This window comes from Mycobacterium sp. ACS4331 (genome assembly GCF_001667265.1).
In the GTDB taxonomy this organism is placed as follows: domain Bacteria; phylum Actinomycetota; class Actinomycetes; order Mycobacteriales; family Mycobacteriaceae; genus Mycobacterium.
In genome coordinates this window covers 1-56,087 of sequence record NZ_LZHW01000103.1, presented here as the reverse complement: position 1 = coordinate 56,087, position 56,087 = coordinate 1, and the positions used below count along the sequence as shown (strand labels likewise).

Annotated in this window: 56 protein-coding genes and 1 pseudogene (1 of these 57 running past the window's edge); 31 read left to right on the top strand and 26 right to left on the bottom strand. The window is 66.4% G+C overall.

Features of this window, described 5'->3' with window-relative positions:
* The 6 genes in view from A5727_RS24780 to A5727_RS24755 are tightly spaced (at most 37 nt apart) and all read left to right on the top strand, a layout consistent with a single transcriptional unit that may run on beyond the window.
* Positions 1–897 carry the 3' portion of an alkyl sulfatase dimerization domain-containing protein gene (locus A5727_RS24780; RefSeq protein WP_068256805.1) on the top strand. It extends 345 nt beyond the left edge of the window, so the window shows 897 of its 1,242 coding nt (coding positions 346–1,242); its start codon lies off the left edge, out of view; it ends in the stop codon at positions 895–897.
* Positions 898–1,659, top strand: a complete 762-nt coding sequence (locus A5727_RS24775) for an SDR family NAD(P)-dependent oxidoreductase (RefSeq protein WP_068256804.1) — start codon at positions 898–900, stop codon at positions 1,657–1,659. It abuts the gene before it with no gap.
* A gap of 13 nt (positions 1,660–1,672) precedes the next feature.
* Complete coding sequence (locus A5727_RS24770; RefSeq protein ID WP_068256803.1) at positions 1,673–2,857, top strand: sulfotransferase family protein; 1,185 nt, start codon at positions 1,673–1,675, stop codon at positions 2,855–2,857.
* Complete coding sequence (locus tag A5727_RS24765; protein ID WP_068256799.1) at positions 2,854–3,306, top strand: VOC family protein; 453 nt, start codon at positions 2,854–2,856, stop codon at positions 3,304–3,306. Before A5727_RS24770 ends, A5727_RS24765 begins: the two co-directional genes overlap by 4 nt.
* 2 nt (positions 3,307–3,308) lie before the next feature.
* Positions 3,309–4,061, top strand: coding sequence for an SDR family NAD(P)-dependent oxidoreductase (locus tag A5727_RS24760; RefSeq protein WP_068256796.1), 753 nt, complete (start codon positions 3,309–3,311; stop codon positions 4,059–4,061).
* 37 nt (positions 4,062–4,098) lie between these two features.
* Positions 4,099–5,109: a zinc-dependent alcohol dehydrogenase gene (locus A5727_RS24755; protein WP_068256793.1), complete on the top strand. Its 1,011-nt coding sequence runs from the start codon at positions 4,099–4,101 to the stop codon at positions 5,107–5,109.
* A gap of 51 nt (positions 5,110–5,160) precedes the next feature.
* Here A5727_RS24755 and A5727_RS24750 read toward each other — a convergent pair whose 3' ends face one another.
* Complete coding sequence (locus A5727_RS24750; RefSeq protein ID WP_068256791.1) at positions 5,161–5,742, bottom strand: TetR/AcrR family transcriptional regulator; 582 nt, start codon at positions 5,740–5,742, stop codon at positions 5,161–5,163.
* An 88-nt stretch (positions 5,743–5,830) separates the two neighbouring features.
* Between A5727_RS24750 and A5727_RS24745 the strand changes: the two genes are divergently transcribed.
* Positions 5,831–7,831, top strand: a complete 2,001-nt coding sequence (locus A5727_RS24745; RefSeq protein WP_068256788.1) for an FAD-dependent monooxygenase — start codon at positions 5,831–5,833, stop codon at positions 7,829–7,831.
* Between the two features lie 78 nt (positions 7,832–7,909).
* On the opposite strand, the gene A5727_RS24740 is transcribed toward A5727_RS24745, so the two are convergent.
* Complete coding sequence (locus A5727_RS24740; RefSeq protein WP_068256785.1) at positions 7,910–8,902, bottom strand: alpha/beta hydrolase; 993 nt, start codon at positions 8,900–8,902, stop codon at positions 7,910–7,912.
* Between the two features lie 231 nt (positions 8,903–9,133).
* Between A5727_RS24740 and A5727_RS24735 the strand changes: the two genes are divergently transcribed.
* Together A5727_RS24735 and A5727_RS24730 are read left to right on the top strand one after the other, a co-directional pair.
* A complete protein-coding gene (locus A5727_RS24735) occupies positions 9,134–9,538 on the top strand; it encodes a nuclear transport factor 2 family protein (protein WP_068256782.1) in 405 nt (134 codons plus the stop codon).
* Positions 9,539–9,557: 19 nt separating this feature from the next.
* A complete protein-coding gene (locus A5727_RS24730; protein ID WP_068256780.1) occupies positions 9,558–10,250 on the top strand; it encodes a helix-turn-helix transcriptional regulator in 693 nt (230 codons plus the stop codon).
* A gap of 41 nt (positions 10,251–10,291) precedes the next feature.
* On the opposite strand, the gene A5727_RS24725 is transcribed toward A5727_RS24730, so the two are convergent.
* Together A5727_RS24725 and A5727_RS24720 are read right to left on the bottom strand one after the other, a co-directional pair.
* Complete coding sequence (locus tag A5727_RS24725; protein ID WP_068256777.1) at positions 10,292–10,501, bottom strand: hypothetical protein; 210 nt, start codon at positions 10,499–10,501, stop codon at positions 10,292–10,294.
* 123 nt (positions 10,502–10,624) lie between these two features.
* A complete protein-coding gene (locus tag A5727_RS24720) occupies positions 10,625–11,176 on the bottom strand; it encodes a YaeQ family protein (protein ID WP_068256774.1) in 552 nt (183 codons plus the stop codon).
* Positions 11,177–12,067: 891 nt separating this feature from the next.
* Between A5727_RS24720 and A5727_RS24715 the strand changes: the two genes are divergently transcribed.
* A complete protein-coding gene (locus tag A5727_RS24715) occupies positions 12,068–12,796 on the top strand; it encodes a hypothetical protein (protein WP_231992216.1) in 729 nt (242 codons plus the stop codon).
* 46 nt (positions 12,797–12,842) lie between these two features.
* Here the strand turns inward: A5727_RS24715 and A5727_RS24710 are convergent, their stop codons facing one another.
* Positions 12,843–13,742, bottom strand: a complete 900-nt coding sequence (locus tag A5727_RS24710) for an SDR family NAD(P)-dependent oxidoreductase (protein ID WP_068256768.1) — start codon at positions 13,740–13,742, stop codon at positions 12,843–12,845.
* Between the two features lie 50 nt (positions 13,743–13,792).
* Here A5727_RS24710 and A5727_RS24705 point away from each other — a divergent pair, with 50 nt between their 5' ends.
* A complete protein-coding gene (locus A5727_RS24705; protein WP_068256766.1) occupies positions 13,793–14,380 on the top strand; it encodes a TetR/AcrR family transcriptional regulator in 588 nt (195 codons plus the stop codon).
* 46 nt (positions 14,381–14,426) lie between these two features.
* Here the strand turns inward: A5727_RS24705 and A5727_RS24700 are convergent, their stop codons facing one another.
* Genes A5727_RS24700 through A5727_RS24690 form a run of 3 tightly spaced genes read right to left on the bottom strand, consistent with a single transcriptional unit; the run spans position 14,427 to position 17,037 of the window.
* On the bottom strand, positions 14,427–15,608 hold the full coding sequence (locus A5727_RS24700; protein WP_068256763.1) for an acetyl-CoA C-acyltransferase: 1,182 nt from the start codon (positions 15,606–15,608) through the stop codon (positions 14,427–14,429).
* The gene (locus A5727_RS24695; RefSeq protein WP_068256760.1) at positions 15,605–16,255 is read right to left on the bottom strand and encodes a 3-oxoacid CoA-transferase subunit B; all 651 of its coding nucleotides are present in this window, start codon (positions 16,253–16,255) and stop codon (positions 15,605–15,607) included. The genes A5727_RS24700 and A5727_RS24695 overlap by 4 nt, the downstream gene beginning before the upstream one ends.
* Positions 16,252–17,037, bottom strand: coding sequence for a CoA transferase subunit A (locus A5727_RS24690; protein WP_082950016.1), 786 nt, complete (start codon positions 17,035–17,037; stop codon positions 16,252–16,254). Before A5727_RS24690 ends, A5727_RS24695 begins: the two co-directional genes overlap by 4 nt.
* Positions 17,038–17,193: 156 nt before the next feature.
* Between A5727_RS24690 and A5727_RS24685 the strand changes: the two genes are divergently transcribed.
* Positions 17,194–17,952 (top strand): IclR family transcriptional regulator, encoded by a 759-nt coding sequence (locus A5727_RS24685; RefSeq protein ID WP_068256757.1) that lies wholly within the window; start codon positions 17,194–17,196, stop codon positions 17,950–17,952.
* Positions 17,953–17,987: 35 nt separating this feature from the next.
* Here A5727_RS24685 and A5727_RS24680 read toward each other — a convergent pair whose 3' ends face one another.
* The 5 genes from A5727_RS24680 to A5727_RS24660 all read right to left on the bottom strand — a co-directional run bounded on the left by A5727_RS24680 (position 17,988) and on the right by A5727_RS24660 (position 25,701).
* Positions 17,988–18,779 (bottom strand): hypothetical protein, encoded by a 792-nt coding sequence (locus A5727_RS24680; RefSeq protein WP_068256752.1) that lies wholly within the window; start codon positions 18,777–18,779, stop codon positions 17,988–17,990.
* 61 nt (positions 18,780–18,840) lie between these two features.
* A complete protein-coding gene (locus A5727_RS24675) occupies positions 18,841–21,153 on the bottom strand; it encodes a hydantoinase B/oxoprolinase family protein (protein WP_068256750.1) in 2,313 nt (770 codons plus the stop codon).
* A gap of 12 nt (positions 21,154–21,165) precedes the next feature.
* On the bottom strand, positions 21,166–23,307 hold the full coding sequence (locus A5727_RS24670) for a hydantoinase/oxoprolinase family protein (protein ID WP_068256746.1): 2,142 nt from the start codon (positions 23,305–23,307) through the stop codon (positions 21,166–21,168).
* Positions 23,308–23,332: 25 nt separating this feature from the next.
* Positions 23,333–23,761 (bottom strand): acetone carboxylase subunit gamma, encoded by a 429-nt coding sequence (locus A5727_RS24665; protein WP_068256743.1) that lies wholly within the window; start codon positions 23,759–23,761, stop codon positions 23,333–23,335.
* A gap of 32 nt (positions 23,762–23,793) precedes the next feature.
* Positions 23,794–25,701: a hydantoinase/oxoprolinase family protein gene (locus tag A5727_RS24660; protein WP_068256740.1), complete on the bottom strand. Its 1,908-nt coding sequence runs from the start codon at positions 25,699–25,701 to the stop codon at positions 23,794–23,796.
* A 185-nt stretch (positions 25,702–25,886) separates the two neighbouring features.
* On the opposite strand from A5727_RS24660, the gene A5727_RS24655 reads away from it, so the two are divergent.
* Positions 25,887–27,734, top strand: coding sequence for a sigma-54-dependent Fis family transcriptional regulator (locus A5727_RS24655; RefSeq protein ID WP_068256734.1), 1,848 nt, complete (start codon positions 25,887–25,889; stop codon positions 27,732–27,734).
* A gap of 58 nt (positions 27,735–27,792) precedes the next feature.
* Here the strand turns inward: A5727_RS24655 and A5727_RS24650 are convergent, their stop codons facing one another.
* Positions 27,793–28,497, bottom strand: a complete 705-nt coding sequence (locus A5727_RS24650) for an SDR family NAD(P)-dependent oxidoreductase (protein WP_068256731.1) — start codon at positions 28,495–28,497, stop codon at positions 27,793–27,795.
* Positions 28,491–28,784, bottom strand: coding sequence for a hypothetical protein (locus tag A5727_RS24645; RefSeq protein WP_068256728.1), 294 nt, complete (start codon positions 28,782–28,784; stop codon positions 28,491–28,493). The genes A5727_RS24650 and A5727_RS24645 overlap by 7 nt, the downstream gene beginning before the upstream one ends.
* 248 nt (positions 28,785–29,032) lie before the next feature.
* Here A5727_RS24645 and A5727_RS24640 point away from each other — a divergent pair, with 248 nt between their 5' ends.
* Together A5727_RS24640 and A5727_RS24635 are read left to right on the top strand one after the other, a co-directional pair.
* Positions 29,033–29,269 carry a type II toxin-antitoxin system Phd/YefM family antitoxin gene (locus tag A5727_RS24640; protein WP_197507750.1) on the top strand — a complete coding sequence of 79 codons (237 nt, stop codon included), beginning with the start codon at positions 29,033–29,035 and terminating at the stop codon, positions 29,267–29,269.
* Between the two features lie 20 nt (positions 29,270–29,289).
* On the top strand, positions 29,290–29,688 hold the full coding sequence (locus A5727_RS24635) for a type II toxin-antitoxin system VapC family toxin (protein WP_068257110.1): 399 nt from the start codon (positions 29,290–29,292) through the stop codon (positions 29,686–29,688).
* A gap of 619 nt (positions 29,689–30,307) precedes the next feature.
* Here the strand turns inward: A5727_RS24635 and A5727_RS24630 are convergent.
* Positions 30,308–31,241, bottom strand: a pseudogene (locus tag A5727_RS24630) (aldo/keto reductase).
* Positions 31,242–31,383: 142 nt separating this feature from the next.
* On the bottom strand, positions 31,384–32,238 hold the full coding sequence (locus A5727_RS24625) for an NmrA/HSCARG family protein (RefSeq protein WP_068256721.1): 855 nt from the start codon (positions 32,236–32,238) through the stop codon (positions 31,384–31,386).
* Positions 32,239–32,448: 210 nt separating this feature from the next.
* Here A5727_RS24625 and A5727_RS24620 point away from each other — a divergent pair, with 210 nt between their 5' ends.
* Both A5727_RS24620 and A5727_RS24615 read left to right on the top strand, forming a co-directional pair.
* Positions 32,449–33,801, top strand: a complete 1,353-nt coding sequence (locus A5727_RS24620) for an FAD-binding oxidoreductase (protein ID WP_197507749.1) — start codon at positions 32,449–32,451, stop codon at positions 33,799–33,801.
* Between the two features lie 11 nt (positions 33,802–33,812).
* Positions 33,813–34,484 carry a TetR/AcrR family transcriptional regulator gene (locus A5727_RS24615; protein ID WP_082950015.1) on the top strand — a complete coding sequence of 224 codons (672 nt, stop codon included), beginning with the start codon at positions 33,813–33,815 and terminating at the stop codon, positions 34,482–34,484.
* 13 nt (positions 34,485–34,497) lie between these two features.
* On the opposite strand, the gene A5727_RS28550 is transcribed toward A5727_RS24615, so the two are convergent.
* Positions 34,498–35,124 carry a cytochrome P450 gene (locus A5727_RS28550; protein ID WP_502687711.1) on the bottom strand — a complete coding sequence of 209 codons (627 nt, stop codon included), beginning with the start codon at positions 35,122–35,124 and terminating at the stop codon, positions 34,498–34,500.
* A 651-nt stretch (positions 35,125–35,775) separates the two neighbouring features.
* On the opposite strand from A5727_RS28550, the gene A5727_RS27940 reads away from it, so the two are divergent.
* Positions 35,776–36,363 carry a TetR/AcrR family transcriptional regulator gene (locus A5727_RS27940; RefSeq protein ID WP_068257103.1) on the top strand — a complete coding sequence of 196 codons (588 nt, stop codon included), beginning with the start codon at positions 35,776–35,778 and terminating at the stop codon, positions 36,361–36,363.
* A 76-nt stretch (positions 36,364–36,439) separates the two neighbouring features.
* Here the strand turns inward: A5727_RS27940 and A5727_RS24600 are convergent, their stop codons facing one another.
* Positions 36,440–37,744, bottom strand: coding sequence for a TrpB-like pyridoxal phosphate-dependent enzyme (locus A5727_RS24600; protein ID WP_068256705.1), 1,305 nt, complete (start codon positions 37,742–37,744; stop codon positions 36,440–36,442).
* Positions 37,745–38,031: 287 nt separating this feature from the next.
* Between A5727_RS24600 and A5727_RS24595 the strand changes: the two genes are divergently transcribed.
* Positions 38,032–38,760 (top strand): cutinase family protein, encoded by a 729-nt coding sequence (locus A5727_RS24595; protein WP_068256702.1) that lies wholly within the window; start codon positions 38,032–38,034, stop codon positions 38,758–38,760.
* Between the two features lie 17 nt (positions 38,761–38,777).
* On the opposite strand, the gene A5727_RS24590 is transcribed toward A5727_RS24595, so the two are convergent.
* The 3 genes from A5727_RS24590 to A5727_RS24580 form a co-directional block, all read right to left on the bottom strand.
* Positions 38,778–39,770: a hypothetical protein gene (locus A5727_RS24590; protein ID WP_068256699.1), complete on the bottom strand. Its 993-nt coding sequence runs from the start codon at positions 39,768–39,770 to the stop codon at positions 38,778–38,780.
* A complete protein-coding gene (locus A5727_RS24585; RefSeq protein WP_068256696.1) occupies positions 39,767–40,774 on the bottom strand; it encodes an NAD-dependent epimerase/dehydratase family protein in 1,008 nt (335 codons plus the stop codon). The genes A5727_RS24590 and A5727_RS24585 overlap by 4 nt, the downstream gene beginning before the upstream one ends.
* Before the next feature lie 151 nt (positions 40,775–40,925).
* The gene (locus tag A5727_RS24580) at positions 40,926–41,546 is read right to left on the bottom strand and encodes a peroxidase-related enzyme (RefSeq protein ID WP_068256693.1); all 621 of its coding nucleotides are present in this window, start codon (positions 41,544–41,546) and stop codon (positions 40,926–40,928) included.
* 115 nt (positions 41,547–41,661) lie between these two features.
* Here A5727_RS24580 and A5727_RS24575 point away from each other — a divergent pair, with 115 nt between their 5' ends.
* The 3 genes from A5727_RS24575 (at position 41,662) to A5727_RS24565 (ending at position 43,674) form a co-directional block, all read left to right on the top strand.
* Positions 41,662–42,228: a dihydrofolate reductase family protein gene (locus A5727_RS24575; RefSeq protein WP_068256688.1), complete on the top strand. Its 567-nt coding sequence runs from the start codon at positions 41,662–41,664 to the stop codon at positions 42,226–42,228.
* 97 nt (positions 42,229–42,325) lie between these two features.
* On the top strand, positions 42,326–42,934 hold the full coding sequence (locus A5727_RS24570; RefSeq protein ID WP_068256684.1) for a TetR/AcrR family transcriptional regulator: 609 nt from the start codon (positions 42,326–42,328) through the stop codon (positions 42,932–42,934).
* Between the two features lie 239 nt (positions 42,935–43,173).
* Positions 43,174–43,674 carry a hypothetical protein gene (locus tag A5727_RS24565; protein WP_068256681.1) on the top strand — a complete coding sequence of 167 codons (501 nt, stop codon included), beginning with the start codon at positions 43,174–43,176 and terminating at the stop codon, positions 43,672–43,674.
* Positions 43,675–43,679: 5 nt separating this feature from the next.
* Here A5727_RS24565 and A5727_RS24560 read toward each other — a convergent pair whose 3' ends face one another.
* Positions 43,680–44,399 carry an MBL fold metallo-hydrolase gene (locus A5727_RS24560; protein WP_068256678.1) on the bottom strand — a complete coding sequence of 240 codons (720 nt, stop codon included), beginning with the start codon at positions 44,397–44,399 and terminating at the stop codon, positions 43,680–43,682.
* 91 nt (positions 44,400–44,490) lie between these two features.
* On the opposite strand from A5727_RS24560, the gene A5727_RS24555 reads away from it, so the two are divergent.
* Positions 44,491–46,095 (top strand): SLC13 family permease, encoded by a 1,605-nt coding sequence (locus tag A5727_RS24555; protein ID WP_068256675.1) that lies wholly within the window; start codon positions 44,491–44,493, stop codon positions 46,093–46,095.
* Between the two features lie 13 nt (positions 46,096–46,108).
* Here A5727_RS24555 and A5727_RS24550 read toward each other — a convergent pair whose 3' ends face one another.
* Entirely contained in the window at positions 46,109–46,696 is a 588-nt protein-coding gene (locus tag A5727_RS24550; RefSeq protein WP_068256672.1) for a sigma-70 family RNA polymerase sigma factor, read from the bottom strand.
* A 293-nt stretch (positions 46,697–46,989) separates the two neighbouring features.
* Between A5727_RS24550 and A5727_RS24545 the strand changes: the two genes are divergently transcribed.
* The 7 genes from A5727_RS24545 to A5727_RS24515 all read left to right on the top strand — a co-directional run bounded on the left by A5727_RS24545 (position 46,990) and on the right by A5727_RS24515 (position 54,211).
* The gene (locus tag A5727_RS24545; RefSeq protein ID WP_068256671.1) at positions 46,990–48,246 is read left to right on the top strand and encodes a GTP cyclohydrolase II; all 1,257 of its coding nucleotides are present in this window, start codon (positions 46,990–46,992) and stop codon (positions 48,244–48,246) included.
* Positions 48,243–49,466, top strand: a complete 1,224-nt coding sequence (locus tag A5727_RS24540) for a URC4/urg3 family protein (RefSeq protein ID WP_068256668.1) — start codon at positions 48,243–48,245, stop codon at positions 49,464–49,466. Before A5727_RS24545 ends, A5727_RS24540 begins: the two co-directional genes overlap by 4 nt.
* Before the next feature lies 1 nt (position 49,467).
* The gene (upp, locus tag A5727_RS24535; RefSeq protein WP_068256665.1) at positions 49,468–50,097 is read left to right on the top strand and encodes a uracil phosphoribosyltransferase; all 630 of its coding nucleotides are present in this window, start codon (positions 49,468–49,470) and stop codon (positions 50,095–50,097) included.
* A 51-nt stretch (positions 50,098–50,148) separates the two neighbouring features.
* The gene (locus A5727_RS24530) at positions 50,149–50,910 is read left to right on the top strand and encodes a siderophore-interacting protein (RefSeq protein WP_231992214.1); all 762 of its coding nucleotides are present in this window, start codon (positions 50,149–50,151) and stop codon (positions 50,908–50,910) included.
* A gap of 66 nt (positions 50,911–50,976) precedes the next feature.
* A complete protein-coding gene (locus A5727_RS24525; protein WP_068256655.1) occupies positions 50,977–52,176 on the top strand; it encodes a PP2C family protein-serine/threonine phosphatase in 1,200 nt (399 codons plus the stop codon).
* Positions 52,176–53,774 (top strand): sensor histidine kinase, encoded by a 1,599-nt coding sequence (locus A5727_RS24520; protein WP_068256652.1) that lies wholly within the window; start codon positions 52,176–52,178, stop codon positions 53,772–53,774. The genes A5727_RS24525 and A5727_RS24520 overlap by 1 nt, the downstream gene beginning before the upstream one ends.
* Positions 53,771–54,211 (top strand): response regulator, encoded by a 441-nt coding sequence (locus tag A5727_RS24515; RefSeq protein WP_068256646.1) that lies wholly within the window; start codon positions 53,771–53,773, stop codon positions 54,209–54,211. The genes A5727_RS24520 and A5727_RS24515 overlap by 4 nt, the downstream gene beginning before the upstream one ends.
* Positions 54,212–54,238: 27 nt before the next feature.
* Here the strand turns inward: A5727_RS24515 and A5727_RS24510 are convergent, their stop codons facing one another.
* Both A5727_RS24510 and A5727_RS24505 read right to left on the bottom strand, forming a co-directional pair.
* Positions 54,239–55,159 carry an LLM class F420-dependent oxidoreductase gene (locus A5727_RS24510; protein WP_068257098.1) on the bottom strand — a complete coding sequence of 307 codons (921 nt, stop codon included), beginning with the start codon at positions 55,157–55,159 and terminating at the stop codon, positions 54,239–54,241.
* A 60-nt stretch (positions 55,160–55,219) separates the two neighbouring features.
* Positions 55,220–55,804: a TetR/AcrR family transcriptional regulator gene (locus A5727_RS24505; RefSeq protein ID WP_068256644.1), complete on the bottom strand. Its 585-nt coding sequence runs from the start codon at positions 55,802–55,804 to the stop codon at positions 55,220–55,222.
* A gap of 90 nt (positions 55,805–55,894) precedes the next feature.
* Here A5727_RS24505 and A5727_RS24500 point away from each other — a divergent pair.
* Positions 55,895–56,087: acyl-CoA dehydrogenase family protein (locus A5727_RS24500; RefSeq protein ID WP_197507748.1), on the top strand; the 193-nt coding region annotated here is incomplete at its 3' end.

The following is a 56,087-nucleotide window of genomic DNA, read 5'->3' as shown; positions in this document are numbered from 1 at the left end:
GGCTACCGGGTGCCCAAGACATCGTTTGCCTTCCAGAAGTTCTCCGACGCCGTCGCCGAGCATCTGAAGACCGTCGATGCGGCATCCATCGACTTCTCCTTCCCCGAACCCACCACCACCTTCGACCTTGAGCGCCGGTTCGACGTGGGCGGTCGACGCTTCGAACTGACCTGGACACCCGGCGGTGAGACCACGGACTCGCTGGTGATGTGGCTACCCGATGATCGAATCCTTTTCACCGGCAACCTGTTCGGTCCGCTGTTCGGACACGTGCCGAACCTGATGACCATCCGCGGCGACCGTTACCGCGATCCGATCCTCTACATCGAGTCCCTGAACACGGTGCTCGACTACCGGCCCGAAATGCTGATCACCGGCCACTTCGACCCGATCATCGGCGCCGATCTCATCACCGAAGAGGTGACGGCGATGCGTGATGCCATGCAGGCCGTACACGATCGCACCGTCGAATTGATGAACTCCGGAGCCGACCTGCACACCGCCATGAGAGAGGTGAAGGTTCCCCAGCACCTCGATATCGGCGAGGGCTACGGCAAGACCTCCTGGAATGTGCGGGCGATCTGGGAGATGTACACCGGATGGTTTCGGCACCGGTCGACCACCGAGTTATACGGAGTGCCAGCAGATTCCGTCGCACCCGATGTCGTCGCGGCCGCCGGAGCGGGCTCGCTGGTGGCGGCGGCGCGCACCCACCTCGATGCCGGCCGCCCGGTGCAGGCGATCCACCTGACCGATCTGGTGCTCGCCGTCGAGCCGACACACACCGGGGCGCGCGCAGCGGCTGCCGAAGCGCACGAGGCGTTACGCGCGGGCACCGAGAACTTCTGGGAAAAGGCTTGGCTCACAAAATCGATCAACGACTTGAGGAAACACTGAATGACTGCGATCACGAACGACGTCTCCTACGACTTCACCGGCTGTCACGTGCTGGTGACCGGTGGGACCAGCGGCATCGGCCACGCCGTTGCCCGCGACTTCGCCGGTGCCGGGGCCAGCGTCACGGTCACCGGGACCAGGGCGTCGGCCGGCGACTATCCCGAGGTCGACCTGACCGGGTTGCAGTTCCGGCAGTGCCAGATGTCGGATAAGGCCGCCATCGACGACCTCGCGGCGTCCCTGGGGAATCTCGACGTGCTGGTCAACAACGCCGGTGGCCCGTACGCCGGCCACGCCGACGAGTGGGACGCGGACGGCTACGCCGGATCGGTGGAGGTCAACCTGTTCGCCCATGTGCGGCTCACCCTCGCCTGCCACGAGCTGTTGAAGGCCAGCACGGTGCCGGGTGGTGCCAGTGTGGTCACCACGGTGTCGATGTCGGCGTTCGTCTCGGCGGTCAACGTTCCCGCCTACAGTTCGTCCAAGGCGGGAATGGTGGCCTTCACCAAGAACCTGGCGCGCCGGTGGGTCGAGGACGAGATCCGGGTCAACGCCGTGGCTCCCGGACTGATCGACACCAGGTTGACGCACCCGGTACTCGACATCCCGGAGATGCTCGAGCCAGAACTGCGGCATATCCCGATGAACCGAATGGGCATGGCCGACGAGGTCTCGCCGGCGGTGCTGTTCCTGTCCAGCAACGCCGCCCGCTATATCACCGGAACCACGATCGCCGTCGACGGCGGCTACCTGACTGTCTGAAAGAGGCTGGTGTATGAGTGAATTCGACGAAGTGCGCACACCCGACGACGTTCTCAAGCTGGCCGCGCGACGCTCCGGCCTGGTCGACATCGACTCCGATTCCTGGCGTGAAGGCCTCGCCATCGTGCTCGACGAGCTGAACTCCTCACCGGCCTTCACCGGTCCCGGTCGAGAACGCATCATCGACGACGCGGCCAAGGCGCTGGAGCGGCGGCTGCAGATCCACGACTACATCCAGCACCATCCCGAGGTTCTCGACACTCCCGTGCAGCGCCCGATCTTCACCATCGGTATGCCCCGCACCGGGACCACGGTGATCAGCTACCTGCTCGACCAGGATCCGCACCGCCGGTCCCTGTTGCACTGGGAGTGCATGACCCCGGTGCCGCCACCCACCGCAGATGCGTTGCGCAGTGACCCACGCTGTCTGGAACTGCTCGCACAACAACAGCAGATCCTGGAGATGGTGAAGGCGGCGAATATGTCGCTGCCACACTGGGAGGACGCCGACGGCCCCACCGAATGCATGTTCATCCACAACCAGGACTTCAAGGGGCTGTCGTGGGATGCTTTCCTGGCGACGCCGCGCTACGCCCGGTGGCTGCTCAACGAGGCGGACATGACCAGCACCTATGAGTATCAGAAGCGCTATCTTCAAGTGCTGCAATCGAAAGCGCCCGGCACCTGGAGCCTGAAGATGCCGTCGCATTCGGTGCACATCGAGGCCCTCCTGCAGGTGTTCCCCGATGCCCGGTTCATCTGGGCCCACCGTGATCCGTACAGGGCCACCGGGTCGTTGGGCAATCTGCTGAAACTGCCCAAGAGCATGGTCCTGCACCCCGAAGCTCAAGCCGAGGTCGAGTGGGCGACCAACCTCAAAGAACAGATGAGCCAACACGTCGCGCGCCCCCTGCGGACCCGCGCGCGGATCGGCGACGATCGGTTCTTCGACATGTACTACCACGAGATGATGGCCGACCCGATGGGCGTCATGCGCCGCATTTATGAGTGGTCCGGCGATCCGCTGGAGGCGGACACCGAAGCGAGCATGCAGAACTGGCTGGCCGATCACCCCCAGGACCGATACGGCAAGAACGCGTACACGCTCGACGAGTACGGCCTCACCGTCGAGGAGTTGACCCCGATCTTCGCCGACTATCTCGAGGCATTCGACATCGAACTGGAGAGTGCACAGTGAACCCGGATGATCTCTATCACGTCGGACTGATCGTCGATGACGTGGAGGCAGCCGCGGCACGGCTGACCGCGGCCGCCGGATACGAATGGACCCAGCCGGTGCAGGCCACCCTGTCGGTGACCGCCGACGGGAATGAGATGGATGTGCCGTTCTCCTTCGTCTATTCGCTGCAGGCCCCGCATCTGGAACTGGTCCAAGCGGTGCCCGGGTCGGTGTGGACCGCCGCACCGGGACAGGCCGCCCATCACCTCGGCTACTGGGTCGATGATCTCGCGTCGGCCGCCGCTCAACTGGAGTCCTCGGGCTTTCGGTTGGAGGCCCGGCCCACCGGTGACGAACTCTCTCAGTTCGCCTACTACATCGATCCCGTCGGGGTGCGGATCGAGATCGTCGATCGGGGACTGTTTCCGGACTGGCCGGGATTCCTGAACGCGATGCGCCGCGGCTGATCATGGGGGACTCATTGGATGGTCGCCGCGTCGTGGTGACCGGTGCGGCCACCGGTATCGGCGCTGCCGCGGTCAGTGCCCTGACCGCGGCGGGCGCGCAGGTCTTGGCCACCTTCCACCAACAGCCGCCGGCCGATGACGGTGGGGACTGGGTGGCGTGCGACGTCACCGACCCGGAGAGCGTCGAGCAGCTCTTCGCGACGGTTCAGAATCGTTGGGGCGGAATCGATGTCCTCATTCACGCCGCCGGCGCGTGGAAGCCGGGCATTCCCGGCCAGATCGACCTGGCCGATCTGGATACGGTGCTGGCCACCAACTTCACCTCGACGGTGTTGACCAACCAGGCGGCGTACCGGCTCATGAAGAGCTCCGGGGGCGGGCAGATCATCAACTTCGGCTCGGCGGAAGCCGTGATGGGCAGCCCACTGGCCGCCGGTTACGCCGCCGCCAAAGCGGCTGTGGCGGCCTGGACGCGCTCGGCGGCCAGGGCGTGGGCCTCCGATCACGTCACCGCCAATGCGCTGGCACCCGCCGTGGACACCCCCGGCGCCCAGCGACTGCGTGACTTCCTCGGTCCGGAGGCAGCGCCGTTCCTGGAGCAACAACTGGCACAGTCCATTCCGCTCGGAGGTGCCCTGGGCGACCCGCTGCGCGATATCGGCCCGGTCCTGGTGTTTCTCAGCAGTCCCGGCGCCCAGTTCATCACGGGTCAGCTGATCGCCGTCGACGGCGGTCTGGTGATGCTCGGCAGCTGATGGTGACAGCACGCAACCCCTCCGGAAGGATCAGAACGTGAAGGTTTCGACGGTCACCGGTCCCGGCACGACCGAACTGCTCGACGTCGACCGGCCGCAGCCGGGACCGGCAGACGTCCTGGTGCGGATGCGCGCATGCGGAATCTGCGGCTCAGACGCCTTCTACATCACCATCGGCGGAATTCCGCCGCGTCAGGGATGTACACCGCTGGGCCATGAACCCGCCGGGGAAGTGGTGCAGGTCGGTGCGGCCGTCACCGGTGTCAGCGTGGGTGACCACGTGGTCATCAACCCGATGGCCGCACCGAGCGGAATCATCGGCAATGGGGGAGCCGCCGGTGCATTGGCCGACTTCCTGTTGATCGAGAACGCGGTCCGCGGTGTCTCGCTGGAGGTCATTCCCGATCACATCCCCTGGGAAGTCGCCGCACTGAACGAACCCATGGCGGTCGCCAGGCACGGTGCCAACCAATGCAGTCCCAAGCCTGGGGACAAAGTCGTGGTGTTCGGAGCCGGCCCGGTGGGGTTGGGAGCGGCCTTGGCGTTCAAGTCCCTCGGCGCCGGCCATGTGGCTGTGGTCGACATCCTCCCGGGACGGCTGGACAAGGCGCTGCAGATCGGCGCCGATGCCGTCATCAACTCCGCGGAAGAAGACGTCGTCCAACGCCTCATCGATCTGCACGGTGAGGGCGAAGCGATGTGGCCCGGCAAGGCGGGCACTGACATCTACCTGGACGCAGCCGGTGTACCCGCCGTTGTGACCGCCGCGCTGTCGGCGGCGAAAAGGCGTGCGACCCTCGGCATCGTCGCCGTCCACAAGGAGCAGGTGCCCGTTGATCTCGTCAACATCATGAGCAACGAGATCACCATCGTCGGATCCATGGGCTATCCCGACGAGATCTTCGAGGTCACCAAGGATCTCGTCGAGAACTGGGAGAAGTACGCGGTGATCGTCAGCCACACCGTCCCGTTCGACGAGGTCGAGCGTGCGCTGCAGCTGGCCGGCACTCCGGGAGCGGCCGACAAGGTGGTGGTCACCTTCCCGTAGCGCGTCCGGTCGTCGTGGGGGCGCGGTGGCCGGAACGTCACGGGCGGTGGTTCAGTCGGGAACCGGAAGGCCGTTCTCAAGCAGATCGAAGATCGCGTTGAGGGCCGCAAGTGGGTCGGGCAGGTCGCTGGCGAATTCCGGGATCTCCAGGATGTAGCGTGCGGCGGCCCGCGCTGTGACGTCGTGGGCCGGACGGCCCAGTTCGGCCGCGATCGCCTCGGCGAGCGGCTCCTCACACCGGATCCAGAGTTTTCGCGAGTACTCCCGCAGTGCTGGTGTGCCCATGATCAGCTCGGTACGGCGGCGGAATTCGGGAGACGGGCGTGACTTGAACGGGCCGCGCCCGGCCATGAACGCGCGCAGCGCCGCCATGGCCGACACGCCGTCCGGCCGGTCGTTGAGCGCGGCGAGCAGGCGTTCGCGCCGCTCGACGCCGTCGTCGAACAACACGGCCGGCTTGCCGTCGGGGACGTGGTTGAACAACGTCGGCACTGAGACATCCGCCGCGTCGGCGATGTCTTTGACCGTCACCGCGTCGTAACCGTTGGCCAGGAAGAGACGTTCGGCGGCCTCTGCGAGCGCACGCCGCGTCGCCGCATTCTTGCGTTCTCGTCTGCCGAGCGTCTCTGTCATCACCGTCACCCTAGCGAAAGCCCACCCTCGCCTATATCGTAACTCACTATAAATATTAAGCGACTAAAGATATGGAAAGGGGTGCCTCATGGTCTCTTCGTCGACGACGGATACCTCCGTCGACACGACCGCGGTTCTGGTGGTCGGTGGCAGTCTTGTCGGCCTCAGCGCGGGGGTCTTCCTGGCGGCACTCGGTGTTCCGACGATCGTCGTGGAAAAGCATTCCGGGAGTGCGATTCACCCGCGAGCCATCGGATACACCACGCGCACGATGGAGCTGTTCCGAAGCGTCGACCTGGACCTTCCGCCCGTCGCGCCGGGTGCCAAGCCGCGCCGAGCGCGGGTGCACAGCCTGGCCGGACCGTGGTTCCAGGAGTACCCGTGGTCGCCCCCGGGGGCGGCGTCCTCGAATCCCGACGACTTCTCTCCCGAGCATGCTGTCGGCATTGCGCAGGATCGATTGGAGCCGGTGCTGCGTGACCGTGCCGTCGCACTCGGCGCCGACATTCGTCTGGGGACAGAACTGGTTGAGTTCGACCACGACGAACAGGGCGTGACGGCCACGCTGAAGAGGCGCTCCGACGGCAGCGAGTACCGCGTCAAAGCGGACTACCTGGTCGCCGCTGACGGCGCGGACAGCGGCATCCGGCGCCACCTGGGCCTCACCCGCAGTGGACGGGGTCTGCTGTCGGTGCAACGCAGCATCCTGTTCCACGCACCCGCGTTGGAGCAGTTCCTGCGCCGCGGTGTGGTGCAGTTCGAGGTCGAGCAGTCCGGATTCAACGCTTTCCTGACCACCTACCAGGACGGCCGCTGGGTGTTGATGCTCGCCGACGACCGCGACTACACCCCTGATGAACAACGGGCAGTCATCCGGCGCGCCACCGGCATCAACGATCTCGCCATCGATCTGATCACGACGGGGCGATGGGAACTGTCCGCGCTCATCGCTGAACGCTTCAGCTGCGGACGGGTCTTCCTGGTCGGCGACGCCGCCCATCAGCTGCCGCCCAACCGTGGCGGTTACGGCGCCAACACCGGCATCGAGGATGCGCACAACCTGGCCTGGAAGCTCGCCGCCGCCCACAGCGGGATCAGCCGGCCCACGCTGCTGGACACCTACGACAGCGAGCGACGCCCCATCGCCTGGCTCCGTCACCGCCAGATCTTCGCCCGTGCCGACTACAAGGCCCACCTCGACACGGCCCGGCCCGAGACCGACATCATCGGCGACGTTGCGATGGAACTCGGAGCGCTCTACCGCTCCGCGGCGCTGCCCGACGCCGATCCGGACCTGCCGGACGCCCAGACACCAGAACAGTGGGCCGGGCAGCCCGGTACTCGAGCGCCACACCTGTGGATCACCGAAAACCATTCCACCCTTGATGATTTCGGTCGCGGCTGGACACTCGTCACCGATTCCGACGCATGGCGCGACGCCGCCGGCAGCGTCGAACGCGAGCTCGGCGTGGGCGTTGACGTCGTCTGCGTCGGCCCCGACGACGAGATTCATCCCGCCTTCACCGCGGCCTACGGCATACGCGGCGGGGGAGCGTCTCTGATTCGCCCCGACGGGTATGTCGCCTGGCGGGCCACCACTCCACCGACCAGTCGCACCGAAGCGCTCACTGCCGCGCTCACCACCTGCGCCATGCCCTGTGCACCGCGATCAGATGATGGTGACCGCCTCGCGCTCATCGATCTCACTATGCGCTACGCCGACGCCGTCAATCGCGGCTACAACGGCAAGAGCATCAATCCGGGCGCGTTTGCGCAGATCTTCGCCGCCGACGCGGTGTTCGACGGCCTGGGCGCAGCACCCACCGTCGGCGCCGCCGCCATAGCCGCGGAGCTTCCCGATGCGACGGCCCATCTGCCCTTCGCGATGCACGCGTTCCTCAACCCCGTACTGACCATCGATCGAGACACCGCCGCCGGCACCTGGCTCATGTGGGTGGCCGCCGATGGCGACGGCGACCCCCGCACCGCCTACCTCGGCGCCGACCTCACCTACACCCGCACTCCCGCGGGGTGGCGTGTTCAGTCCATCACCGTCACACCGGGGATGCGGATACCGAGTGGGACATGAACATCCAGCCCGCCGCGTGGTCGCCACTAGCAGGCGATGGCCGGTGTCGGAGTGCCCAGAGCTGACGTCGACCGCGGCTCAGCCGCTGCTCAAGGCGTCACGCAGGAAGTCGATCGTCAGCTTGCGGGCGACGTTGGCCGCCTTGGTGTTTCGCAGACTGTCGAGCATGAGGAAATCGTGCACCATGCCCGCAACCCGGACCGAGGTGACGTCGTTCCCGGCTTCCCTGAGCTTGTTCGCGAACAGCTCGCCCTCGTCGCGCAGCACATCGGCCTCGTCGGTGATGACGAGCGTCGGCGGAAGACCCGCGAGCTCATCGATGCTCGCCTGCAGCGGCGCCGCGTACCTCTGCGTGCGCTGCGCCGGGTCGGAGGTGTAGGCGTCCCAGAACCACTGCATGCCCTCGCGGGTCAGGTAGTAGCCGTCGGCGAACTGAAGGTAGGAGGGAGTGTCGAAGTCGGCGTTGGTCACCGGATACAGCAGCGCCTGGGCCTTGAGGTCGATGCCGCCACGGTCTTTGTTCATCAGGGTGAAGACTGCGGACATGCACCCACCGACCGAATCGCCGCTGACGGCGATGCGACTGGCGTCCATGCCGTGCTCCGAACCGTTCTGCACGATCCACTGGCCCACGGCGTAGTTCTGTTCGATCTGGGTGGGGTACCGGTACTCGGGTGCGCGGTCGTACAACGGGAACACGCCGATCGCACCCGCTCCCACGGTCAGTTCGCGGAAGAGCCGGTCGTGGGTCACGTCGTCACCGAAAACCCATCCCGCGCCGTGGATATAGATCAGCACGGGCAGTGGACCGCTGGTTCCGCGCGGCCGGATGATGCGAGTACGGACCGTGCCCCATTCGCCGGCATCGATGTCGACCCATTCCTCGTCGACCTCGGGCCGCGGGACGCTCGGGTCGGTCTGCAACTCGACGAGGAGCGAGCGCCCCTGTTCCGGCGGGACCTCGTAGATTCGCGGGTGCGGAGACGTCGCATCCGCCAGCGCCTGCGCTTCGGGTTCGAGATAGGGAGCGATCGGTGGTGGCAGCGCCGAGGAGGACGGTGTGTGCGGCATGGCTTTCCCATCTGCGCGTGGGGGTCCGAGCGTCCGGCGGTTGCAGTATAGAAGTGGTCTTCGGCATGTGCAGCACGAACCGAGATTCGTCGGTGACATCGAGCGCCAGCGGCCGTGATCGGGTTGGGGTTCGGTGCCGGATGCGGCGAACTGCGCGTTCTGTCGTGCCCCTCAAACTCTGCACTCAAACACCGACATACCGTTGTCGCAGCCGTGTCTGAGGCTGGTGTCATGACCGATAACGCGAACATGGTGCACACGAACGGGGCTGCCGCGGATGCGGCGCTCGCGGTGTGGCTGGAGATGTGGAACACCGACAGTGCGATCGCGCGTCGAATCTGCAGTGAGGACTTCCGGATTCACTTCCTGATCTCCGAGCCGGATGGGTCGAACCCGGGCGACGACGTGCTCGGCGCGGACAGTTTCGCTCGGTTCCTGGCTCGGTACCGCGAGCGGCATCCCGATGTGGTCTTCATCGAGGTCACGAGGTCCGTGGACGGCGCGCACGGGCGGATGCTGTGGAACCTGCACGCCGGGGAGGTCGTTGCGGGCGGGATCGATGTCTTCGACTTCACCGAGGACGGGCTGATCCGCGAGGTCTGGTCAGTGAACGGAACGCGCCCGCACCGAACCTGAGGCCTGGAGACTTCCTTTCATGAGGAGAGCCGAGCGGATGTACGCGCTGGTGGATCTGCTGCGGGGAGCACGCCGGCCGCTGTCGGCAGCTCGGCTCTCCGAGGAGTTCGGGGTGTCCAAGCGCACGATCGAGCGGGACATCCAGTCGCTCCAGCTGGCGGGCGTCCCGATCTATGCCGAGCACGGAGTGTCCGGAGGGTATTCGATACTGCGGGAACATTCCCTGCCGCCGCTGAATCTCACAGTGCCGGAGTCACTGGCGGTGCTCGCGGGACTGGGTCTGCTGGAGACCTCGCCCTATGGTGCGGCCGCGCGGAGGGCGCGGGCGAAGATTCTCGCGATCAGCCGCGAGGATCAGCTGGCGCCGGTCGATGAGGCGTTGGCGTCGATGTTCGTCATCGACGCCGACTCGCCGTCGGAAGCGGCGGTCTCGCTGATTCCGGAGGCGATCGCCGCGCGCCGTGTCCTGCGGTTGGACTACACCTCCGAGGACGGCGAAACCCACACCAGCCGTGAGGTGGAGGCGATGGGCCTGCTGCGTGGCGGGGATTCGTGGATGTTCGTGGGGTGGTGTCGGCTGCGTGAGGGCATCCGCGGATTTCACCTCGAGCGCATCCGGCAGTTGGAGATCACCGGAGAGGTGTTTCCCGAACGTGATCCCGCGGTGCTGGACGCGGATCTGTCACGATGGCGTACCCGACGGCTCGGGTGATGCATCTGAATCAGGTGGACCGAGACAGGGGAGAGGCGGGTTCACACGACGCTGCTGACGATCGCGATGACCAGCCCGCACAGGGTCAGCACCCCGACCATCACCGCGGCTGCGATCGCCCGGCGTCGTTGGTGCCGTCGAGCACCGTGGATCGCCACCGCGATGCCGGCGAGAATCAACGCCGCATAGGCCGCAAGTCCCACAGTGAGCGTCGCCGTTGCCGCGGCGCTGGCCAGAGTCACGTTGTGCATGCGGTGAGCCTACGATGCGAACGGATCCATCTTGCCGTCGGACAGGACGCGGCTGCCGGTCTGCGGCTGCGCACGGAAAAGTCTTGGGCGGCTGGCGGAATCAACCGCCTCGGGCTCTGACGTCTATTCCAATGGCTCGGGGGTGAAGGTGGCGTCGACACCGCCCACCGTCATCGTCACCTGACCTTCCATCACCATGACCTGTGCCGAGACCCGCCGATCGACAGTCTGGGCCAGTTGCTGCACCGGCGCATGCGGGATCTGCACGACGGACAGATTCGGCAGCCTCGCCACTTTGGGTCCCACGGTGCGCCACCAGGTGGGCACGCCGGCGGCGAAGGGGAACAGCAGTACCTGGTCGGCCTGGCTGACCGCCTTGCCCAAGGCCCGTTCATCGGGCTGGCCAACGATGATCCACTCCAGGATCCGGCCCGTGTAGTCCGCGAGCGCCACGTCCGGTACGCCGGGGGTGGACAGGCCCGCCCCGAACGTCAGCTCGCCGTCGACGTCGCTGAGCCGGTGTGCACGCAGCCCAAACGCCAACAACCGCACCACCATCCGCTCATCGGTCTCGCTGGGATGACGGGCCACTGTCAGTGCGTGGTCAGCGTAGTACCCGTGATCGACATCGGAGACGCCGAGTTCGACTTTGAACACCGTTGCAGAAAGGGCCACGCCATAGTGTCCACCCTGGTGAGGCGTGCGGGGTAGTCGGGCCGCGACTGTCGAACCGCCAGTTCAGGTGACAACCCGTGTTCGAGTTGGCGGGCGACGACGAACGGTACTCGCCGCGGACAGGCCTGCACACAGACAGGGGCACTACATAACCTCAGCGCGCGATCTGTGCTTCTCCACGGCGCACCCGAACGCGCTACGAGTGCCGCAAGGTCATGATGCCGCTGGCCGCTGCCGGCCACGGCCTACTGCAGTGGCGCGTGACTCAGAAGTGTTTGTGGCAGTGCGCCTTTCATGCCAACCCGGACATCGCTGGTACCTCACGCACGGAGGTGAACGTTGGTATATCAACCTCTGGTGGACGAACCCGTCCGCCTCACACACAGCGCTTGCGCTGAGCAGTGTGTCGGCGATGGGGAAGCGGCGGTACGCCGTCCGACCGGCCAACAACCCGAGGTGGCGGGCGACGTGGGCGACCACCGCGGCCGGAACGTCCAGAATTCTGCCCCGCCTCCGACCACCGTTTGTCAGCTAATTCTTTGACGGCGCAGATCGAGGTCGCGACGAAGTGCCGCCCGCCGTGTAGACCACTGGATTTTGCCCATCGCGGAGAATCGCATACAGTGCTAACAACCCCCATGACTCGGGTTATGGCCAGTTCAATGGCCGAAATCACAGTGTGGCAACAGATGAGTCGGTCGCCACACGCACAATATGTCAGCGTCGGATCGACGTGAGGTCGTCTGCACCCTGACACATACAGCAAACCTCCCGGCCTGGCTACGCCGTGCTCGCGGCTGCCCAAATGTCGGCAGTTGCCCGCTGCCTTCGTTCGCCACCGAGGGGAGGGGCCGTGTCCGACCCGGCCCCGCATATTCAACATGCAGAGAAGTGAGCAGGACCATGCCGAAAACCGGCCGCCCCATGAAGATGTTCCGTCGCCACAGGCACGCGACAACATTCGTCGCGACCCTTCTCGTGGTCTCCGGTGTCGGCGGCACGTCGGTGCTCTTGTCGCCGACGCACCGGCATGCGGAGGTCGCCGTGGAGCACCGTTCGGCCGACGCCGCGGACATGACACCCGACGCCGTCGCGGATGAGAAGCCGGCGGTCGTCGCCGCCGCACCGGTGGTCGCGGTCCGCCCACCGGTCGTTGTGACCAAGGACTCCAGCGCCCACGACATCGTGAAGGCCATCGTCAGCCACGGCCGGCACGCGGGGTTGAACGACGACCAGATCATCACTGTCATCGCCACCGCCAAGATCGAGTCCAGCTTCCGTCCGGCGGTGTCGGGCGGGGTGCAGGCCTACGGAGGTCGCGGGACTGCCGCCGACGAGGTCATCGGACTGTTCCAGGAGAAGGCCAGCTTCGGCACCGTCGCCGAACGTCAGGATCCGAACTCTGCGATCACCCGTTTCATCGCCCGGTTCCTCGAGGCGTACCGCAAGCACGGCATCACCGGCGACCATGTGCAGGCGGCGACCCTGGCGCAGAATCCGCAACTGCTCAAGCGCAATCGGGGGATCGGGACGCAGTACTACCGGACCATCCAGGCCGCCATGGGCGACGCCGCAGGCCTCCACCGGCAGGCACTCGACTCGCTGCACCCCATCGCCTGACGGCTGAACGGTTCGACAGGGGAGCGGACGCGATGGTGCAGTCTTCTCAGCGGTGGGCATTCGCGGAGTCGGGCCGCTTGTGTCCGTCTTTCGGTAGATGCGGTCGCAGAGCGGCAGCGAAGATGCGGTCGAGGAGTCGGTCGGGCAGCAGTCGTGTCGCCGAGAGCAGCGCGGCTTCGCGGCCGACGGTGTACCGCGTGCGTGGCTTACGGGCGGTGATCGCTTTGGCGATCACCGCCGCCGCGGCCTCGGCGGGTAGGCCAGACTTGGTTGACGCTTCGGCTTGAGCATTCACCGCCTGAACCAGCGCGCCGTATCGGCGACGCTGCTCGGACGTCATTGCCGCGAGCGGATCGTGGGCGCTGGCGATGGCTCTGCCGAGCATCTCGGTGCGCACGGCGCCAGGTTCGATCACGACCACCTGGACCCCATGGGGGGCGACCTCGCGGCGCAGAGCATCGCTCACGGCTTCCAGCGCGAACTTTGTGGCGGCGTACGGACCGTAGGCGGCCATCGCGATCCTTCCTCCCACCGAGCTGATGTTGACCACGCGCCCACCGCTGTCGATCAGCGACGGCAGCAGGGCTTGGATCATCGCGACGTGGCCGAAGAGGTTGACGTCGAACATGTCTCGCCACTGGTCGACAGCGAAGGCTTCGACCGGAACGTTGGCCTGGACGGCGGCGTTGTTCACCACCGCCCGAAGGGACCGACCCCGCGGGTCATCGCGCACCCTCTCGGCGAGCGCGCGAATGTGCTCAGGGTGGGTGATGTCGAGAATCAGAGGTTCGACATTCGTCCTTCGGATGACGTCGGCGTCGCGTTCCCGCCGGACCCCGGCGAGCACATGAAACCCTCGCTCGGCCATCTCTCGCGCAGTGGCGGCGCCGATGCCGGTTGAGGCGCCGGTGATCACGACCAACTCATTTTCAGTTGACGATGTCATCTTTCGACCTTACGGCATCAGTTGACGTTGTCAACTAAACTGGCCGGGCTATGAACCGCAAGGAATCGGCTGCCGCCACTCGCCGCGCCCTGATCGACCAGGCCGCTCAGCTGCTGGACAGCGGGGGCCTCGATGCCGTTACGTTGCGCGAGGTCGGTGCCCGCGCGGGGGTGAGTCGGGGCGCCCCGTATCGGCACTTCGCCGACAAGGAAGGTCTGCTCACCGCGGTGGCCGCCGACGGCTGGTGCCGTCTCGAAGATGAGATGCGTGAGTTGAACGCCGATCCCGGGCTTTCGCCCCTCGAGAAGGTGCGCAAGGCGCTGACTGCGGTCGTCACCGTCGGTCGACAACAGCCTCACCTGTACCGCCTGATGTTCCGGCCGCCCGAGGGGGATCCGTCCACAGTGCCTCTGGCCGCGCAACGCATGTGTGATGAGTTCCGCGGCATCGTCGTCGGCATTGCCGACCATGAGGACGCTGAGCGCTACGCCGCCATGCTCCTGACTGGTGTACATGGTGCCGTGGGCCTGGAAATGAGTGGACTTCTGCACACCGACAAGTGGCAGACCACGGCCGAGGAACTCACCGAGAGCCTGCTCGCCCTCATCGATGACGCCGCCCGCCGAGGCCACGATTAGGCCAGCACGCCACCATCGCCCGCCAGATCATCGAGTGGGCCGGCGATCACGCGCGGCAGTGCAGCACCAGCGCGGTACCTTGACCACCTCCACCGCACAATGCGGCGGCACCGATGCCACCGCCGCGGCGGCGCAGTTCGAGCGCCAGATGCAGGGCTATGCGTGTCCCAGACATCCCCAGCGGGTGCCCGAGCGCGATCGCACCGCCGTTGACGTTGACCCGGTCCTCGTCGAGCTTGAGAGCTGCGGCGGACGCGATGCCGACCGCAGCGAAGGCCTCATTGATCTCGACCAGATCCAGTGCCGCGGGCTCGAGCCCGCTGAGGGCGCACGCCGCGGCGATGGCATTGGCGGGCTGCAACTGCAGAGTGGAATCGGGTCCGGCGACCATGCCGTGGGCACCGATCTCGGCGATCCATTCCACACCGAGTTCCTCGGCCCTGCGGCGGCTCATCACGACGACGGCGGCGGCGCCGTCGTTGATCGGAGATGCGTTGCCGGCCGTGATGGTGCCGTCGGGCCGAAAGGCGGGGCGTAGGCGAGCCAGCGACTCGATTGTGGTGTCGGCCCGGATGCTCTCGTCGTGGGTGAACACAGCGGGTTCACCGCGGCCCCGGGGGACATGCACCGGCACCACCTCGTCGGCGAAAAGCCCGGCACTCCAGGCGTGTGCACCACGGGTGTGGGAGCGCGCCGCAAACGCATCCTGCGCAGCGCGGTCGAGATCGTTGGCGTCCTCGGTCAGCGCTCCCATCGCTTCGTCGGTGAAGACGTCACGCAGGCCGTCGAAGGCGAGATGGTCGGTGACCGCGACATCACCGTATTTGTAGCCGGCACGGGAATTCGGCAGCAGATGCGGTGCCTGACTCATCGATTCCTGGCCGCCGGCGACCACGACCTCCGCACTTCCGGAACGAATCATCTGATCCGCCAATATGATCGAGTCGATTCCGGAGAGGCAGACTTTGTTGACGGTCAGGGCGGGCACGGTCATGGGGATACCACCGGCTGCCGCGGCCTGGCGGGCCGGAAGCTGGCCCGCACCCGCGGTCAGCACCTGTCCCATGATCACGTATTGAACCTGCGCGCCGGTGATTCCGGCCCTCGCGAGGGCCCCGGCTATGGCTGCTCCGCCCAGCTCGGCTGCGCTCATCGAGGCCAACGAGCCCATGAATCGTCCGATCGGCGTGCGGGCTCCTGCGACGAGCACCGAGGTGCTGTCCGTCATGACAGGTCCAGCGGAGCGTCGGTGGCGGCGACCACATCGGCGAACTCGATCCCGGGTGCCAGCTCGCGCACCGCCAGGGTGCCATGAGTGGTGATGTCCAGGACGGCCAGGTTGGTGATGATGCGGTCGACCACCCGGGCACCCGTCAGGGGCAGGGTGCACGAGTTCACGATCTTGGGTTGTCCCGATCTGTCGGTGTGCTCCATCAGCACGATCACCCGGTCGGCACCGTGTACCAGGTCCATGGCACCGCCCATGCCCTTGACCATCTTGCCGGGAATCATCCAGTTGGCCAGATCCCCCCACCTGGAGACCTGCATGGCACCCAGTACCGCGGTGTCGATATGGCCGCCTCGGATCATCCCGAACGACGCCGCCGAATCGAAGAAGGCCGCGCCCGAGGTGACGGTGACGGTCTCCTTACCCGCATTGATCAGGTCCGCGTCGACTCCATCCTCGGTGGGGTAGGGGCCGGTGCCCAGGATCCCGTTCTCCGAATGCAGGGTGACGTGGACGCCGGGGTCGAGGTGGTCGGGGATGAGGGTGGGTAGACCGATCCCCAGGTTGACGTATTGGCCGTCGATCATCTCGCGGGCTGCGCGAGCTGCCATCTGGTCACGCGACCAGCCGGCCAGAGTGGCGGTCATCGGTGGGCCTCCTCGGTGCGCACAGTGCGCTTTTCGATGCGTTTGTCCTGGGGGCCGGTGTGCACGATCCGTTGCACGAACACGCCGGGCAGGTGGACGTTGTTGGGATCGATGTCGCCTGCCTCGACCAAGGATTCGACTTGGGCGATGGTCACCTTGCCGGCCATCGCCGCCAATGGGTTGAAGTTCATGGCGGTCTTGTCGAACACCAGGTTTCCCGCGGTGTCCCCGACCTTGGCGTGGACGAGTGCGAAGTCGGCGCGAATAGATTCCTCCAGCACGTAGCGTTTCCCGTCGAAGACCCTGGTCTCCTTCGGCGGCGAGGCGATGAGCACCGATCCGTCGGGGGCATACCGCCACGGAATTCCACCGTCAGACACCGGGGTTGCCACACCCGCCGGGGTGTAGAACGCCGGAATTCCCGACCCTCCGGCGCGAAGCCGTTCGGCCAGGGTGCCTTGCGGGGTCAGTTCCACTTCGAGCTCACCGGCCAGGTACTGCCTGGCGAATTCCTTGTTCTCGCCGACATAGGACGCGGTGACGCGCCGAATGCGCCCGAGCGCCAACAGGATACCGAGGCCGTGATCGTCGACACCACAGTTGTTGGAGTACACCTCCAGATCGGTTGTCGTGCTGTCGGCGATGGCCCGGATGAGCGCGTCCGGTATGCCGCACAGCCCGAACCCGCCGACCGCTATGCGGGCGCCGTCGCTGATGTCGCCGACGGCCTCCGCCGGGGTGGAGTACACCTTCGAAGACACGTGATCATCACCTTCGTTCATTATTCAAACGATCAAACTGACGTCGCCAAGTGTGGATGACGGGAATTCATAGCGGAAGTCGTGGCGAGCCGGTGGGGTATATCTGCTCGGATGGTGATCAACTCTGGGCTCGACGTTCATTCAGTGAACGCCTAGGCTCGGTGCGTGACAGATTCGATGAGCGGGCCCGGAGTGATCGCCCGGGCCGGCGTGCTCCTGCGGGCGGTCAGCGCCGCAGAGCCGACGGGTGCCTCCACCACTGAGCTGGCATCGGCCGTCGGACTCGCCCGCCCCACGGCGCATCGCCTGTTGACGGCGCTGAGCGAGCAGGGACTGGTCGATCGTGATCGCAAGACCGGCAGGTGGACTCTCGGGCCCGAGCTGTACCTGCTCGGCGCCGCGGCGGCCAACCGGTACGACATCGTCGACCAGGCCCGCGACATGGTCGCGGCGTTGGCCCAGGAGTCCGGAGAAAGTGCGTTCCTGTCGGCACGCCGCGGTGATGAGACGGTCTGCGTCTATGCCCAGGAGGGCAGTTTCCCGCTGCGCTCGCACGTCCTGCATGTCGGTGTGAGGTTCCCGCTCGGTGTCGCATCCGCTGGGCTGGCCATCCTCAGCCACCTGCCGGAACGAGAGGTCGACGAGTTCTTCGCGCGTCAGTCGCCGCAAACCCGTTGGGGGGATGAGCATTCCGAATCGAAGATCCGGGAGAGGATGGCCGTGACCCGATCCACCGGATACGCGGTCAACCCGGCGCTGTTGGTGGAGGGCAGCTGGGGGATCGGTGCCGCGGTCTTCGACCGTTACGGTCAACCGGCGTGGGCGTTGAGCGTGACGGGTGTCGAGACGCGCTTTCGTGCCGACCGGCGGCCCGTCCTGGGGCAGCTGCTGTTGGAGCAGGCGCACCGGTTGTCGTTGCGCCTGCGCCATCACTGATCGTGGTTCGGATCTCGATCGTTCGAATTTGGTGTTCAGCGGAGTCTGGCCAGTTGCTCCAAGACGCGTTCCGGGGATGCGGTGGCCGGGATCGATGTGACCAGCATGTCGGTCCCGGGAATGGGCGTCGCAGCATCGTGGTCGGTCCAGAACGCGCTTTCGATCAGTCCGATGATGGGATCGCCAGGGGCACTGCTGATCTCACTGTCACCCCACATCGCGGTCGGCCAGCCGAAATGCGCCGTCACATTGGTCACCGCCGTGTAATCGGTCAGCGACTCCTTCAGCGTGGAGCCTCTGCTGTCGAGCAGCACCAGCGACACGGGCAGCGATCCCAGCTGGCCGAGCCATTCGGCGACATACATCGAGGCGTTGTCGGCGCGGTCGGGGTCTATCTCGTCGAGCGGGTTTCCGGCGATCGCGTGCGCGCCGGCGAGCCAGCGGGCGGGCGAAGGCAGGTGCAGGAGAAGTTGGCGTCGGGTGGTGGTCGCGGCGGTTGCCAACACCTCACGCGCAGAATCGAGCACAGCGGCATCGGTCAGCAGGGTGCGCAGTGGATAGCCGATGCGGGTCCTGGCACCCATCGCCGCGACCAGATCAGGGCGTGAATCGGTATGGGCGGTCAGCACTCTGTCGATGTCGATCCACAGCGCATCGGGATTCAGCAGTGCCGTCACCTGGCCGAAGTGTCCCGCCGTGAGTGTGGTGTCGGTCCAGGGAATGGGCGCACCCTGACGGATCACCGAGGTGGAGTATGCGGCGTCGTCGATCAGCAGCACGCTGTTGCGTCCGCTGGGGCCGGCCGGTGTCGGAGTTGTCGCGCTCATGGATGTGCCTTTCGAGAGGGGTGGTGGCGGCCCCGGGGGACGACCGGGGCCGCCACCGATTTCAGGTGAGCCGGGTGACCTTCTCGCCGTACTTGGCCTCGAGCTCGGCGATGCGGGCCTCGAGCTTGCCGATCTTGACCTCGCGGCGGTCCGGGACCATGACGATCGGAAGCTCCTCCAAGGGCGCACATACGCGTTCGGGGCCGTCGATCGTGTACACGGTCGCGGTGATATCCCGTTGTTCGGGCGTCCAGGTGCCCCATGACCCGTAGTAGGGGAGGTCCTTCGGCGGTTCGGGAGTGACGAACTGTTCGCAGAACTCGGCGAAGGGCTTGCCCCGTTGCAGGCGGTCGGCGCGGGCCGCGGTGCGGGCCGCCGCGGTCGCCTCGTTGTCGAGGCGGAACGTGGCGGGGTCGTATCGCACCGCGAAGATGTCCTCGGCGACCCGTTGGCTGATCCGGCCGAGTTCGGCGTCACGCACCACCGATTCCGGATCGCGCTCCAGCGGGTCTCCGTATCCGCCGCCGGCGCCCTGGCTGATCATGTAGAGCTCGCCGTCCTTGGCGAGATCGAACTGCAGGCCCATGTGCGAGGTGGAGTAGCGGCCGTCCGGGAACGGGCGCTCGTTCATGACCTTTTCGATCGACAGGTCGAACTTCTTGTTGTCGTTCCGGAAGTGCTCGTAGACGTTGGTTCCCTTGACCATCGCGAGGGGGTACGTGCCACATCCGTATCCGCCGTACATGCCATAGATCGATGAGAACTTCGCACCCGAGGTCACGGTCATGAAGCCCCATTGCGGTGTGCCCTCCGCGGCCACGATCATCTCGTAACCCATTCCGCCGGTGAACTTCCCGAAGCCCATGTTGTCACGGACCAGCCGCTTGGCCACGAGCTGCATGAACGGAACTTCCTCCTCCATCACCTCCTGCTCGGCGGTATCGGCCATGGCGCAGAACAACGGTGAGATGGCGTCCTCGCCGTCGCGGAACGGTTTTGCGCCACCGGGCATTCCGTTCAGGTCTGCACACAGGTTGCCGACCATGTCGCCGTGCTGGGTGACTCCACCCCACAGGAAGGTGTTGATCTGGTTGAACCAGTTGGCCACCACATTGCTGTACTTGTTCGGAGTGGAGAACGACATCCGGCTGTAGAGCGCCTGCATGCACGAGAATCCGCGGAAGGAGGCCTGAAGCGACTGCCCCATGGGCGCATCGTAGGAGGCGTCGGCCCAGGTGCCCTCGTCGGAGATGATCTCGATACAGCTCATCGCCGCGGTGCAGCGCGGCAGATCGGGCCACCAGAAGGCCAGGATCGCCTGCATCATCATCGATTTCACGCTGCACAGAGGCGAGTTGATGGCTCGGTTGAGGATCTCCGGTCCGGTCCCGCGCAGGTCGACGGTCATCGTGTCGCCCTTGACGGTGATCTTGCAGGCGAACTTGATCAGGATGTTCTCTTTGAGAGTGCTGTCCATGAACTGGTCGAAACGATAGGTGCCGTCCGGCAATTCACTGATCCGGCGGCGGACCTCGGCATCGACGTCCTCCACGGTGGTTCGCAGTGCGGCCACGAACGTGTCGATCCCGACTTCATCGATGACCTTGTCGATGCGCTCCATGATCTTGCGGACCGCGGTGATCTTGACCTTCAGATCGGCGAGCTGCAGCTTCGGATCGCGCACCGAGTGCTGCAGGAAGGTCAGCAGGTCACGACGCAGTTCGCCGCGTTCGACGATCTTGAACGGACTCATCCGCAGCCCGTCGTCGAAGGCGGTCTCCGATCCCGAGGGCATGCCACCGGGCTCACAGGCACCGTTCTCACCCTCGTGGATGGTGGCGGCCACCCACGCGATGATCTCGTCGTTGCGGATGATCGGCATGATCATCGACTGGTCGGTGTTGTGCACGTTGCCGTAGCGGGCGTCGTTGTGGATGAATCCGTCCCCGGCGTGCACGCCGACGGTCGGCTCGTCCTTCCAGTACTTCATGATGTACCTGATCGGATGGTGCAGGATCGCGCTGAACGCGATGACACCATGGCAGGACAGGTAGGAGACATCGCCGGCGGCGGTGTAGATGGCGGTGGTGAGGTCGCCCCACTTCGCCCCGGGTGCGGCGCCCTGGGCCTCGCACATCTCATAGCCCTCGTCGAGCGCCCCGGCGATGCGCTTGCGGATGCGTTCGACCTGAAGCCGGTCCACCCCGACGGCGATCGCCGCGTCTTCGTGCGGCGAGCGTTCCGAAATCTGGTGGCTGCGCATGATCTCTGGATCGGGTCCCAGGAACAGCGTGGTCTCGTCCATGAACCGGTCCACCCACTGCTGTTCCTGCTCGGTGAGCTGCCCGGCCGGGCGGTCGTTGACTGTTGTCATCTTTGTTCGTCCTTAGTGTGAGTGTTCGTCCTGCAGGAACCAGACAGCGCCTTGAGCCGTGGGCTCCAGTCGCCAACCGGGTTCAACGAGGAAAGTGGTGTTCTCTGTGGTGACGATCGCCGGGCCGGCGATCACCTTGTCTGGAGCCAGTGCGCTCTCGTCGAACACCGGGGTGTCGACCGGCTTGTCGATGCCGATGAAGTGTGCGCTGCGACGGCCGACGGGTTCCGGTGCGCTGCGCTGCCCACCGGGCTCCAACGACTCGAAGTTCACCACGTCACCGTCGACATAGGAGGCCACTCGCACGGTGCTGCAACGGATTCCGGCCTCCGGAGCCGCTGATGAAGCCCCGAATCGATGGCTGTACACGTCACCGAAGGTCTTGATGATTTCGAGCACGTCGCCGACCCCGGAGATCCGGTGCAGCTCGGCAAGTGCCACCGCCTGGGTCAGCAGCTGGTTGCCGTAGCGCATGTCCAGCTCGAGGCGGTACCGCACATCGTCCGCGGCGAACCCCTGGCGCACCAGGTCCTCCCGACCGCGTGCCTCGAGCTCTTCGACGATCGCGTTGAACTCGTCGTAATCGGCGTAGAGCGCCCGGGTGGTGGCGTTGTACAGCGTGATGTGCACGCCGCGTTCGTGGAAATGCAGCTGCTTCATGTTTCCTGCACCGCAGGCCGAGAAGACCGACGAGAAGGGCGGTGCCAGAACTCGTTTGATCCCGGCATGCCGGGCGACACCGCACGCGTGCAGGGGCCCGTTTCCGCCGTATGCCAACATCGTGAAGTCCTCCGGAAGGTAGCCACGCACCCGCAGCTCCTTGCCGATGCCGATGGCCATCTGCTCGTCGACGCCGTCCTTGATCACGCGCGCCACGTCGATGGGGTCCATGTCCAGGTGGTCGCTGAGCTCTTCTTCGATGGTGAACAGCGACCGCTTGGGGTTGAGCTTGATGTAGCCGTTGGCGTAGTTGTCGGGGTCGAGGTAGCCCAGCACCAGATCGGCATCGGTCACCGTCGGCTTGAGTCCGCCGCGGTCGTAACAGGCCGGGCCGGGATTCGAGCCCGCGGACTTCGGTCCGATCTTGACCGAGTTGTGGATGCGGTCGTAGCTGGCGATCGAGCCTCCGCCTGCGCCGAGGGTGTCCAAGTGCACCATCGGTACCGACACCAGCCACCGGTCAATCGTGGGCAGGAAGTCGTAATGCTTGACCCCGCCCTCGGGAACCAGCCCGATATCGAACGACGTACCTCCCATGTCGGTGGCGATGACGTGTCCGAGGCCGGTCTCGTCGGACAGGTGCTCGGCGGCACCCACCCCGGCGATCGGGCCGGAGTGGATGGTCTGCAGCGCGTCGGTGGAGTTCATCTGGGCCATGCCGCCGGAGTTGTGGATCACCAACATCGGCTTGTCGTAGCCGAAGTCGCGCAGGTTGTTCGACAACTGGGCCAGCGCGTGGAACATGATCTCGTGCAGATAGCCGTCGATGATCGTCGAGGTGGCGCGCACGTATTCGCCCTTACGGCCCGACACCTGATGGCCCAGGAGCACCGGGATGGCGCCCAGCTCGTGGGGCGGGAACTCGTCGAGGATGATCTCCTGGATCGCGAGTTCGTGTTCGGGGTTCTCGGTGGCGTTGACCAGCGACACCACGATTGCCTCGGCACCGGCGTCGACGAGTTCGCGAACCATCGCCCGGACATCGTCGGGATCCAGTCGGGCCACGACTTTGCCCGCCGAGTTGATCCGTTCCTTGACAGATCGGATCATCGCGCGCGGCACCAACGGTTCCGGCCGCTCGGCGGCGGGCAGGTTCTGCTGCATGGCGTAGTCCAGGCCCTCGCCGTAACCGCGGCCGCGGGACAGCGGGATGGTGTCCTCGAAACCGTGCGTCACGATCGCGGCGACCTTGGGGCCATTGCGCTCGATGAGTGCGTTGGTGCCCAAGGTGGTGGCGTAGCGCACCGAATCGACCTCCGAGAGCACCGTGGAGCGGTCCAGACCTGCGCGTTTGCACGCCAGGTCGAGGGCGTCGTTGAATCCGATGGCCAGATTGTGGTGGGTCGTCAGTGCCTTGGCGTCGACATAGATGTCGTCCCAGACGAAGAAGCAGTCGGTGAAGGTGCCACCGATATCGACCGATATCCGTTTCATGCCAGTGGTTCTCCTGATTCTCGGGTCAGTGGGTGTGGCCGGCGGCTTTGAGTGCCGCGGTGTATTTCTGTGCGTCCTCGCCGGGGCCGTAGTTGTGCACGGTCTCGGCGTCGATGCCGCGCTGTGCCCATTGCGCGCGCAGAGCGGGGATGTCGATCAGGATGTCCACGGCCGGTGGGTGCCCCGGCGGCAGGTACTCGCACTCGATCTGCGTTCCGCACCCGGGGCAGTAGTACTCCAGGATGCGGCAGTAGGTGGGGTCGGGACTGAAGGTGTACTCGTAGCGATCCGGATCGATGATCGGTTGGTGGATCTCACGCGGATCGCGGTCGTACACCAGCGTTCCCGGCTTGTAGTTCTCGTGTGCCGAGCCGATGTCGTGGGCGCACACTCGGCAGACCCATCGTTCGGTGTCCAGGTCGATCACGAGGTATTCGGTCATGGGGACTCGCATGCGAATCCTCCCTTCTCTGAGTTGGTTTCGAATCAGTTGTCGGCGGTGAGCATGAGGTCACCCGCGGAGGTGACCCGGAACGACCAGCCGGGCAGCACCCGGGCGGTGAAGAATGGTCCTTCGACGATCGCCGGGCCGTGACCGGTGTCGCCGGGTGTCAATCGGTCGAGCACATGTACCGGCACCTCGTCGACCCGATCCGTGGTGGATCGCACCGACCGCGTGCCGTGCACCTCGGCCGGCCGGGGCGTCATCTCGGTGTCGGCGTCCAGTTCCGGATGCGGCAGGGCGGCAGCGGCACTCAGCTGCAGGGTCACCGCCGCGCCGGGGTAGTCGACCTCGTCGCCGGGGGAGTAGGGCAACTGGGAGACGCTGGTGTCGTCGAGGTTCTCCACCAGCAGCTGCCACGAGGTCTGGCAGTCTCCGAGGTCGTAGCCCTCCTGGAACATGTCTCGTTCCGCCCTGGCCAGCAGGGAGTCATGGATGGCCAGGGCGGCATCGGTGCTCGGTTCCTCGATCAGGACCTCGTAGGTCTTGCCGATGTCGGAGAAGGAGATGCCGAAGGCCGAGAACACCGCCGCGGTGCGCGGCACGAGCACCTGCCCGACGCCGGCCAGGGAAGCCGCGCCGGTGGCGCTCATGGGCCCGGCACCGCCGAAGGCCAGCAATGTGGTCTGCTCGGTGACCAGTCGGGCAAATGATGCCGACAAGGCCTGGAAGTAGGCGTGTTCCATCCGCACCAGCGCCTCCTCCAGGGAGATTCCCAGGGGTTCGGCGATCGTCTCGGTGATCACCGCGCGCGACCGTGACGCGTCGAGTGTGAAGGTGCCGTCCAGGTAGGTGTCGGCGTCCAGGACACCCAGGAGCAGGTTGACATCGGTGATGGTGGCCTGCTTGCCGCCGAATCCGAAGCAGGCGGGACCCGGTGCGGCGCCGACCGATTGCGGTCCGACCGCGATCTCGCCGCCGACAAGCTGGATGACCGAGGAGCCGCCGACTCCGGCGGAGGTCACATCACTCATCGGGTAGGAGATCTGTACGCCCTCGATCGATCCCCGATCGGCCACTGCGACCGACCCGTTCTCCACCACACCCACATCGGTCGTCGTGCCGCCGATGTCCATCATCAACGCGTGCGACAGGCCGTACACCTTTGCCAGTGCCGCCGTTCCTTCCAAGCCGCCTCGCGGCCCGGATGAATACGTTTTGAGTGCAACCGATTTCGCGACTCGTGAGGACGCGCCGTCGTTGCGGTACACCAGGAGCGGATTGACCACCCGGTAGTCCTGCAGGCGCCCCTCCGCCGCGTAGAGGAAGCGTTCCATCGTCGGATGCAGGAAGGCGTTGACCACACATGACCACACGCGGCGTGTGTCGTCGCGGTCGCCGGCCAGCTCCCAGCTGTAGAGCATCGGAACCGACCCGAGCAGGTGCCGCGGGAACTTGCGCAAGAGGACATGCCGCAACCGGCGTTCTTCCTCGGCCGACGGTGCGGCGATGACCACACGGGAAGCCCCCAGTGTGGTCAGTCGATTCACCTTCTGCACCGCGTCGAACTCGAGATCGTCGGATTGCGGGTCGATGGTGAGACAGCGATCGGCCACCAGGCCGTCGAACAACTTCTCCTGCGCGGCATCGCTGCGCAGCCGGGACTCCAGGTTCTCGATGCTGGTGAGGATCCCGATCATTGGGCCGCGCCGCTGGACCAGGGCGTTGGTGCCCTGGGTGGTGGAGTAGCGGATGTGCTCGGTCGCGTGCAGCAGGCGGGTGGTGTCCGCGTCGCCGTACAGCGCGGCTGACGCCTTCTCGATCCCGCTGAACAGGCACTCCGACAGATCGTGTGGTGTCGTCAGCGTCTTGGTGAAGGTGAAGGCATCGCCGTCCCAGACGCAGATGTCGGTGAGCGTTCCACCGTTGTCGATGTTGATCAGGGTCCCCATGGCACTCCGTTCGTGGACTTCGCATATGAATGCGTTGATGGAGCGGCTTTGTGCTGTGCGCCACACCGCTGGGACCAGCGTGGCCTGTGTCTCACCACTCGATGTGTCCCAAGTTCGGACACCGGCGGTATTGGCTGTGGTGTGGGTCTCATCCACAATTGGTTCAGCGAATCGGGAGGTGGCATATGCCCAACAGCTCCGCACGCCTGCTGCGGACGGCTGCTGCACGCGCGGATTTCCTGGAGTACGGCGGTAACGGCACCGCCGGGGTCTCCGAGGTCGTCGCCGCGTCATGGGAACGCAGCCAGGCAGCGGGGGTGGATTCCTCGCACCCGAATGCGCAGTTCACCGATGAGATCGACACCGCGTCGCTGTTGGTGCGTTGCGCGCGTCCGGTACTGCAACAGTTGGAGATCGAGACCGCGGACATGCCGTTGGTGATCGCGTTGACCGACAAGAAGGCGCGCGTGGTCGAACGCATAGACAGCTCGGCAGCGGTGGCGCGGCTGCTGGACCGGGTGCATTTGGCACCGGGCTTCAGTTATGCGGAGTCGACGATGGGCACCAATGGCATCGGCACGGTGTTCGAGGCGGGCCAACCGATCAGCGTGGTCGGCCCGGAACACTTCAGCGAGAACCTGCACCTCTTCGCGTGCACTGGGGCGCCGGTGATCGATCCGATGACCGGACGGCTGGAGGGCGTGCTCGACATCTCGACGTTGTCGTCGTCCTGGAGCCCGCTGATGCATACGCTGGTCAAGAGCGCCGCCAAGGACATCGCCCAGAACCTGCTGTTGGATCGCGGTCAAGCACAGCGCGCGATTTTCGACACCTACCTGAAGGTGACCACCAGGTCCCCACGGCAGGCGGTGTTCGGCTTCGGCGATTCGGTGTTCATGGCCAACCCGGCGGCAGAACAGATGTTCGACGCCGATGAACAACGTGTCCTGCGTGAGCACGCGATGTTCCTGATGGCCGGCAAAGGCCGGGTCAGTGACACCGTGACGCTGCCGGGGGAGCGACTGGTCAGGATTCGCGGCACTCGGATCGTGACCGGCGCACAGATCGCGGGAATGGTCGTGGTCGCCGATGTCGTCACGGCGCACAGCCCGGGGTCACCCGCCGATTTCAATGAGCAGCTGTTGCCGGAGGTGGCCGTCGCCACGCCGCAGACCTCGCAGATCGTCGGTGGTCTGTCACGGTCGAGGGATTCGATGGCCGGGGGCACGTCACCGGCCTGGGTGCGGGCGTGCACAGACCTGCACCGTGCGCTGGAACAGCGTCGGCCCGCGTTGGTCGTCGGGGAGCCCGGGGCGGGCAAGTTCACCCTGGTGGCCGAGCTGTTCCATGCGGTGCATCCCGGGGGCCGGGCCATTTCAGTCGATGCCTCCCAGCTTGCATTGGACACCCCGGCCCGTGATCTCGACTCACTGCTGACCAGCCTGGACGAACCGACGCTGCACATCGTCCGCGATATCGATCAGGCGAGCACCGCCGCCGTGGAACGCCTCGAGTCGTACCTGAGCGCGATCACCGATCTGGAGGGTCCGTCCTGGGTGGTGGCCACAGGGTGCGATTCCGCGCTCACGACGGATCTGCCGTTCGGGCAGCTTTTACACCATTTCGAGGTGTCGATCCAGGTTCCGCCACTGCGGTGTCGCACCGATGATCTCGTGGTGCTGACTACGGCGCTGTTGCGCGGGATCGCGCCGGCGCGCAAAGTCCGACTCAGCCCCGAGGCGCAACGGCTGATCGCGCGGTACTCCTGGCCGCGTAACATCACCCAACTGCGTGAGGCGCTGGTGTACGCGGTACGGCGTCGGCCGGTCGGTGAGATTCAGGAATCCGATCTGCCCGGGTACTGCCAGACCGCGTCGCGGCACGCCCTGACCCCGTTGGAAGCTGCCGAACGCGACGCCATCGTCGCGGCACTACGAGACGCCGGTGGGAACCGGGTGGCGGCGGCGGCGCATCTGGGGATGGCGCGGTCCAGCCTGTACCGCAAGATCAAGGCATACGGCATCACGGCGTGACGGGGCGTCGGCTCGCGTCGTGCCAGCTCGGTGAGTCGACGGCCATAGGGGAGCCCGGTCATGTCCGATCCTTCGGGACGGTGGGTGGACGGGCGTGGGGACCTCGGGTGACTGCGTGGAGGCGGATCTCCGGCATGTCCACTGCGGCAGGCACCGTGTCGAGGAACACCACCGCCTGCGCCACGTCGTCGGCGGTCACTGTGTACATCTCGAAGGGGACGTCGGTGAGCATGTCGGTATCGACGGGACCCGGGGTGACGATGTTGACGTTGATTCCGTCGCGGTCGACTTCCAGGGCCAGGGCTCTGGCGAAGGCATTCATGCCCGCTTTGGAGGCCGAATAGGCCGTCCGTCCGGGCATGGGTTCGTGTGCCGAGGACGACGAGATGAAAATGAAGCGTGACCCGGCCTGCATCAGGGGAAGCGCGGCCTGGGTCACGACGAAACAGGAATCGAGATTGGCCGACATCGTCGTCCGCCATTGGTCGAAGGTCTGTTTGCGGGCGTAGGTGCCGTCGAGGACGCCCGCGGCGTGCACCAGCAGGTCGATTCGGGACAGACTGGAGACCGCGTCGCCAAACGCAGACGGTGAACTGACATCCGCGACGATGTGGCGCGCGCCGATCTCGTCGGCGGCCGCACGCAGCGGAGCCTCCCGGCGGGCAATGAGCACGACGTCGTAACCGCTCGCGGCGAGGTGGCGCCCGCAGGCCTTGCCGATTCCGCCACTGCCGCCGGTGACCACCGCGGTGCGTGTCAGCATCGGTGGATCCGTTCGGCGTTGGTGGCGAACATCTCTCGCGCATCCGGAGCCGGAAGCGCTGACTGCTGGGCGCCCGTCGGGCGGACACCGCGGAACAGGGAAGTGGCCATCCAGTCGCCTGTCTCGGCGCGACAGTCGGCGACGACGAACCGGCGCATGGCACTGACGTCGTCCATGCCGAGTTGCGCCTGATCGTTGGACGGATCGGGGTACCAGTCGGATCGTGCCGGATGCCTTAGATGGACATGGGTGTCGACGATGCGTGCGGGCCGGGGTGTGTCGGTCATTGCGGCACCAATTCTGGCAGAACTGCACCGAATCGGAGTGGTAAATCCGGGTTGGCGATGCTCGGCGGCCAGAGCGACGAACAGCCTGTGGGCGGAAAGTGTTGCCATGCAGCCGAAGAAGACGGGAACGGGCGCGAGGTGGGCGATGCAGCACCGAACGCTTACTGGTAACCCTGCATAGTCTTTCGCGCGAAACAGCGCGTTTTGAGTGCACTACATGGATGTCTCACCGGTGATACACTGCGTACGTGGATACAGTCACGGTGCGCGAACTGCGCAACAGTGGAGGAGACGTTTTGCGCCGTGTCGAGCATGGCGAGCGCATCGTCATTACTCGGGACGGGACGCCTGTTGCCGAGCTGCGGCCGTTGCCTCGTTCGAGCGCAGGTCCCGCGGAACTGATTCGTCGCCGCAAGAATCTTCCGCGGGTGGACCCGGACGCCCTCCGGCGCGACATCGACAACCTCATCGACCCGTCGCTGTGACGCAAACCCAGAGCCGGGGGATGCTGGACACCTCGACGGTGATCCTTTTGGGTCAGATTTCTGACCCGGCCGAGCTTCCCGATGAATCGGTGATCAGCGCGATCACGCTGGCTGAGCTGTCCGTGGGTCCACACGTCGCCAACGACGATGCTGAGCGCGGCGCTCGGCAGCAGCACCTGCAGCAGGCCGAAGCGGACTTCGACGTCCTACCGTTCGATGGAGATTGCGCCCGGGCGTTTGGAGCCGTAGCGGCGGCGCTGCGCGCGGCGGGGCGCAAGCCGACTGCACGCGCCTACGACGCGCTTATTGCGGCCAGCGCAATCGCACATGGAGTGCCGCTGTACACGTGCAACCCCGACGACTTCACGGGAATCCCGCGACTGGAACTACGGTCAGTCACACACCCGCATCACCGATAGGGCAACGTTGAAAGGTGCTGGGAGGCAACAAGATGTGAAGTGCTTTACTTGACATAATGTGGCTTATCGGTACTTTGGTGACCTGCGGCGGTTCGGCCGGATGGGGTTCGTGGGTGCGCCGCTGCGTTCGTCTGCTGCGCTCCCACTGGTCTCGTCACGGCATCTGAGGTGCAGCGGCAAGGTTAGAGCATCTGATGACGTGACGTGCTGCCACTGAGTCGGCCTGCGTGTGGGATGTGCGGGTGTGACCGCCGGGTGGTCGTCAGTCGGCGTCACATAACGCCGCTCGTTCGACGGTTCGGCGACCCCAACCCCGTCCGTCGGTCCACGGGACTGCGCGCCTCCATTCCGTCACTGTGACGTAAAACGCTGCGGTGCAGCACGTTCCAGATGCTGCGGTCATGGCCGACAATGTCGGCCTGATGATTCCTCGGCGTGCGATGCGACAAGACTGCGTGAGAGACGGTCGCTGGGTGCACCTCCTGCGGATGCTCCTGGGTACTTGTCGGCGACGCCTCCCCTCCCGTTTGGCGCCCGATTCAACATTATGTCACAGTGACGAAATCGCGGGGTCAGGTTGGATGCCATTTCCTCTGTGGCGCAGTGATTTTCATCGGCATCAGCCGCCGAAACGAGACTTCAACTCCTCGGGAACGCGCCCGCCCTCGATGTGAATGTGGGCCGCTGTCTCCTCGATGCGCTGCAGGTCGCCGGGAGTCAGCTCGACCTCGAGTGTGCCCAGGTTCTCTTCTAGGCGGTGCAGCTTGGTGGTGCCGGGGATCGGCACGATCCACGGCTTCTGCGCCAGCACCCAGGCGAGCGCGATCTGAGCCGGCGTAGCTCCCTTGTCGCCAGCGATCTGCTGCAGCAGCTCCACCAATGCCTGATTCGCCTGTCGTGCTTCGGGCGTGAAGCGCGGCAGTATGCGGCGCAGATCGTCGTCGGCCAGCGACGTGCCGGAGTTGATTGTGCCGGTCAAATAGCCCTTCCCGAGAGGACTGTAGGCCACCAGGCCAATGCCCAGCTTCTCCAAAGTTGGAATGACCTCGGCCTCATGTTCTCGCATCCAGAGCGAGTACTCACTCTGCAGCGCCGCCACAGGTTGTACAGCATGGGCGCGGCTGATCGTCGTCACACCGGCCTCCGACAATCCGAAGTGCCTGACCTTGCCTTCGGAAATCAGCTCTTTCACCGTGCCGGCCACATCTTCAATGGGTTACGTCTGGGTCGACGCGGTGCTGGTAGAGCAGGTCGATGTAGTCGGTTTGAAGACGCGTGAGCGAGGCCTCAGTCACTCGGCGAATCTGCTCGGGTCGGCTGTCGACACCCGACATCGGGGTCGGCCCGTGTTCTCCGTGCTTGATACCGAACTTGGTGGCTATCACCACCTGGTCGCGCACGGGCGCCAGCGCGTGGCCGACGAGTTCTTCATTGGTATAGGGGCCATAGACTTCGGCGGTGTCGAAGAGTGTCACGCCGCGGTCGACTGCCGCCCGCAGCAGCTTTGTCATCTCGGCGGGGTTCGGGGGCGCGCCGTAGAAGCTCATGCCCATGCAGCCGAGGCCCAGGGCTGAGACTTCGAGTTGTTGTCCGAGTGTGCGCTTCTGCACTGGAGATGCTCCTTCGGGATGGATTGTCTGGCTTACACCGCCGTCTACCTCTGGTGCTGTCAACGGGCACCCACAGCGGGCGCCGTCAGGGTCTCCACTGCTGTGCCAGCCACTGTTCGAAGCTCTCCACCTGCGGGTCCAGTTCTCGGGTCAGCGCACGATCGGCCTGGTAGGAAGGCGGTTGGGCGAACCAGGAGAACATGGCCTGCATGTCGTCGTCGCCCGCGGCGTCGATCGGCAGCGGTTCGAAACGGGCGGGCAGGCCGGCTCGGCGCCCGAAGGCCGCCGCGATCTGAGAACCCGTGAGCTCGTCCCCCGCAATCTCCACCGCGCCGCCCGGCACGCGGGTCGGATCCAACAGTACTGCCGCGGCGACAGCGCCGATGTCCTTCACGGCCACCATCTGCAATGGAATGCCTTCTGCCAGAGGCAGGCGCACGACGACGGTGCCGTCCTCTGGAGTCGGCGGTTGCCGCAGCAGATTGTCGTAGAAGAATGTGGGCCGCACGAAAGTCGCCTCGAGATCCAGTGTTTCGATGTGCTCCTCGACGCGCCGCTTGCTTTCGAAATGCGGGATGCCGGTGTGGCGTTCGGCGCCACCGACCGAGCTGTACACGAGGTGCTGCACCGAGGCCGCCTGTGCGGCGTCGGTGACGGCTATGCCGTCGGCCGTCTCCCCTGCTGTGCCACGGCCTGAACCCATGGTGGTCATGAGAAACACGCGCGATGCTCCCTCGAGTGCCGTTCGAATGGTGTCCGGATTCTCGAGGTCGGCGACCGCCAGTTGGGCCCCAGCCGATGCGAGTGCCTGGGCCGAGGGCTTGTCGGGGTCGCGTACGAGCGCGCGCACCCGCACTTCGGCTTTCAGCAGCGACCGCGCCACCGCTCCACCCTGCTGCCCGGTGGCGCCCACGACAGCAACGATTCCATCGAAAGTCATTGTTGAGAAGTCCCTTTCGGCTCGCCTCCACTTCGACAGGGGCGGTCGGCATGCCGGTCCATGACCGTCGAAGTGTCAGCGTTGCAATCGCCGCCGCACGACCACGCCCCCTGTTCCGGACGAATTATTCCGGATAATGCTATGCTAGTTGCGTGGGGCGGACACGGCAAGGGCACCCCCACCGAAGTTTCGAGCGGGGGGAAGCAGGACATGGCAGGCATGAATCGTGACTTCCTGGTGCCACCGGGCAGCGAGGTGTACCGCGCTGCGACCACGCCGCACAATTCGTCGGTGACGCAGCAGCCGATCGCCGTCGCGCAACCGCAACGTGCTGAGGATGTCGCCGACGTGGTGCGGTGGGCTGCCGAGCATGGTGTGGGCGTCGCCGTCCAGGCGAGCGGGCACGGGGCCGGCGCGACCATCAACGAGGACCGGGTGCTGATCGACACATCGTCGATGACGCAGCTGTCCATCGACGTCGACGCCGGCATCGCGCATGTCGGCGCCGGCATGACGTGGTCAGCCCTCAATGCGGAAGCCGAGGAGTACGGACTGATGGGCTTGGCCGGTTCCTCGCCATCGGTGGCGGTCGCGGGATACAGCTTCGGCGGTGGCGTGGGATGGCTGAATCGTCCGTACGGAATGGCCAGCAACAGACTGCTGGCGGTCGACTACGTCGACGGGGATGGGCGGTTGCGCCGAGCCGCAGACGATGCCGACGACGCGGTGGATCGCGAGGCGCTGTGGGCCTTCCGCGGAGGCGGCGGAGTCGGTGTGGCCACCGCCGTGTCCATCGAGCTCGTGGCCCCGCCGGACCTGTGGGCCGGGTTCCGGCTGTGGCCCATCGATGTGCTGGAACCGGTTGTCGCCGCATGGAGTACCGCCATGGACAGCGTCGGTGACGCGCTGTCGACGAGCATCAGCGTGTTGCACACGCCGCCGGATGCGCCGTTGCCGCCACCGCTGCGCGGCGTCCCCGTGGTGCACCTGGCGTTCGCTTCACCGATGGGACCCGAGACGGCCGCTCCGTTGACGGACGCGCTGCGCGCGGCACCCTCGCCGGTATTCGACAGCCCCTGGGCGCGCGCCGATGCCGCACGGCTGGCCCAGATTCACCTGGATCCCCCTGGGCCGCTGCCTGCCCTGGGCCTGGGTCGGTGGCTGGATGCCAGCGCGACCAGCGTCGCCGCCGAGACTCTGGCGTGGGCGGCCGCGCTGGATTCGCCGGTCAAAATGGTCGAGGTGCGCAACGTCGGACACCCCGACTCAGCGCGGCGGGGCGCCCTCACCGCTGTACCCGGGGCGTTTCTCCTGCACGCCGTCGGACTGGCGGCCGACGACGACTCGCGCGCGGCGACCGAGGACGCCCTGGCCCGGCTGGAGAGCACGGCGGGGCCGGCCGACATCGGCTTAGCGGCGGCCGCCTTTGCCGAGGGCCGCGCTGAGGTCGCCGACGGTCTGCCCGCTGATGCGCTGCAGCGCCTGGTTGCGGTCCGCGCAGCGATCGATCCCCAGGCGCGCATCCTCCCGACGCGGTTGATGGGCGGTGCCGCCGGTGCGTGAGATCCTTGGCTATGCGCACCGACTCTGCACCCGCAGCGCGACGTCGCTCACGTGCTCCCCGCAGCGACGCTGTGGCCAACCGCGAGAAGATCCTCACTGTGGCGGCCGAATTGATCTCGCAGCGCGGACTTCACGTACCACTGGCCGAGATCGCGGAGGCCGCAGGTGTCGGCGTCGGCACGCTGTACCGTGGCTGGCCCGACCGCGTCGCGCTGCTGCACACGCTGGAGCACCGAGCCTACGAGCAGCTGACAGCGATTCTCGATCGCATTGACGAGGCGGGACAGACCGGGGCCGAAGCGGTGGAGACCTATCTCCACGAATCCTTGAACCTCGGCAATCAGCTCGTACTTCCGCTGCGCGGAGCGCCTCCCCTGTTCGACGACGGCGCCGTCGCCGCCCGAGCCCGGATCTTCGCCACGGTCGAGCGGTTCCTTGCCGACGGCAAGAGCGACGGCAGCGTGCGCGTCGACGTCCACGCCTCCGACGTCGTCTACTGCGCGGCGCAGGTCACGAATCCGGCGCCCGACACCCCGGCGCTGAAGAAGCTCGCACGCCGGCACATAGCGCTGTTCATCCACTCGATCCGTTCGCCGGCCGACGAGCCGCTCGCTGAGGCGGCAGTAACCCCGCGCGAGATGGAGAAGTCACTCGCCACACGGGCATCGCGCTACAGCCCTTAGCTGAACGGTCAGCTCATCCGTCCCACACGACATTGAGCCTCGCCGGCGACCGCATCAACGTCCCCTCCACGGTCGGCGGCGGTGCGTCGGGGTCGAGCCGCAGCCCCGGCAGCGAGTCCAGCAGCGCGCGGACGAGCTCCTCGGTCTCCAGCTTGGACAGGTGCATACCGATGCACAGGTGGGCGCCGTTGCCGAAGGCCAGCGCCGGACGATAGGGACGGCGCAGGTCGAACCGGCCCGGGTCGTCCCATCGCGTCGGATCGTGGTTGGCGGCGCCGATCATCACCATGACGGTGGCACCCGCGGGGATCCGTGTTCCCGCGAGTTCGGTGTCGCGGGTGGCGAGTCGGGGAACGAACTGCAGCGGAGTCTCCCACCGCGCCACCTCATTCACCGCCGCGGACAGCGCCGCCGGGTCAGAGCGGACCGCGTCGAGTTGATCGCGATCCGACAGCAGCGCCACCATGAGCGATGACGAGGACCGGTAGGTGGTCTCGGCGCCGGCGGGCAGCAGCAGGCGCAGGAAGGAGAAGATCTCCTCATCGGTGAGGTGCTGGCCGTTGTGCTCGGCGTGGGCGAGCACCGAGATCAGGTCGTCGGTGGGGTTGTCGCGGCGCTGCGCGAGCACCGCGGCGAACATGGCGCCGAGCTTGTCGGCGCTGGCCCGGGCCCGCTCCACATCATAGGCCAGGGTGACGAACTCGATTGCGGAGTAATGGAATTCGGCGTACCGCGCTGGCGGAAGCCCCAGAATGGCGGCGAACGTGCGGACCGGGAACGCGAACAGGAAGCCCTGGACCAGGTCGGCGCGGCGGCGCGGCCGCAGCTCGGCAGTCATCTCCGCGAGCAGGGGGCTGATGAAGCGGGACCGCCACATCTCCATGGTCTTGGGGCCCAGCGACGGCTGCAGCAGACTGCGGTACTCCCGGTGCTCGGGCGGGTCCATCTCGATCACCGTGCGGCCCATGACCTTTCCGATCATGTCGTGCCACGCGATGCTGCTGAATGTGGCGGTGTCCAGCAGCGCCTGCTTCGCAGCGTCGAAGGAGTAGACGCTGAACACCGGCGGTGCGTCCGCGGAGTTGCCGAGGAGGCCCAGGTGCGGCAGGCCGGGGTGCACCTGAGACTCCGAGCGAAGCGTGTCGTAGGCGTCGTAGGGCGCGGGCTGCCCGAATCCGACGGAGAGGTTGAGGGTTTCGAACAGTTTCCACGCCGCATCGTCGTACCCGGAATCGGGCTCGGCAGCAGGTGTCAATTCAGATGCAGGCTGCATGTGGGCTACCGTAACAGTGTGAACCGGCAGCGTCAGGCACTTGCGACCAGAGCCGCGATCATCGCCGCGGCACGCGAACTCTGGGCCGCGCGCGGGTTCTTCGCCACCAGCACCACCGACATCGTCACGGCCGCCGGAGTGGGCACGCGCGGCGCGTTCTATGCGCACTTCGCCGACCGGGAGCAGCTGTTCCTGGCGGTGCTCGACGAGATGCACTCCTGGTTGTCGTCGTCGCTGGTCGCCGCCGCACCCTCCTCGGGGGATCCGTTGGTCGATCTGCAGTCCGTGCTGCTCGGGTTTCTGGACAGTGTCGTCGACGCCCCCGATGTCCAGGCCGTGCTCGTCGACGGCCCGGCGGTGTTCGGCCCGGCGCGCTGGCATCAGATCGAGCAGACTCGCGGCCTGCCTGAGATCGAGGCGCGCGTGGCGGACGCCGTCGCTGCGGGTGTCATCGACCAGCAACCGGTGCGCCCGCTGGCGATGATTCTGCTGATGCTGGTCAATGACACCGCGCTGGTGATCGCCGGCGCCGACGATCGCCGCGCCGCCCGCCGGGACGCCGGCGCCGCACTGTCCCGGCTCGTCGCCGGCCTGCGCACCCGCTGAGCCAGGCGAGCGCGAGTTTCACGGGAGGCGATGGAGCTGCTGATCAGCTGGTCGCTGTCCAGCGCCCGGCAGTGAGCTACTGCAGATTGCCGTCGAGGTACTCCGCGTAGGCCGGCAGATCGAGCTGGCCGTGCCCGGACAGTCCGATGACCACGACCTGCTCGCGCGGATCGTCGGCGACGTGCTTGGCCGCGGCGGCGATGGCGTGTGTCGACTCGGGGGCTGGCACGATGCCCTGCGACCGCGCGAACTGCACTCCGGCGGCGAAGGCGTCATTCTGCGAGATCGCCACGCCCTCAACCAGACCGAGCTCGACGGTGTGGCTCAGCGCCGGCGCCATACCGTGGTAGCGCAGCCCGCCGGCGTGGATCGGGTCGGGCACGAAATCCATACCGAGGGTGTGCATCTTGAGCAGCGGGGTCAGCCCCGCGACGTCGCCGTGGTCGTAGCGGTACTCGCCCTGTGTGATCGACGGGCACGCGGCCGGCTCGGCGGCCACGACCCGTGGGTTCGACCGCCCGTGGATCTTCTCCCGCAGGAACGGGAACGATAACCCGGCAAGATTGGAACCACCTCCGGCGCAACCGAAGACGACGTCGGCACCGTCGGGCTCCACCAATGCCAGCTGTGCGACGGCCTCCTGGCCGATGACGGTCTGGTGCAGCACCACGTGGTTCAGCACGCTGCCGAGTGCATACCGGGTGTCGGGTTCGGAGGCGGCAACCTCGACTGCCTCGCTGACGGCCATGCCGAGGCTGCCCGTCGTGTGCGGATCCTTGGCGAGGATGGCGCGCCCGGCCGCGGTGAGCGTCGACGGGCTCGAATGCACCGTGCCGCCGTAGGTCCGGATGAGATGACCGCGGTACGGCTTGGACTCATAGGAGGCGCGGACCTGCCACACCTCGATCTCGAGGCCGAACTGGGCCCCGGCGAACGACAGCGCACTGCCCCACTGTCCGGCACCGGTCTCGGTGGTCAACTTCTTCACGCCGTCGATGTGGTTGTAATAGGCCTGCGCCACCGCGGAGTTGGTTTTGTGGCTGCCCACCGGGCTGACACCCTCGTACTTGACGTAGATGCGCGCTCCGGTGTTGAGGGCCTGTTCGAAGCGCCGAGCGCGGATCAGCGGGACCGGGCGCCACATCGCGTAGATCTCCCGCACCGGCTCCGGGATCTCGATGTAGGTCTCGGTGGACGCCTCCTGCGCGATCAGTCCGCTGGCGAACAGCGGCGCGAGGTCGTCCGGGCCGACCGGCTCCCTGGTGCCCGGATGCAGGTGCGGCGGGATCGGCTGGTCAAGCTCGGCCGCCAGGTTGTACCAGTGCGTGGGCACCTCAACGGTGACCAGATCCGGATGGGTGGCGCCGAGCTGTTGAGTCATGCCGGACACTGTAGTGGTCGTGTCTCGGCGGCCAGCTGCGCAGGTCAGGACAGCATGGACGCACTCTGCCGGCGAATGCCGAGCCGGTCGGAAGACCGCCTGGGCGGAGCCTCAGGCCGGAGCGCTGCGCTCGAGGAATGCGGGCGTCGTCAAGCGGTCAGGGTGTGACATTTTGGTCACCGATTTCCCACCGTCGTGCACTGCGCTACCCCTACGCTGGCGGGGGCGCCGGATGGCAACTGCCGATCGGTGTGGGGGCTCGACGGTCGGCGCCGCACGACGTCGCAATGGGGGGACGGGAAGTGACTGCTCTGGTGGGGTTCATCCCGCGGCTTCTGGTGGCCGTGATCCTGCTGTCGTTGCCGCTGGCCGTGGCACCGACGACCACTGCCGAACCCTGCCCGGACATCGGTGTGGCCTTCGCGCGCGGCACCGCGGAGCAGCCCGGCCCAGGGGTGGCGGGCCAACGCTTCATCGACTCGCTGCGCGCTCAGGCCGCCCCGAGAACCGTGGGCGTCTACGGCGTGAACTATCCCGCCAGCAGCGACTTCGCCAGCGGCCCGGCGTTCACCATGAACGTCGTCGACGGGGTCCGCGACGAACTCAACCACGTGCGGGGGGTCGTGTCGGTCTGCCCCTCAACCGAGATGGTCCTCGGGGGCTACTCGCAGGGTGCCGCGGTCACCGCGCTCGCCACCTCGGGGGCAGTGCCAGCCGGGGTGGATCCCTCGATGGTGCCCGCTCCCCTGCCCCCTGACGTCGCCGAGAACGTAGCGGCGGTGGTGCTCTTCGGCAAACCGTCCGGACCATCGGTGTTCAAGTACGGGGTCCCCGCGCTCGACGTCGGCCCCGCGTACGCCGGGAGGGCGCAGGAACTGTGCGCACCCGGTGATCCGGTGTGCTCCGGTGGACCCGGAGTCAACGGTGCGCATGTGCAGTATGCGGTCAACGGACTGGCCGATCAGGGCGCGGCCTTCGTGGTGAGCCGGCTGGAGCCCATCCCCGCGCCCATGTGAGGGGCGACAGCGAACCGTCAGGCTTTTCCGCGGGCCAGCGCATACTGACCGGACACGGCGTCCAGGATCTCAGGGGTCAGCATGCCGTTGGCGTACTCGACCCAGCACCAACTGCGGGCCACACGCTGTCCCGACGAGCCCCGGTCCAGACGGCCGAAGTAGTGCAGCGGACTGCCCATGGTGTCGAAGGTGAACGAGTAGTCCTCATCCCCCAGGGACGCCGTGAGGGAGACCAGGTGTCCGTCCTGCAGGCCGGTCTCCGCCGTGATGTCCTCAAAGGTGGTGGTGAGGCCATTTTTGACCAGGTAGCCCGGGCCGAAGTCCAGTCCGTCGCGACCCTGCCAGAAACTGCCGCCGCCGACCTCGCCGTCGTCGTATTCGTGCAGCCACGACACCCACATTCCCTGCAGATGCCGCGCGATCGGGAGTTCGGTGTAGATCATGCCGTCGGGACCGTAGGCGAAGTCCTGATGCGCGTAGCCCGACACCTCGACGCCGTTGATGCTGCCCCTGGCGTGCATCAGCTCATGGCGGTAGAAGACCTCATGGTCGACGCCAGTCTGCCGCGGCACGTGCGTGATGACCGCGTCGCTGATGGGGGTGCCGTGGATCTCCCAGCGCCCGCTCGCGTCATACCAGTGGAACCCGTCGGCATCCCGCTCGATTCGGCCGCTGGGCCACCCCGTCTGAATCCGATCGTCACCGGCCTGGTAGGTCATGGGCTCGAACCAGTCGATGCCGGCGTACTCCGGGAACAGGTGCGGCGGAAATGGGTTGAAACCCGTTGGCAGTGAACGGAATCCGCACACCGGTGAGACGACGTGAGTCATCCCCGCAATGAAGTCGTCGGTGCCGCGCACGCCCCAGTACTGCTGGTCGTCCTCGTCACTCACGACGGCGCCGATCCAGACACCGCTCAGCTGTGCTGCGCTCTGGGGTGCCCAGTCACGGCGGTAGTGCGCCAGTGTCGGAGTGTGACCACGGACGGAGAAACCGATCCCTGTACTCACCTGTGCTCCTTTGAGTTGTGCTCGACGTGGAACTGCGCCGCGCGGGCGATCGAATGTTCCACGGGTTCAGGGCGCCAGCCCAACTCCCGGGTCGCCTTGCCGTGGTCGGCGGGCGACGTCAGATCCATCAACTTCGCCGCATGTGCGTTGAAGGGCCAGTCCTTCCTCAGCACCTTCGCCACCATCCCGGCGACATGGCCAAGGGCGTACACCAGGCCCATCGGGATGCCGAAGCGCGGCGGCTTCTGCCCCACGGCCTGTGCGGCGATGGTCATCAGTTCCCGTTGGCTCATGTACCGATCAGAGATGATGTAGCGCTCGCCGATTCGACCGCGCTCGGCAGCCAGCAGCAGTGCATCGGCCGCATCGTCGAGGCCCACCACCTCAGAACCCACGCCGCGCACGTAGAACGGCATCTTCCCGAGAGCCGCCATCTTGACGAACAGACCCTGGCGGGGGTTGTAGTCCGGTGGCCCGAACGGATTCGACACATTCAGTGCAATCGCGGGCAGGCCCCGCTGCGCGACACAGTCCATGACCAACTGCTCGGCCTGCCGGCGGGAGGCGATGTACCCGCCGCCGTCGGCGGCCCAGTTGAACGGCGTGGTCTCATCGACCGTCTCTCCGTTGCGGCCCACGGCGATGGTCCCGATCGTGCTCAGGAAGAGGAACCGTTTCAGATCCGCCTGCACCGCCACATCGAGGGTGTTCCGGAGGCCTTCCACGTTGGTTCTGAAAAGCGGTGCGGGATCGCGGAGTTCGGCACGGGTGTCGACGACGCAGTAGTAGACCACGTCGCGATCGGTCATGGCCTTGGCCAACGCCTCGGAGTCGAAGACGTCGCCGTAGACCCGTTCGACATCCAATCCGTCGATTCCCCTGGTGGAACTGGTCCTGCGCAGCAGGACCCGGACATCGTCACCACGTTCCACCAGGTGACGGACCACACAGGACCCCACATTCCCGCTGGCTCCCATCACCAGCGCCCTCTGCCGATCCGGCATCGCCCCTCTTTCGTCGCCGTTCTGGCCATGAAATGCAGATGGCCCAACTGTAAGAGCGACGGTGGCGGCATGGGGTGGAATGCCCCGGATTGCCGGAGCACGGGACGACAGCAGGGCCCCGCTGCCGCAGCAGCGGGGCCCTGCGACCGCACTAGTGCTGTGGAACGCCGGTGTACTCCGGGTTCGGCGGGACCGCCAGCGCGATCCCGATCCGGTTGGTGGCGCCGATGAAGGCTGCGATGGAGATGCCCTCCAGGATCAGGTGATCGTCGAGGCCCAGCGCACGCAGGCGGTCGATGTCCGAGTCGCGGATGGACTGTGGATTGTTGTTGACCGCGATCGCCAGGTCGGCGAGCGCGCGTTCCCGCTCGGTGAGTTCGGCGACCTGATGGTGGTCGATGGCCACGCGCTGGCCGAAGGACCAGTCCCCCGCGACCTTGCCGAGCTTGTTGGCGTGGTTGGTGTGGCAGTAGGCGCAGCGGTTCTCACCGGAGACGACGGTCGCGATCACCTCGCGTTCGCGGTCCGTCAGCCCCCCACGGCCGTCGGTGCCCAGCAGTGGCAGCAGGTAGCCGTTGAGCCGGCCCAGGTCGTCTTCGTTCAGCGACAGTGCGCGAAACCAGTTGGAGGTCAGGCCCTCCTCGCGCTGCTGTCTTGTGAAGAATCCCTTCACCGCGGCGTTCTTCAACTCCGCGACCTCGGGCACCTCGAGGCGGGAGATCTTGGCCGGTGCGAGGCCGGTGGTGTCATGGCGTTCTGCGGTGGCGGTCATACGGTCACTGTGCCCGCCTGGTCGGGCGGGGCCAATCATTAAGCGTCGGCTGACTTTAATTGCTGAGGGCGAGCCCGCCGCGATGAGTTCTGCCTCGCGGGGCAGTCTGATGAGCATGGGAAAACTCATCTACGGCTTCAATGTCTCGGTGGACGGGTACATCGCCGACGCGCAGGGCAACATCGACTGGGGCGCTCCGAGCGACGAACTGCACCAGTATTGGAACGACTTCGAGCGGGAGACCGCCCTGGCCTTCTATGGGCGGCGACTCTACGAGCTGATGTCCGCGTACTGGCCCACCGCCGATGACGCCCCGGACGCCAGCCCCCTGATCGTCGATTTCGCCCGGGTCTGGCGCGATATGCCCAAGGTGGTGTTCTCGCGCACCCTGGAGTCCGTCGACTGGAACTCCCGGCTGGAACGCGGCGACCCAGTCGAGGTGGTGAGGAAGCTCAAGGCCGACACCGACGGGAGGCTCGAGGTGGCCGGCGCGACGCTGGCGGGACCGATCGTGCAGGCCGGACTGGTCGACGAGTACCGACTCGTCATCGCCCCCACCGCCGTGGGCGGCGGCATCCCATTCTTCCCGACCCTGCCGTCATGGATCCCGCTTCGACTGGTGGAGAACCGCACCTTTCCTGGCGGCACCGTCCTGCTGCGCTATGAGGATCAACGCGACTGATCTGTGCGGGTTGACGCGAACCCGACCTGATCGGTGCAGCCCACGTATAGTCCCACTGTCGGGCCCCGTCGCCTGACGGAAAGCGATAAGGATCGTTATGCCCTACGTCTCCTCTGAGGAGCGACGTCAGCATTTCATCGACGCCGCCAGAAAGATCATTCAAGAGGACGGACTGGCCAAGGCCACGACCCGGCGCATCGCCGATGCCGCGGGCGCACCATTGGGCAGTCTGCACTACTGCTTCCGAAACAAAGAGGAACTCTTCGAAGCCGTCTCGCACAGCTTCGGTGATGAAGGTCTGAGCGTCGCGGCCAGCAATGTCGCGCCTGGCATGGGTGCGCTGAAAGCGGCCGGCGAGATTCTGCGCACGTTTGCGCACTGGGTCGGCGAAACCCAGAACGCTCAGGTGGGCGAATTCGAGTTCTTATCGTGGGCCATGCGCTCCGAACAGAACAAAGAGATCCCCCGCCGCGTCTACACAAGGTGGGTGAACGGGCTGCGAGACATTCTGGAGTCGGCGGCCACCGGCGGAGACGACGACGATCTCGACCTCGACCGGCTGGCGCGGCTCCTGCTGGCCCTCACCGACGGATTCAACATGCAGGATCGCCTGCTGAGCGAGTCGCAGATCACCGACAACATGGAGGCGATGATCGCCGCCCTCAACGCCGCGGTCGACCATGGCGCGTACCGAAGGTCCACCTGACACAGGTCCAACTGACGAGGTCCACCTGGCGCTGTGGGACTCCTGCGGCGCGGGTGGCGAATTCCTCCGGAATCAAGGCCGCAGCGGTGCCGAAAAGCCGGTGAATGATGCACATTCCCGGCGCACCCGGAATTTCTCATTTCGGCCCATTCGCGGCCACCTGTAAATGGGTGAATCGCACCGGAATTGACCAGGACGATTGTTAGGGTGCCTCAGGCGCTCGACAAAAGGAATGTGAAATGAAAAACATCCGCGTTCTGGTGGTTGCGGCGGCACTCGGTCTGGCGCTGTCGAGCTGCGGAAACTCCCCAACCACGACGGCCGGCGAGACCACTGACACCGCGGCCACGGGGACCGCGACGGCGCAGGACTCACCGGCTCTGAAGACGTCGGCGGATCTGCCCGCGCTGATCCCGGCACCGGCGGACGCGCAGGAGACACGGGGTCCCGATGACATCTCGGACGGCGGCGTGCACATGTTCTTCCGCGTCGACGGTGAACCCGGTTCGGTCATGGACGCCTACCAGTCCGCGCTGGAGGCCAAAGGCTGGCAGGTCACGGTCGTCTCGACATCAGATGGCGACAACGAACGAGGTGGCGGCGGTGCGGTCCTCACCGGCGCGCACGGGGCAGCCTACGGAGTGATCGATGGGGGCGGATACCAGAACAAGACCTTCGTCGACGTGTGCGCGTGGCCGTCCAAGCCCGCCAAGCCGGTCTGCAACCGAGGTGACCGATGACGATGTCAGGACGCGAAAGGGTCTGTCGCGCAGCCAATCCGATGTGAGGCAGCGGTCAGGACTGCTTCCCCGTGGCCGAAGCCGGCCACCTGGGCTCCGGTCGCCGAGAGTGTCGTCAACGCATCACGGGCCCGCGCTCGATCGACATTGAACACCCCGAGGATCACCTGGCCGTGGAATTCCGCCACCGCATCACCGGTCAAGACGGCATCGGCCTCGGGCAGATGCAGTGCGATGCTGCCCGGTGTGTGCCCCGGAACGCCGAGGACTCTCGTCCCGCCGGCGAAAGCGAGCACGTCGCCGTCGCCGACCGCGCGATCAACCCGGCAGGGTGGGCCGTGTGAGGGATCGTTGGAATCGGGGTGCAGCGTGCGCTCCGCCGCCGTGAGCACCGGCAACGGGCCCCGCTCGGCGCCCTGAATGAACGTGACGTCAGGGGCGCCGGCCACCACCTCGACGTCACCCCAGGAGGCGATCTCAGCCGCCGATCCGGTGTGGTCCTCGTGGAAGTGGGTCAGCACCAGCCTGCCGACCTCGGTGCGCCCGCGCCCGAGTGCCGCCAACGCATCGGCGATCAGTCCCGCACTGTCGGGCCAACCGCTGTCGACGAGTGTGACCCCATCGTCGCCGAGCCAGAGGTAGGTGTTCAGCAGGTGTGCGCGCGTACCTGGAATGCGAAGCCGGTACAGACCCGGGGCCATCTGCTGCAGATCTGGGTGCGCCATCTCTGCGACGCTATGCCCGATTCGTGGCACCGCCGCGGGGTTAGGCTCTCAGCGAAAGTGGGCACTCCCCCGAAAAAGACAGGGGGCAGCAGTGACCACGCAGGAACCGGTCGCCAAGACCGACGTCGACAAGGCGCTGCTGGGCAGCGGGACATACCGCAGCCTCGGCGAGCAACGGCTCACCCCGAAAGAGGAGCGCTTCGAAAAGGCCCGTCGCACCGTTGGACTCTTCCTGGCTCCGGTGGTCACCATCGTATTTCTCCTTGTGCCACTGGGCATTCCACCCCAACAGCAGTCCCTCGCGGGAGTTCTGCTCGGTGTGATCGTGCTGTGGGTCAGCGAAGCGGTGCCCATCCCGATCGGCGGCCTCCTCGGTGTGGCCGTCGTGGTGTTCCTCGGCGTCGCGCCCGCCGATGACGTATTGGCGCCCTTCGGCTCGTCGACGATCTTCACGTTCATCGGCGCCTTCATCCTCGCCCAGGCGATGCTCAAGCACGGCCTGGCGCGCCGGTTCGCATTCCGCATCCTGGCACTGCCCCGCGCCGGCAGTTCCACCACCGGCGTCATCCTCTCGTTCGGAGCGATCACCTGCCTGTTGTCGGCGTTCGTCTCCAACACCGCCACAGTGGCGATGCTGCTGCCGACCGCACTCGGCATCGTCGGCGTCATCGCCAAGCTGCTGCAGAAGCAGGGCAGGGTCGAACCCGACTTCGACCCGCTGCGCCTGAAGGTCGGGGCCGCGATCATGCTGATGCTGGCCTATGCCGCGAGCGTCGGCGGCCTGCTGACGCCGGTGGGAAGCCCACCCAATCTCATCGGTCGCGGCCTGATCGAGGAGGCCACCGGTGAGCGCATCACCTTCGGCGAGTGGATGGTCATGGCCGCTCCGATCTGCCTGCTCATGTTCCTCGTCCTGGCCGTGGTGCTGATCAAGCTGAACAAACCGGAGATCAAGAACATCGAGGGTGTCGGCGATTACGTCGAACAGGAACGGCAGGAGATGGGTCGCCTCTCGCGGGCCGAGAAGAACACCCTCGTCGCCTTCGGTGTCACGGTGTCGCTGTGGATTCTCCCGGGCATCGTCGCCCTGGTCGCGGGAAGCGATTCAGACATCTCCAAGACCATCAGCGACAGACTCGACGAGGGCACCGTCGCGGTGTTCGGTGCGGCGCTGCTGTTCCTGCTCCCCACTGACTGGGAGAAGCGGGAGTTCACCCTGCGGTGGCGCGATGCAGCCGGGATCGATTGGGGCACCATCGTTCTGTTCGGGACGGGCATCATCTTCGGATCACTGCTGGCCGACACCGGACTGGCCGAGACGATCGGCAGGTCGGTCTCGGATGCACTGGGTCTGTCGAGCATCATCGCGATCACGGTGTTCGCGGTGCTGCTGGCCATCGTGGTGTCCGAGACCACCAGCAACACCGCATCGGCAGCCGTCGTGGTGCCGATTGTGATCCCAGTGGCCGTCGCCGCGAGCGTCAATCCCTTTGTGCCCGCGCTGGCGGCGACCTTCGCGGCCTCGTTCGGATTCATGCTGCCGGTCTCGACGCCGCAGAACGCGATCGTCTACGGTTCGGGCGCGGTGTCGATCACCACGATGATCCGTTCGGGGATCACCTTCGACATCGCCGGCGCGATCCTGATCATCGCCCTGCTGCCGTTGATGATCGCGTTGATCGGGCTGGGCGCCTGATTCCGACACCCGGTCACGCGCTGCGCCGACGCTCCTGGGCCAGATCCACAAGCATTGCGCGCAGCCGGCTTCGGCCACGGTGCAGTCGTGACATGACGGTGCCGACGGGAGTGCCCATGATCGCGGCGACCTCGCGATACGAGAACCCCTCGATGTCGACGTAGTGCACCGCCATCCGGTACTGCTCGGGCAGTCTGCGCACAGCCTCTCTGACCTCGTCGTTGGCGAGTGCCTCGATGGCTTGGACTTCGGCGGAATGCAGCGATTGCGGCACCACCGGCGAATGATCGAACGCCGACATGAGCTGCCAGTCGGCGATCTCGTCGGTGGCCAGGAGGGCCGGAAGACGCTGCCGTCGGCGATACGCGCTGATGTAGGTGTTGGTCATGATCCGGTACAACCAGGCGATCAGGTTCGACCCCTCGCGAAACGAGTCGAAGGCCGCATAGCCCTTGAGCATCGTCTCCTGAACCAGATCCTCGGCATCGGCCGAATTGCGGGTCATCCCCAGCGCGCCGACGTACAGGCGATCGAGCAGGGGCACGGCGTCACGGGTGAATCGGGCCGTCAACTGGTCGTCTGGTGACTCCGTGCCGTCCATGGTGTGCTCCTCCCCTGGCCCGACTCTGCATCGCACGGGAATCGGTCATGGGAGAACCCTTCTCCCATTGGGGTTGCGTGTCGTCCCTGCTGGCCCCAATCCTCGAGGTCGGGTTTTCGTCCGGGCCCGATGGGGGCTAGCTGTACCCAGACGCCGCCGTTGCAGGTTGACGCGGGGCAGTCGAACATCTGAGCACTCATCCGCATACCCGGCGGCAGGGCCGACAACTGGCTATGCTGGCGCCTTTCCGCAGGCGTGGGTCCTCAAGGCCCACCGGGGACGGGGGGACGGGTATGGCTGCGCAGTCGCAGGCGCCGAACGGCCACATCAGACTGACCTCGCACCGTGGCGGAGTCGGGGCACCGCCGCTGACCTGGGCGGCCCCGACCGCGGAGGCGCGCGGTCCCGTCGTCGGCACGACCACCACCCGCGCGCATCGCAACGTGATCGGAACCCACAGCGGGTCCTACAGCGTGTACCGCGCGCTGGCGGTGGCCGCGGGTGCACTCTCACGCGAGCACCGCGCGGACCTGACCAACACCGCGCCGACCGATGACGTCGGTCCGTATCCGTCCTGGCAGCAGCCGCACGCGATCGTGAGTCTCGACCCGTGGGGTGCGCAGGTGGCCGATGTGTTCGCGGAGCACCTGAGTGCCGGATACGACATCCGACCCACGATCGCGGTCACCAAGGCCCACGTGATCCTGCCCGAGATCGGCGAGGCGATCAGCAGAGGTCGGCTGCGCCCGGACGGGAGGGTTCTGCTCGACAGCGGTGCCGCGCTCGTCACCAAGGCCGCCGTCGAACCGGTATGGCATCTGCCGGGCGTCGCCGCGCGGTTCGGGTGCAGCGAGACCGATCTGCGCCGCGTGCTGTTCGAGGAGACCGGCGGGATGTACCCCGAACTCGTCACCCGCTCGGACCTCGAGGTGTTCCTGCCGCCGATCGGCGGCCAGACGGTGTACATCTTCGGCAGCGCGCGTGACCTTTCGGATCCGTCGATCGAACTGACCGCGCGGGTCCATGACGAGTGCAACGGCTCCGATGTGTTCGGGTCGGACATCTGCACCTGCCGGCCCTACCTCACCCACGCCATCGAGGAGTGCATCCAGGGCGCGCAGCGTGGCGGTGTCGGCCTGGTGGCCTACTCCCGCAAGGAGGGGCGCGCACTCGGCGAGGTCACCAAATTCCTGGTGTACAACGCCCGCAAACGGCAGAGCGGAGGGGACAGCGCCGATCAGTACTTCGCCCGCACCGAATGCGTTGCAGGCGTGCAGGACATGCGATTCCAGGAGTTGATGCCCGATGTACTGCACTGGCTGGGAGTGCGCCGGATCCACCGCCTGGTCTCGATGAGCAATATGAAGTACGACGCCATCACCGGGTCGGGGATCACGGTCGACGAGCGGGTCAACATCCCCGACGAGTTGATCCCGCCCGACGCCCGCGTGGAGATCGACGCCAAGACGGCGGCGGGTTACTTCACTCCCGGTGCGGTTCCCGACGCCGTCGAGTTGAAGAAGGCCAAGGGCCGAGGGCTGCCGGCGTGACTGCCACCCGTGACCTCGATGTGCTTGCGGTGCAGCAGTTGCGAAGCACAGCGGCGGTGCGCGAACGCGCGAACTTCCTGCTGGAGCGGGCCCGCGAGGGCGGCTCGCGCTGGTTCGTCGTCGACGACGACGGCCTGGCGCATGCGGCCGATGAGGTGGCTGCCGAAACGCGGCGTCGCCATCCCGACCTGGATATCCCCTATCACAGCCGATGGCGCCATTTCGAAGCCGGCGGGGAGGATCGAAAAGCACTGCTGGACACCATGCTCGCCGACAGCGCGCCCGCGCGGCGCGCGCACACGTGGGTCGACCTGACGGTGGTCAGTGTGCTGCTCGACGCGGGTGCGGGCCCGTCCTGGCGTTACCGGGAAACCGACACCGGCGGCGTCTTCGCCCGATCCGAGGGATTGGGGGTGGCCAGCTGTCACGCCTTCACCGCCGGGTTGTTCTCCAGTGATCCAGCTGATCCGCTGCGCTGCGATGCGGCCGGACTGCGGGCCCTGACCGTCGCACGTCTGGCCGAGGCCTTCCAGGTGACCGCGGACAACCCCCTGGTCGGACTGGACGGGCGGGTGGCGCTGCTGCACCGGTTCGGTGACGTCCTGGCCCGGCGCGGTGAGGTGTTCGGCGACCTCGGACGGCCTGGATGCCTGTACGACACCTTCGGCGCCGAGCTCACCGCCCACGACCTGCTGTCGACGGTTCTGCAGTTGATGTCCGACATCTGGCCGGCGCAGAACATGATCGGCGACGTCCCGCTGGGCGACTGCTGGCGCCACGACGCCGTGCCCGGCGCAGGCCCGAGCCGGGGCTGGATGCCGCTGCACAAGCTGTCCCAATGGCTCACCTACTCGCTGCTGGAACCGTTCGAATGGGCCGGAGCGGCCGTCCGCGGACTGGACGACCTGACGGGCCTCGCCGAATACCGCAACGGCGGACTGCTCCTGGACACCGCGGCGCTCAGACTCAGAGACCCCGCACTGGCACGGAGAGCCTGGGCCCCCGCCGACGAGTTGATCGTCGAATGGCGGGCCCTGACGGTCGCACTGCTGGACCGGTTGGCTCCCCTGGTTCGGCAGCGCCTCGGTCTGGATGCCGAGCGGCTTCCGCTCGCCCGGGTGCTCGAAGGCGGAACCTGGTGGGCCGGGCGGAAACTGGCTCAGCAGCTGCGCGACGGACTGCCCCCTCTGACGGTCGACAGCGACGGGACGGTGTTCTGACGTGGGTGAACTGCATATCGTCGATCACCCTCTGGTTCAGCACAAGCTGACGCTGCTGCGTCGGAAAGAGGCGTCCACCAAGAGTTTCCGTGAACTCGTCGGTGAGATTGCGGCACTGATGAGCTATGAGGTGCTGCGTGACATGCCCATGCATGAGATTGAGATCGACACACCGCTGGAGCCCATGACCAGCCGGGTCATCGATGGCAAGAAACTTGTGTTCGTCTCGATCCTGCGGGCGGGCAGCGGGATTCTGGACGGCATGCTCTCAGTGGTCCCGAGTGCCCGGGTGGGTCACGTGGGGCTCTACCGCGACCCGAAGACGTTGGTGGCGGTGGAGTATTACTTCAAGCTCCCCGAGGACCTCTCGGAGCGAGATGTCGTGGTCGTGGATCCGATGTTGGCCACCGGGAACTCCGCGGTGGCCGCACTGGACCGGGTCAAGGAGTTCGGCCCGCGGTCGCTGAAATTCGCGTGCCTGCTCACGTGCCCGGAGGGCCTGGCGGCCATGGATCGATTCCATCCCGACGTGCCGATCTACACCGCGGCGGTCGATCGTCGCCTCGATGAGCACGGCTACATCGTGCCGGGCCTTGGAGACGCCGGCGATCGGATCTTTGGTACTAAATGAACGATGGGCCACTCCCCCGCGACAGTCGTGTCAGTCGGTACGCCGGCGCCGATGTTCCGCCGGATCGGCCTGCTCATCGAGGACCCTGAGTCGCTGGGGGTCGCGCCGGCTCCAGACTCCGCGGTCGGCGTCTACTTCTCTCCGGGCGACCCGATGGGACAGGGCCGCACCTACACCGTCCGTCGACAGCTGGGTTCGCGCATCGAGATCGATGTCCTGGTGCACTCCGAGGGCCCCGGCGCGACCTGGGCCCGGACCGCGCGAGAAGGACAGCGCGTCGAACTCGACCACGCCAGGTCGTGGTACCGGACACCGGCATCGGCAGGCTGGCAACTGCTGGTGTGTGACCTCTCGGGACTGCCCGCGGCGGCCCGCATCCTCGAGCAGATCTCGCCGGGCACGCCGGTCGTCGTGGTCGCCGAAGTGCTCGACGACGCTCATCTCGACAGCCTGATGGTCGGTTCCGACGTCACCGTGGTGTCGAGCGTCGGCACCGGAAACGGCACGGGCCCGAGCCGACTGGCCGCGATGGTTCAGGACCTGCAGTTGCCGCAGGATGCCGGTTACTGCTGGTTCGGAGGTGAAGCCGCCCAGTCCCGGACGGTGCGTACACACCTGCGCGCCAGGGGCTGGACGATCGACCAGACCGACATCGCCGGCTACTGGCGGTGGAACTCGAAGGACTGGGACGTGCGGTATGCGCTCGTCGCCGACAGGCTGTTCGCGGACTACCAGCGAGCGGTCGCCGCTGGCAGAGGCGAGAAGGTCGCAGCGGAGGAGTTCGACGAGGCCCTGGAACGCGAAGGGTTATGACACCGCCGCGGTCGATTCGGTATCGTCTGTGCATCACAACGCAACTCTGGTCACACGATCGGTCTCATGACTGAAGCTGGGCACGTGCCACCACCTGTCGACGAGACACGGCACCACAACCTGTCTTTGCTGTTGATCGAAGACGACCGCGGCGACGCCATCCTCGTCGAGGAGCTGGTCGCCGATGCACTGATCGACGCGGAGGTCCTCTGGGCCCCGTCGATGGCCCATGCCGAGAAGCACCTGGCGAGCGCCCGGCCGGACTGCGTGCTGCTGGACATGAACCTCCCCGACTCCGAGGGCACCGCCGCACTGCGGCATGTCCTCGAACTGGACTCGACGATGCCGATCGTCGTGCTCACCGGGCTGGCCGACGAACACTTCGGGGTCTCCGCGGTGGCCTCCGGCGCGCAGGACTATCTGGTCAAGGGCCGCGTCGAACCGGACATGCTGCGCCGCGCCGTGCTCTACGCGGTGGAACGCAAGCGGGCCGAGTTGACCGCGGTCGACCTGCACGCCAGCCAACTGCGCGCCCGCGAGAACGCGCGCCTGGAACGTGGCCTGCTGCCGTCGCCACTGCTGCTCGACGACCCGGGAGTCGACATCGTCGCGCGATATCGGCCCAGCCGGGCCAACGCGCTGCTCGGCGGCGACTTCTACGACTTCGTGCAGACCCCGGACCGCACCGTGCATGTCATGGTCGGTGACGTCGCCGGGCACGGCCCCGACGAAGCCGCCCTCGGTGTGGCGCTGCGCATCGCGTGGCGCGCGCTGACCTTCGCGGGCCTGCGCGGCACCGACCGGATGCGCGAACTCAACCGGATCCTGCGGGTCGAGCGGGCCGGCAGCGGACTCTTCGCGACCGTGATGAGCCTCGCCATCCCGCCGACCGGGCCACTGATCTCCGCGGTTCGGGCCGGTCACCCCGGCATGCTGCTGCATCGCGACGGCCAGGTGGACTGGGTGACCCCGCCGGGTGCGCCGGCACTCGGCGTGCATCTCGGGGACTGGCCCACCGACCGCGTCGAACTGCCCGTCGGCGCCGGCCTGGTGCTGCTCACCGACGGCCTGTTCGAGGGACACTCCGGGCACGGCAACGAGCGACTCGGTGAGGACGGCCTGCTGGAACTGGCGCGCTCGTTGGCGCACCTGCCCGGCGCGGAGTTCGTCGACGCGTTGATCGAGGGCGCCGAGCAGCGCGCGCACGCCAAGGGCGGGATCACCGACGACATCGCCGTGGTCCGCGTCGAGCGATTGACCGCCTGATGCGGCGGCACCGATGGCAGCTGACCGTCCAGGGCTGGCTCGTCGTGGTGCTGTCGGTGATGGGTGCGGTGGTGCTCGTGGGTGCGGGGTTCGCCGGCTATCTGCTCTACCGTGCGGATCAGGTCTCGCACGAACTGAGCGAGGACATCCAGCCCGCCAGGGTGGCCGCCTACCGCATGCAGGCCGCGATCCGTGACCAGGAGACCGCACTGCGCGGTTATCTGATCTCCGCGGACAGGGATTTCCTCGTCCCCTACTACGACGGGATCCGGGCCGAGGCCGACGCGGCCGCAGAGATCCGCGATCACGTCGCGGATAGACCCACCCTGATCGCCGATCTCGACGCAATCCAACAGGCCGCGGCCCGGTGGCGCGCGGACTACGCCGAACCCGCGATCCGTTCGGTCACGCCGGGTGAGACGTCGGTCATCGACGCCCGCGACCTGCAGACCGGGAAGGCGGAGTTCGACCGGATCCGCAGCATGTTCGACGGCCAGAGCCAGCACCTGACCGACATCCGGTCGGAGTGGATCGTCGATCTGGACCGTGCGCAGTCCTGGCGCAACTGGGTGCTGCTCGGTGTGCTGCTGGTGTTCCTGGTGACCTCGGCACTGCTGGCGGTGCTGGTGCGCAGTGCGGTGACCCGCCCCCTCGAGGCGCTGGCCGCCGCGTGCCGGCGCATCACCGAAGGGCACTTCAATGAGCGGATCGTGCCCCAAGGGCCCAAGGACATCCGCGCGATCGCCGCGGACGTCGAGGACATGCGGCAGCGCATCGTCGACGAGTTGGAGGTCTCCCGCGCGGCGCGCCAGGCCCTCGCCGAGCAGGCGGAGGCGCTCGACGAGCAGGCCATCGAACTGCGCCGTTCCAACGCCGAGCTCGAGCAGTTCGCCTACGTCGCCTCGCATGACCTGCAGGAGCCGCTGCGCAAGGTCGCGTCGTTCTGCCAGCTGCTGGAGAAGCGCTACGGCGGCAAACTCGACGACCGCGGCCACGAGTACATCAAGTTCGCAGTCGACGGCGCCAAACGCATGCAGATCCTGATCAACGACCTGCTCGCGTTCTCGCGGGTGGGTCGGTTGAACTCCACCCTGGCCGAGGTGGACCTCGGGGCCGCCCTCGATGTGGCCGTGGACAACGTCGCGACCGCGATCGAGGAGTCCGAAGCCGAGATCATCCGCCCCGAGCGGCCGTTGCCCACGGTCACCGGAGATCCCACGCTGCTGACCATGTTGTGGCAGAACCTGGTGAGCAACGCCGTGAAGTTCCGTCGCCCCGATGAGCGGCCGCGGATCGTCGTCACCTGCGAGTCCTCGCTCGGCGAGGAGTCGATGCACCTGCTGACCGTGACCGACAACGGGATCGGGATCGGCGAGGAGTTCGCGGAGAAGGTCTTCGTGATCTTCCAACGCTTACACGGTCGTGACGCGTATACGGGAACCGGTATCGGGTTGGCATTGTGTAAGAAGATCGTGGAGTATCACGGCGGGGGCATCTGGATCGACACCTCCCACACCGAGGGAACACGCATCTGTTTCACGTTGCCGCGCGTGGTCGATGTGCCGGCTGCCACCGCCGAGGAAGGGACCACTGTATGACGCCCGATGCCCGACCGATCGACGTGCTGTTGGTCGAAGACGACCCCGGTGATGAGCTGATCACTCGTGAGGCCTTCGAGCACAACAAGATCAACAACACGTTGCATGTCGCGCATGACGGCGAGGAGGGGCTGGACTTCCTGTACCGGCGGGGGGCCTACGAACATGCGCCGCGCCCCGACCTGATCCTGCTGGATCTCAACCTGCCCAAGTACGACGGCCGTCAGCTGCTGGAGAAGATCAAGTCCGACGCCGACCTGTGCCACATCCCGGTGGTGGTGTTGACCACGTCGTCGGCCGAAGAGGACATCCTGCGCAGCTACAAGCTGCACGCGAACGCCTATGTGACCAAGCCGGTCGACTTGGACCAGTTCATGGGCGCGGTGCGGCAGATCGACGAGTTCTTCGTCCAGGTCGTGCGGCTGCCGCCGTCCTGACGGTGCACTGATCGCGTCCCGGGGGCCTCAGATCGCCTCGATCACCGTCGCCCGGAACCTGTCGACCGCCTCCAGCGCGTGGGTCAGGCTGTCGCCCGGGATGCCCACGTGCACCCACGTCACCCCCGCGTCGGCCAACCGCTGCAGTTCATCCAGGTAGGCGTCGGCGTTGAAGTCGTCGTCGCCGGGGCCCGCCGGGGTGAACGGCGAGATGGCGACGTCGACGCCGTGCGGATCGCGACCCGCCTCCTCGAGTCGGCGTCGCAGATCGGTGATCCCCGTCGCGAGCCGCTCGACCGAGTCCAGCGGTGCCGTCCTGGCGGCCTGGGCCAGACCCGGGGGCGCAGGGAAGGGACACCAGCCGTCGCCATGCTCGACCACACGGCGGCGGGCCGCGGCGGTGTTGCCGCCGATCCAGATCGGTGGATGCGGCGTGGCGACCGGACGGGGATGAGCGGTGATCCCCTGCGCGGTGAAGTGCGCACCCTCGAACGTCAGGTCGTCGGTGGTCCAGACCGCGCGGATGGCGGCCAACGCCTCATCGAAAAGCGCTCCGCGCTCATCGAATTCGACACCGAGGGCGGCGAACTCCTTCTTCATGTAGCCCACGCCGACCGCGAGGGTGAACCGCCCGTTCGACAACAGATCCAGGGACGCGCCGGCCTTGGCGACCACGAACGGGTTCCGATACGGCAGGACGATGATGTTGGGGACCAGGCGCAACGTGGTGGTGTGGGCCGCCGCGAAACTCATCGCCACAAACGGGTCCAGGGCGTCGTGGCCGCCGTTCTCAAGCCAACGGTGTGACGGTGCCGGATGGTCGGTGAACCCGAACCCCGCGAAGCCCGCCTTCTCCGCCGCGACCGCCAGATCGATGATCCCCTGCCCTGAGGCCAGCTCCGGGTTATAGGGATGGGAGTGCATCGGGTGGGTGATGGTGAAGCGCATCCTGGTGAGGTCCATAGCGCCGACGACGTTACACCTCACGCACTGTTTGTATAGCCGTGTTCAGGCGTTGATGCCCGCGGTCAGGATCGCCGCCAGCTCCCGGTAGGCCGCCGCGTCGTCGAGACCGGTGTGATCATGCACTCGGCCCTGCTGGATGGACACCATCATGGTCGCGGCCAGTTCACCGGCGAACGCCGCGTGCACATCGCGGAACTCCCCTGCCGCCACACCATCGGCGATCAGCTGCTGCACGCGCCGCGACGCGATGCGGGTGTTGGTCTCATAGACCTCCCGCGCCGGGGCGAAGCCGTTGAGATCGGCCATGAACTGCGGGGAGGCCGACCCGAGCGCGCGTCCCACCGCCGCCAGATAGCTCGCGATGCGGTCACGGGCGGGCGCCGCCGAGGCCACCGCGCGCTCGACGTCCTCGGTGGCGGCTCGGAAGAAGTGCACCGTGACCGCGCGCACCAGATCGTCCTTGCTGCGGGCCAGGGTGTACAGCGTGGACTTCGAGCAGTGCAGACGCGCGGCGATGTCGTCGAGAGTCAGATGAGCGAAGCCCTGGTCGAGGAAGAGCGCGAGCAGTTGATCGAACAGGACGCCACGGCGCGCCGTGGGAAACGTGGGAGATCGACCTGCGCTCACAGGCCAAGAGTACTGGGATGGTTGCTGTAGTACTGTCGGCAGTACTGAATCGTGACCTTCAGTACTACTGGCCCTGCGGAAGGGGAACCTGTGCCCGTCGACCGACTACTGCCCGACGCCGATGCGCGCGACCTCATCGCGCTTGCCCGCGACGTCGCCGACAAGGTTCTCGCACCGCGCGTGGACGAATGCGAACGCAACGAGACCTACCCCGACGGGGTGTTCGGCACCCTGGGCGAGGCGGGACTGCTCAGCCTGCCCTACCCCGAGGAGTGGGGCGGCG

Bases quoted from the DNA above. Each gene is read 5' to 3' on its own strand.
- A5727_RS24775 (WP_068256804.1), top strand. From the start codon at position 898: ATGACTGCGATCACGAACGACGTCTCCTACGACTTCACCGGCTGTCAC.
- A5727_RS24770 (WP_068256803.1), top strand. From the start codon at position 1,673: ATGAGTGAATTCGACGAAGTGCGCACACCCGACGACGTTCTCAAGCTG.
- A5727_RS24760 (WP_068256796.1), top strand. From the start codon at position 3,309: ATGGGGGACTCATTGGATGGTCGCCGCGTCGTGGTGACCGGTGCGGCC.
- A5727_RS24750 (WP_068256791.1), bottom strand. From the start codon at position 5,742: ATGACAGAGACGCTCGGCAGACGAGAACGCAAGAATGCGGCGACGCGG.
- A5727_RS24745 (WP_068256788.1), top strand. From the start codon at position 5,831: ATGGTCTCTTCGTCGACGACGGATACCTCCGTCGACACGACCGCGGTT.
- A5727_RS24740 (WP_068256785.1), bottom strand. From the start codon at position 8,902: ATGCCGCACACACCGTCCTCCTCGGCGCTGCCACCACCGATCGCTCCC.
- A5727_RS24735 (WP_068256782.1), top strand. From the start codon at position 9,134: ATGACCGATAACGCGAACATGGTGCACACGAACGGGGCTGCCGCGGAT.
- A5727_RS24730 (WP_068256780.1), top strand. From the start codon at position 9,558: ATGAGGAGAGCCGAGCGGATGTACGCGCTGGTGGATCTGCTGCGGGGA.
- A5727_RS24725 (WP_068256777.1), bottom strand. From the start codon at position 10,501: ATGCACAACGTGACTCTGGCCAGCGCCGCGGCAACGGCGACGCTCACT.
- A5727_RS24710 (WP_068256768.1), bottom strand. From the start codon at position 13,742: ATGACATCGTCAACTGAAAATGAGTTGGTCGTGATCACCGGCGCCTCA.
- A5727_RS24705 (WP_068256766.1), top strand. From the start codon at position 13,793: ATGAACCGCAAGGAATCGGCTGCCGCCACTCGCCGCGCCCTGATCGAC.
- A5727_RS24700 (WP_068256763.1), bottom strand. From the start codon at position 15,608: ATGACGGACAGCACCTCGGTGCTCGTCGCAGGAGCCCGCACGCCGATC.
- A5727_RS24695 (WP_068256760.1), bottom strand. From the start codon at position 16,255: ATGACCGCCACTCTGGCCGGCTGGTCGCGTGACCAGATGGCAGCTCGC.
- A5727_RS24690 (WP_082950016.1), bottom strand. From the start codon at position 17,037: ATGAACGAAGGTGATGATCACGTGTCTTCGAAGGTGTACTCCACCCCG.
- A5727_RS24685 (WP_068256757.1), top strand. From the start codon at position 17,194: ATGAGCGGGCCCGGAGTGATCGCCCGGGCCGGCGTGCTCCTGCGGGCG.
- A5727_RS24680 (WP_068256752.1), bottom strand. From the start codon at position 18,779: ATGAGCGCGACAACTCCGACACCGGCCGGCCCCAGCGGACGCAACAGC.
- A5727_RS24675 (WP_068256750.1), bottom strand. From the start codon at position 21,153: ATGACAACAGTCAACGACCGCCCGGCCGGGCAGCTCACCGAGCAGGAA.
- A5727_RS24670 (WP_068256746.1), bottom strand. From the start codon at position 23,307: ATGAAACGGATATCGGTCGATATCGGTGGCACCTTCACCGACTGCTTC.
- A5727_RS24665 (WP_068256743.1), bottom strand. From the start codon at position 23,761: ATGCGAGTCCCCATGACCGAATACCTCGTGATCGACCTGGACACCGAA.
- A5727_RS24660 (WP_068256740.1), bottom strand. From the start codon at position 25,701: ATGGGGACCCTGATCAACATCGACAACGGTGGAACGCTCACCGACATC.
- A5727_RS24655 (WP_068256734.1), top strand. From the start codon at position 25,887: ATGCCCAACAGCTCCGCACGCCTGCTGCGGACGGCTGCTGCACGCGCG.
- A5727_RS24650 (WP_068256731.1), bottom strand. From the start codon at position 28,497: ATGCTGACACGCACCGCGGTGGTCACCGGCGGCAGTGGCGGAATCGGC.
- A5727_RS24645 (WP_068256728.1), bottom strand. From the start codon at position 28,784: ATGACCGACACACCCCGGCCCGCACGCATCGTCGACACCCATGTCCAT.
- A5727_RS24635 (WP_068257110.1), top strand. From the start codon at position 29,290: ATGCTGGACACCTCGACGGTGATCCTTTTGGGTCAGATTTCTGACCCG.
- A5727_RS24625 (WP_068256721.1), bottom strand. From the start codon at position 32,238: ATGACTTTCGATGGAATCGTTGCTGTCGTGGGCGCCACCGGGCAGCAG.
- A5727_RS24620 (WP_197507749.1), top strand. From the start codon at position 32,449: ATGGCAGGCATGAATCGTGACTTCCTGGTGCCACCGGGCAGCGAGGTG.
- A5727_RS24615 (WP_082950015.1), top strand. From the start codon at position 33,813: ATGCGCACCGACTCTGCACCCGCAGCGCGACGTCGCTCACGTGCTCCC.
- A5727_RS28550 (WP_502687711.1), bottom strand. From the start codon at position 35,124: ATGTTCGCCGCGGTGCTCGCGCAGCGCCGCGACAACCCCACCGACGAC.
- A5727_RS24600 (WP_068256705.1), bottom strand. From the start codon at position 37,744: ATGACTCAACAGCTCGGCGCCACCCATCCGGATCTGGTCACCGTTGAG.
- A5727_RS24595 (WP_068256702.1), top strand. From the start codon at position 38,032: ATGGGGGGACGGGAAGTGACTGCTCTGGTGGGGTTCATCCCGCGGCTT.
- A5727_RS24585 (WP_068256696.1), bottom strand. From the start codon at position 40,774: ATGCCGGATCGGCAGAGGGCGCTGGTGATGGGAGCCAGCGGGAATGTG.
- A5727_RS24580 (WP_068256693.1), bottom strand. From the start codon at position 41,546: ATGACCGCCACCGCAGAACGCCATGACACCACCGGCCTCGCACCGGCC.
- A5727_RS24575 (WP_068256688.1), top strand. From the start codon at position 41,662: ATGGGAAAACTCATCTACGGCTTCAATGTCTCGGTGGACGGGTACATC.
- A5727_RS24570 (WP_068256684.1), top strand. From the start codon at position 42,326: ATGCCCTACGTCTCCTCTGAGGAGCGACGTCAGCATTTCATCGACGCC.
- A5727_RS24565 (WP_068256681.1), top strand. From the start codon at position 43,174: ATGAAAAACATCCGCGTTCTGGTGGTTGCGGCGGCACTCGGTCTGGCG.
- A5727_RS24560 (WP_068256678.1), bottom strand. From the start codon at position 44,399: ATGGCGCACCCAGATCTGCAGCAGATGGCCCCGGGTCTGTACCGGCTT.
- A5727_RS24550 (WP_068256672.1), bottom strand. From the start codon at position 46,696: ATGGACGGCACGGAGTCACCAGACGACCAGTTGACGGCCCGATTCACC.
- A5727_RS24545 (WP_068256671.1), top strand. From the start codon at position 46,990: ATGGCTGCGCAGTCGCAGGCGCCGAACGGCCACATCAGACTGACCTCG.
- A5727_RS24530 (WP_231992214.1), top strand. From the start codon at position 50,149: ATGTTCCGCCGGATCGGCCTGCTCATCGAGGACCCTGAGTCGCTGGGG.
- A5727_RS24525 (WP_068256655.1), top strand. From the start codon at position 50,977: ATGACTGAAGCTGGGCACGTGCCACCACCTGTCGACGAGACACGGCAC.
- A5727_RS24520 (WP_068256652.1), top strand. From the start codon at position 52,176: ATGCGGCGGCACCGATGGCAGCTGACCGTCCAGGGCTGGCTCGTCGTG.
- A5727_RS24515 (WP_068256646.1), top strand. From the start codon at position 53,771: ATGACGCCCGATGCCCGACCGATCGACGTGCTGTTGGTCGAAGACGAC.
- A5727_RS24510 (WP_068257098.1), bottom strand. From the start codon at position 55,159: ATGCGCTTCACCATCACCCACCCGATGCACTCCCATCCCTATAACCCG.